A 57,671-nucleotide genomic window follows, 5' to 3' on the forward strand; every position below is an offset into this window, starting at 1 on the left:
CTCTTCATCGAGTTAAATCGTTTTGTCGATTTCTCAATGCCTGTGAGTGTCCACACAGATTGCTTGATAGATTGTTAAAGAGCAGTACCGCGATGATTCTCATCGGGTCAGGGCTGCGTATTCTACAGAACCCTTTTTCAGCGTCAAGCCCTTTTTTATCTGGTTTCGAGCGAGTGATGATTTTATCTTCACACCGTTGAAACCAAGGCTTGTTGCCGCGTTACCAACTTTGAATTTGAACAGATATTTGTTCTCGTTCGCCGTGTCAGTGGGTGCGCATTATAGGGGGCCAAAACTTTTGCGCAAGGGCTTTTTTCAGCATTTTGCGATCTTTTTTGAGGCTCCAGGGTTAGCCACACGTTAAACACTTTTTACCCCCAGAGTTATCCACAATTATGGATTTATGAAGTAAAAAACGACGTTTTAAAAGCAACAAAAAAGGCAATCCGAAGATTGCCTTTAATGACTTACAGTGTGTTAGCTCAGTTTGCCATGACACTGTTTGTATTTTTTACCTGAGCCGCAAGGACAAGGATCGTTACGTCCAACTTTCTCACCATCACGCACAACTGGAGTATGAGCCGCGACTTCAGCATCTTGTTCGGCTTGATTCAAAGCTTCAGACGTGGCGTGCTGATATTGATGTTGGATCCGCGCTTCTTCTTCACGGCGACGGGCTTCCATTTCATCGACATCCGATTGGGCCTGTACCTGAACCTTGGACAGAATACTGATCACATCGTGCTTGAGTGACTCCAACATCTGCTGGAACAGCTCAAAGGACTCACGCTTATATTCCTGTTTGGGGTTCTTCTGCGCATAACCACGCAGGTGAATACCCTGACGCAGGTGGTCCATGGCAGCCAGGTGCTCTTTCCACAAACCATCCAAGGTTTGCAGCATCACGGCCTTTTCAAACTGACGCAGCACCTCAGGGCCCACCATCTGCTCTTTGGCCTCATAGGCCTTGAGCCAGGATTCGATGATCCGCTCACGCAGGGTCTCTTCGTGCAGGTCTTCTTCTTTGTCCAGCCACTCCTGCAGCGGCAAGTCCAGTACAAATTCCTGCTTGAGTCGCTGCTCGAGGCCGGGAACGTCCCAGAGCTCTTCAACTGACTGTGGTGGAATGTATTGATCGATAACGCCTGTGATCACGTCTTCCTGAATATTCTTGATGGTATCTTCAATGCTTTCAGCATCCATCAGTTCGTTACGCTGAGCGTAAACCACCTGACGCTGGTCGTTGGCGACATCATCAAACTCCAGCAGCTGCTTACGAATATCGAAGTTACGGGCTTCCACTTTGCGCTGGGCATTCTCAATCGCACGAGATACCCAAGGATGCTCAATGGCTTCGCCTTCTTCCATGCCCAACTTCTTCATCATGTTGGCAACACGATCTGAAGCGAAGATCCGCATCAGACTATCTTCCATCGACAGATAGAAACGTGATGAACCCGCATCGCCCTGACGTCCGGAACGACCACGCAGCTGGTTGTCGATACGGCGAGACTCGTGACGCTCGGTGCCCAAAATGTGCAAACCACCGGCGGCGACCACAGCATCGTGACGCTCTTGCCAGTCAGCACGGATCTTGGCAATCTGCTCCTCGGTTGGGTTTTCCAGTTCCTCAATTTCTGCTTTCCAGCTACCGCCCAAGACGATATCGGTACCACGACCGGCCATGTTAGTGGCCACGGTTACTGCACCACTACGTCCAGCCTGAGCAACAATTTCTGCTTCTTTTTCATGGAACTTGGCGTTCAGTACCTTGTGAGGGATCTTTTCCCGATCCAACAGGTTGGACAGCAGTTCAGACTGTTCGATGGAAACTGTACCGACCAATACCGGCTGGCCGCGTTCACGACAACCTTTGATGTCCTGGATAATGGCGTTGTATTTTTCTTTGGCGGTGAGATACACCAAGTCTGCCATATCGTTACGGATCATCGGCCGATTGGTGGGGATCACTACGGTATCCAGACCATAGATATGCTGGAATTCAAAAGCTTCGGTATCAGCAGTACCTGTCATACCGGCCAGTTTTTCATACTGACGGAAGTAGTTTTGGAAGGTGATAGAAGCCAGGGTCTGGTTTTCATTCTGGATCTTCACGCCTTCTTTGGCTTCCACCGCCTGGTGCAAGCCTTCAGACCAACGACGCCCTTGCATGGTACGGCCGGTGTGCTCATCGACGATGATCACTTCGCCGTCCTGCACAACATAGTCGACATCCCTCTCAAACAGGGTGTGAGCACGCAGCGCAGCGTTAACATGATGCAGCAGTGAAATATTGGCGGCCGAGTAGAGTGAATCCCCTTCGGCCAACAGTCCAGCCTGGGTCAGCAGGAGTTCAATTTTTTCCTGACCGCGTTCAGTCATATGAACTTGTTTGGCCTTTTCATCAACACAGAAGTCACCCTCACCGACATAATCGTCCGAGTCTTCTTTATCCTGGCGGATCAGGTTGGGGATAAGTGTGTTGACCTTGATGTAGAGCTCAGAGCTATCTTCGGCAGCACCGGAGATGATCAGCGGCGTACGGGCTTCATCAATAAGAATGGAGTCGACTTCGTCTATCAGAGCATAATGCAATGGCCGCTGTACCCGCTCCTGCGGTGAAAATGCCATGTTGTCGCGCAGATAGTCGAAACCAAATTCGTTATTGGTACCGTAAGTGATATCTGAGTTATAGGCGGCTTTCTTTTCCAGCTGACCAAGACCGGCGACGTTAACTCCGACTGTCATTCCCAGGAATTCAAACAGTGGGCGGTTGGTGTCGGCGTCACGGCGAGCCAGATAGTCGTTCACTGTAATAACGTGAACCCCCTTGCCGGTCAGCGCATTGAGATAGGCCGGCAGCGTGGCGGTGAGGGTCTTACCTTCACCGGTGCGCATCTCGGCAATGCGGTTGCTGTCCAGCACCATACCGCCTATCAACTGCACGTCGAAGTGGCGCATCTCGAACACCCGCTTGGAAGCTTCACGCACAGTGGCAAAGGCTTCAGCCATGATGTCGTTAAGGGTTTCCCCTTTTTCGAGTCGGTCACGGAACTCCTGGGTTTTGGCCTTGAGCTGCTCATCGCTGAGTTGCTCATATTCACCTTCGAGCGCGTTGATCTTGTTGACTATCTTGCCCAGGGCTTTAAGGGTGCGGTCGTTACGACTACCAAATACTTTTGTCAGTAATTTACCTAACATCTGAATCACTTATTCTGTTGTAGGCCAAGCCTCTTACGAGTCTGGCGGCCAGTTCCAATTAACCTGCTTTGCGGTAGACGTACTTCTTGGGATCTATCTGCTGTCCACCCCGCAACACTTCGTAATGCACATGAGGTCCTGTCGAACGCCCAGTGCTTCCCATGGTGGCAATTTTCTCGCCCTTGGCGACCACGTCACCTACAGTTACTGACAAAGCTTTATTGTGACCATAGCGGGTGCGCAATCCGTTACCGTGATCTATCTCCACCAACTCACCATAGCCAAACATATTCCCGGCCCATGTCACCACACCACCACCGGTGGCGATCACATCGGCTCCTTCTGTACCCGCAAAGTCTATGCCTTTATGCACAGATCTGCGGCCATTGAAAGGATCATTACGTAAACCGTAGGGCGAGGATAACCAACCTTTGTTGATTGGCCGCCCTGATATATAACGCTCTTCATCTATATGGAGATTGGAAGCCACTGTTTCAAGCAGGGACAACTGAGCATTATTACTATCAATTCCTGATGCCAGCCGATCCATATCGGAGATCAGCTGCTCCAGCTCTATGCTGGTGCCCAGCTCGCTCAGGCCGCCAATACCTACCTCGGCGCCGAAATCGAACTGTTCTTCAAGTTGGTAATTCTGGGCAAGAGTTTGCCCTAGAGCCTCAAGCCGAGTCAGTTTGGCCTGCATTCTGGCGACATGTGCCACCAAGGTTGCCAACTGAGTTTCGGTTGCCTGCTTGAGTTCTTTGACTTGTTTCTGTTGCTGCTCACGAGCTTGGCGCTCGTTGTCGACGTTGGCCTGTTGCGACTCAAATCGCTCGGCGTTGTAATGATAGAGCCCTGTGCCCGCAGCGAGGAGCAATATAGGCAATAACAACCAGCGTTTGCCAGGTTGCCAGCGCGTCACGCCATTCCGACCTTGAATAAAAACTGTTACACTCATAGCCTAATTCAGCCATCTTATTATCATAATGAAGAAGCTCCCTCAGCACCTCAGCCAATTACTGCATCAGTCGGGACGTCTGCCCGATCTGGCCGAGAAAGCGGAGCTTTTGTTGTATCTGAACCAGCATGTCAAACAGCTGCTGTCAGGCCCTGTCAGCGAACAGCTGCAAGTCGCCAATCTGCGCCAAAGTGTGCTGGTTATTGAAACCCCTTCCGCCGCATGGGCCGCCAGGATTAACTTCCAAAAAACCAAACTTCTCGCCCAACTTCAGGCAGAAACGCTCCCAATGCTTACCGCTATTGAGGTTAAAGTCAACCCGGCACTGGCAACATCAGGGGCAAAACCCCAAGTGGTTCACAGACAACTGAGTGAAACCGCGGCTTCACATATTAATGCTCTGGCCGAACACACCGAAGGTGAGCTGGGCCAGAAACTAAAACGGCTGGCTGCATTAGCCAGCCGTAAAAGGCAGTCCTAGTTTTACGATTAAGCCATCACCACATTGGATGGCATCATAAAGCTGACAGGCACATCCGCTTCTTTTTCGAAGCTGACCAACTCCCAGGCATTCTGCTGTGCAAGCAATGCCCGCACCAGCTGGTTGTTCAGGGCATGCCCCGTCTTGTAGGCACAGAACTCTCCGACTATGGCGTGACCCGCCACATACAGGTCACCAAACGCATCAAGAATCTTGTGCTTAACAAATTCATCCTCATAACGCAGGCCATCGGGGTTGAGGACACGATATTCATCAAGCACAACCGCGTTTTCCATACTGCCACCCAATGCCAGATTGTTGGCACGCAGATACTCGATATCACGCATAAAACCAAAGGTTCTGGCGCGGCTGATATCTTTCACAAAGGCGGAAGAGGAAAAATCCATCACCATATGCTGTTGACTACGGGCAATTTCAGGGTGATTGAAGTCAATAGCAAAATCGACTCTGAAACCTTTGAAAGGTCGCAGTTCAGCCCACTTATCACCGTCTTCAACACGCACTGTGTGCTTGATCTTCAGATATTTCTTGGCCGCTGACTGATCTTTGATCCCCGCGCTTTGCAGCAGGAATACAAAGGGGCTGGCACTGCCGTCCATGATAGGGATCTCGGGAGCATCCACTTCAATAACGGCATTGTCGATACCCAGGCCCGCGAGCGCAGCAAACAGATGCTCTATCGTTGAGATGCGAACACCTTCATCATTAACCAGAGCCGTACACATAGTCGTTTCACGCACCTGCTCCGCCTTGGCAGCAATCTCCACTGCCGGCTGCATATCGGTACGCACGAGTACGATCCCTGTATTGACTGGTGCGGGCTTGATAGTCAAAGTCACCTTATTGCCGGAATGCAAACCGACACCTGTGGTCTTTACTATTTTTTCAACAGTTCTTTGAAAAATCATTTAGTTACCCGTATTCATCTCAACAAAAAGCTCTGCCTAGGACGATAAAATCGACACTCCTCGGGCGCAGCTGGTCGGATATCCTAGCATAAATCGGCAATTTCACAAAAATTTACCTGCCTTCGCTTCCTGGAAACAAAGGGGCTCACCCAATTTACACCCGCGATACCCGCCAGTATCAGTCGGCTTGCTTACGCAAAAACGCCGGAATATCCAAATAATCAAGCTCGTTCTTATGCGGATTGGCCGCAGGTTGGGACGCCGGAACTGCATTGCTCTTATGAGAAACAGGCATAGCAGCTTCTTCCTGAGGCATGTAGGCTTCGACCTTGGGCTCTGGCACAGGTTCCTGACGCGGAGCAGGTTTGGATACCAACTGGATGTCAGGTTTTCTTTCCGATCCTATGCCGGTAGCAACCACAGTAACCCGCAGTTCATCGCTCATTTCCGGATCGATAACAGCACCGACGACCACAGTCGCATTGTCTGAAGCATAAGCCTTGACGTGGTTACCCACAGTCTCAAATTCTTCGATACTCATATCCATGCCGGCAGTGATGTTAACCAGCACGCCACGGGCGCCTGCCAAGTCGATATCTTCCAGCAGCGGACTGGCAACAGCCGCTTCGGCTGCTTCTTCAGCGCGGTCTTCACCACGAGCGACACCTGTGCCCATCATGGCGTTACCCATTTCGGACATAACGGTTTTCACGTCGGCGAAGTCGACGTTAATCAGACCGGGACGGGTGATCAGTTCGGCGATACCTTGCACAGCACCCAAGAGCACGTTGTTGGCGGCAGCAAAGGCATCCAGTAATGACGTGCCACGGCCCAATACTTTAAGCAGTTTCTCGTTGGGGATAGTGATCAGCGAGTCAACATGTTTGGCCAGCTCAGTGATCCCCTGATCGGCGAACGCCATACGCTTCTTGCCTTCGAATGGGAAAGGTTTGGTGACCACGGCCACAGTCAAGATCCCTTCTTCGCGGGCAATCTGCGCCACCACAGGTGCGGCACCTGTCCCCGTACCGCCACCCATACCGGCAGCGATAAAAATCATATCCGAGCCCTTGATAGCCTCACGGATATTTTCACGATCTTCTTCGGCTGCAGCACGACCGACTTCCGGGTTGGCACCAGCCCCCAGACCCTTGGTGACATCACGTCCCAGTTGAATAGTGGTGCCCGCGGCAGACTTACGCAGTGCCTGGGCATCTGTATTGGTGGCAACAAACTCAACACCTTCGATGTTGTGTTTCACCATATGTTCGACGGCATTACCACCACCGCCACCGACGCCGATGACCTTTATCACCGCCTCGTCAGAATGAGTATCCATGATCTCAAACATGGTTGAATTCTCCGTATTACCTGCGTTTACGTAAGTTAAAACTCACCTTTAAACCAGCTCTGAACCCGATTCCAGAGACTGGTCACCCCTTGACGCTCGGGTCGTTCAAACTGACGTTCGATAACCCTGCGCGCGCCGTAATGTAACAGCCCAACACCTGTGGAGTAGATGGGCTGATCCACATATTCATACAAACCTTTCACCGGCAGCGGTGATGCCACCCTGACCGGCATGCCGAAAGTGGCTTCGGCAACATCCACAGCCCCTTCAATAGAGGCGGTACCACCGGTCAACACTATGCCGGCGGCAATTTGATCTTCCAGGCCACTGTCCTTGAGTTCCTTGAATACCAACTCGAACAGTTCCTGATATCTGGGTTCAACCACCTCGGCCAGAGTATGACGCGACATGGTTCTTGATGGTCGGCCACCCACGGACGGCACTTCTATACTGTCCTCACGGCTCACCATGGAGCTGCGGGCACTGGCATGCTGCACTTTAATCTGCTCGGCATGCGACAGTGGCGTACGAAAAATTTTGGCGATATCGCTGGTTACCTGGTTGCCGGCCACCGGCACCACGGCGCAGTGACGCAGAGCGCCATTGGTATACACGGCGATATCTGTGGTGCCGCCACCGACATCCACCAGACAAACACCCAGATCTTTTTCATCATTGGTCAGTACCGCATCGGCCGAAGCGATACCGGAAAACACCAAGTCGTCCACCTTGAGGCCACAGCGCTCAACACTCTTGGTGATGTTCTTGGCCATATCATTGGCGCAGGTGACTATATGCACCTTGGCTTCCATCCGCATGCCGGACATGCCGATAGGGCTGCGGATACCTTCCTGAACATCTATGGCATATTCCTGCGGCAGTACGTGCAAAATGCGGCGTTCAGTGGGGATCTTCACCGAACGGGCCGTGTGAATGACGTTGTCCACGTCTTCCTGGGTCACCTCTTCATCATTGATGGAGACCATGCCGTTTTCGTTCTGACAGGCGATATGCTTGCCGGAAATGCTCAAATACACCGAAGACACCTGACAGTCTGCCATCAGCTCGGCCTGATCCAAGGCCCGCTGCACACTGCGCACGATAGAATCGAGGTCGTTAACCCCGCCTTTATCCATGCCGCGTGATGGATGATTACCCAGACCGACGACACTGATTTCGCCATCGGGCAAGACTTCACCTATGATCACAGCGACCTTGGATGTCCCTATGTCCAATCCGACGATCAGATTTCTATCTTGGTTCTTGGTCATTAATTAACGGCTCTCTTCTTGTGCGTCTTCCCAGCCTACAGCCAGACCCGTGTCATAGCGTAGATCCACTCTGGCGACACTCTTTTCCTGTTTAACCAACTCCGGATACACATTGATAAAACGCTGTATCCGCGCCATCTTGTCTTCTCGTCCCAACTCCAGCATGATGCCGTTGCCCAAAGTCGCCTCCCAGGCATGTCTCGGGCTGAGACTCAATCTATCCAACTTAAAGCTGTTTATCCGCAGCAGTTCATCCATCTGCCGAAAGGAGGTCAATACCTCCTGTGCCATAGGTTCAGGTCCCGCCAACCAAGGCAGATTTTCCAGCCCGGGTTGCGGTGGCGCCAGGAACACCTCGCCGTGTTCATTGAGCCATTCATCCTGATTCCAGTGCGCCACGGCGACCTGCTCCTGCAGATAAACCTTCAGCTTGGCCGGCCATTCACGTCGAACCGAGGCCCGGTATACCCAAGGCAGAGCCTCCAGCGCCTGTTGCACCTCGGCCACATCTGCGCTGAAAAAACTGCGCTGCATCAAGTCCTGCAAGGCGCCACGGATTTCTGCATCCGTGGTGTACTGGCGCTCGCCTTTTATCGCCACAGCCTCTATGGGCAAGGCCTCGGCATCATTCAGCACCAGTCCCAGTTTCCAAGCCGCCATGCCGAATGCCGCCAGTACCAACAGCAGAAAGCCAATCCCGCTGCAGAGATACCAATTGACTCCGGCAAGCCTTTCACGGCCCTTGTGCAACCTGTCCTTCAGCGCCATGGTCCTGCCTGTTAGCTTGGCGGAAAACCGGCCATTATATAGGGCTGGTTTTCTTGGTCAAAAGATACTGTTTTCAAGCCATTAAGCGGCGAAAATCTATTCAGAAATCGTATCTTTCTTATCATCACTAAACCCCAGTTTGCTGCTCGCCAACTGGCGCGCCAGGGCCCCTATGTTGCCGGCACCTTGAGTCATCAGCAGATCGCCGTCCTTAAGCACATCCGGTAGTATCTCCTGCAACTGCTCCGGCGTAGCGACATAGATAGGGTCGACCTGACCACGCAATCTGATGCTGCGGCACAGCGCGCGGCTGTCGGCTCCCGCGATAGGTGCTTCACCGGCGGGATAAACCTCCAGCAGCAGCAGACCATCGACCTGAGACAAGACCTCGACAAAGTCCTCGTACAGATCCCGGGTGCGACTGTATCTGTGTGGCTGATAAGCCATCACCAGGCGCTTATTGGGCCAACCGGCACGAGCCGCCTTGATAGTGGCAGCGACTTCACTGGGATGATGGCCGTAATCATCAACCAGCATCACCTCGCCCTTGGGAGTATCGTAGGCCCCCAAGTGCTGGAAGCGGCGGCCAATTCCCTGGAACTCCGCCAGCGCCTGCACTATGGCGGCATCATCTATATCATCTTCACTGGCCACGGCAATCGCCGCCAAAGCATTCAGTACATTGTGCCGTCCCGGCAGATTCAGCAGCAGTTCCAAGTCATCCCGTCCCTTGCGACGCACGGTGAAACGGCATTGATGCCCTTCCTGGCTAAAGTTGAGTGCCTGCACATCGGCCTCATCGCTGAAGCCATAAGTCACCATGTGGCGACCAATACGCGGCATGATCTCTTTCACCACAGGATCATCAATACAGAGCACGGCCACACCGTAGAACGGCAGGTTATGCAGGAAGTCGACAAAGGTAGTTTTCAACTTCTCAAAATCGCCGCCATAAGTATCCATATGGTCGGCTTCAATATTGGTTACCACACTCACCATAGGCTGCAGATGCAGGAAGCTGGCATCACTCTCATCGGCCTCGGCGATAAGGTAACGGCTATGCCCCAAGCGAGCATTGGTGCCGGCACTGTTAAGCAAGCCACCTATTACAAAGGTCGGATCCCGCTCGGCCTGGCCATAAACACTGGCGATAAGGCTGGTTGTAGTGGTCTTGCCATGGGTGCCGGCGATCGCCACCCCATGACGGTAACGCATTAGCTCGGCCAGCATCTCGGCACGGCGCACTATCGGAGTGCGATTGGCTCTGGCGGCCGCGACTTCCGGGTTATCCGCTTTAATCGCGGTGGAAACCACCACCACATCAACGTTAACCACAGCCTCGGCACTATGGCCGATAATGATGCGAGCACCCAGAGCCGCCAAACGTTCGGTCACGGCATTTTCGGCAATATCCGAACCGCTGACCTGATAACCTTCGTTGACCAGAACCTCGGCAATGCCCCCCATGCCGGCACCACCTATGCCAACAAAGTGAATGCGACGCACCCGGCGCATTTCCGGGATCATGGCGCGAAGCTGGGCGTATTTCTCTGATCTGTTGTTCATCTATTTCCTTTCTCTGCCAGTTCGATACAGACCTGGGCGACTTTATCGGTCGCATCCAGCACGGCGGCCGCTCTGGCTCTTTGCCCCATCAGGGCCAATTCATTTCTATCACTGCCAAGCAGGGCAAGCTTGTTCGCCAGCCTGGGCACATCGACAATCGGTTGCGGCAACAGGAAGGCCGCGCCCGCATCCACCAACACCTGGGCGTTGCGGGTCTGGTGATCATCCACCGCATGGGGATAAGGCACCAACAGGCTGGGTAGACCAACGGCCGCCAGCTCGGAAACGGTTAAAGCTCCGGCACGACAGATGACCACGTCAGCCCAGCGATAGGCGGCTTCCATATCATCGATAAACTCAGCCACTTTGACTCTGCCATCCTGTCCCAGCTGCTGATATTCAGCTTCCACCGGCGCCTGATTGCCCTTGCCCACCTGATGCCAAACCGTCACCGACTGTGACTTGCTGACCTCGGCAACCACGGCCGGCATAAGGTCGTTGAAGACCTTGGCACCCAAGCTGCCACCGACAACCAAAATTTTCAGCGCATCCTGATGTTGGGCTCTATGCTGCCCACCCAGACTAATAAGTTCCTGGCGAATAGGGTTGCCCACCACTTCGGCCTTACCCGGCTCAAAGGTGTTGGCAAAGGCGCACAGCACCTTGGTGGCGATACGGGAAAGCAGCTTATTGGTCATCCCGGGAATGGCATTTTGCTCATGCAACACCAACGGAATACCACTTAGCTTGGCGGCAACGCCGCCCGGGCCGCTGGCAAAGCCGCCCATGCCCAACACCACATCTGGCCGAAATTCGCGGATAACCCTGCGCGCCTGGATAATTGAGCGCAGCACCTTGAAAGGCGCTGCCAGCTTGCGCACTATGCCGTTGCCACGCACACCTTTAATATCAATAAAATCTATGTCAAAGCCGTGCTGAGGCACCAAACGCGCCTCCATCCGGTCGGCGGTACCCAGCCAACGCACCTGCCAGCCCTGCTGTGCCAAGCGTCTGGCCACTGCCAACGCCGGAAAAACGTGACCACCGGTACCACCGGCCATCACCAAAATACGTTTGTTATTCACATTATTACCTTTCATGACTTCAGCCTCCCCTGTACCGCCTGGATCAGGCTGAGACGCCGCTCATGATCTATCCGGATCAGCATCATGACCGCAGCCGTCATCACCCAGAGGCTACTGCCGCCATAGCTGATAAAGGGCAGTGTCAGCCCCTTGGTCGGCAAAATGCCGATACTGGCGCCCACGTTCACCACGGTCTGGAAACAGATCCAGATCCCTATGGCGTAGGCCAGATAACCTTCAAATGCCCGATCCATGGCCAAGCATTGGCTGCCGAGACGAATCGCCCGCAGCGCAACGAAAAGTAGCACCGCCAGCACGGCAACTATGCCGATAAACCCAAGTTCTTCCCCTATAACGGCGAAGATAAAGTCAGTGTGCGCCTCCGGCAGGTATTCCAGTTTCTGGATACTGTTACCAAGCCCCTGACCAAACCAGTCACCACGGCCATAAGCCATCAGCGACTGAGTCAACTGGTAACCACTGCCGAACGGATCCTGCCAGGGGTCGAGGAAGGAGGTCACCCGCCGCATCCGGTAGGGCTCCAGCAACACCAAAGCCACAAAGGCCATGACCCCGGTCAGGATCAGCGCAAAAAAGTCCAGCAAACGGGCGCCGGCCAAAAATAGCAGCCCGACCGTGCCAACAAACAGCACCACTACAGTCCCCAGATCCGGTTGCATCAGGATCAAGAAGGCATAGACGGCAAAAACCGCAATCGGCTTGTAAAAACCCTTGGCGTTTTCACGCACTTCCTGATGCCGCCTAACCAGATAACCGGCCATGTAGACCGCAAAAACAAACTTGGCTATCTCGGCCACCTGAATTCTCACCGGCCCCAGCGACAGCCAGCGTGTCGCGCCGTTTACCGTGGTGCCTACTGCCAGCACAGCTACCAACATGACTCCAACCAGCAACAGCATCAGCGGACTCAGTTGCTGCCAGCGCTGCATCTCTACCTGCAACACCACTGCGGCGATCACCACGCAACCCGCCAAATAGAACAGATGCCGGGTCACAAAGTGAAATGGATTACCTGTCAGACTCTGAGCTTCCGGCATGGAAGCCGACATCACCATCACAAAGCCAAAGGCGATCAACGACAAAACGGCAAGCAGCAAACGCCGGTCATACAGTTGCATGCCCTGCGATTGCTTTTCACCGAACCAGTCGGACCAGCGCCACTTGAGGCTGGTTCCAAACAGGTTGAGTTGTCGCTCATCACTGCTCATCCAGTGCCTCCACCAGATGGCGGAAATCATCGCCCCTGGCCATAAAGTTGCTGTACATATCCAGGCTGGCACAGGCCGGCGACAACATGACTATGTCTCCGGAACTCGCCAGCTCGGCGGCCTTACTCACGGCTTCCGCCATGGAGCCAACCTTGATGGCGCCCTCTTTCAGGGCCGCTATCTTGTCACCGTCTCGCCCCAGGGTGATTAGGTGAGTCACAGAGCCCAGCGCATTGGCAAGCGGCCGGAAATCAGCCCCTTTACCATCCCCACCGGCAATCAGGATCACATCGCCGAGATAGTCGCTGAGTCCTTCGAGCGCAGCCACGGTAGCGCCCACATTGGTGGCCTTGGAATCGTTGATCCAGGTGGCACCATTTTTGACCGCCACCAGTTCACATCTATGCGGCAGGCCTTTAAACTCGCGGGCCACTCTGGCCATGGCTTCCTTATCCACTCCGGCCGCATCGGCTAACGCCATGGCGGCCAGCAAGTTGGCGTGGTTATGGCTGCCAAGTAGCGCCACATCCAACAGATTCATGATTTCACTGCTGCCGTGGAAAATCTTGCCGTCGGTGATCCCCCACTCATCCCCCTCGGGGTTGCCCAGGCCAAAGCTATTGTTGTTCATGGGTGACATGGGCTGAGTCTGCGGATCATCCCGGTTGAAAATCGCCAGTCGACTCAGTTCATAGAGCCGCAGTTTGGCCTGACGATAGGCTTCCAGATCGCTGTATCTGTCCATGTGGTCTTCAGAAATGTTCAGGCAAGTGGACGCCAAACATTTAAGACTATGGGTCGTTTCCAACTGGAAACTGGATAACTCCAGCACATAGTGACTGACGTTTTCGCCCAAAAGCTCCAGCGCCGGTACCCCTATGTTGCCGCCGATGGCAACCTGCTTGCCGCCGGCTTTGAGCATTTCACCGACCAGGGTCGTTACAGTTGACTTACCATTGGAGCCGGTAATCGCCAGCACACATGGGCCCTTGTCAGCGATGGCGCGAGCAAACAGCTCCACATCGCCAATCACTTCTATGCCCATATCCAGAGCTGCTCTTACTTCTGGGGTATCCATGGGGATCCCGGGACTGATGATGATCTGCTCGGCCTGCACCAGGCCACGGCAATCAAAACCACCGAAGCAAAACTCCAGATCCGGAAATTCATTTTTCAGCGCCTCGGCACCGGGAGGATTACGGCGGCTGTCCATCACCATAGGGGCATGCCCCTGAGCCACCAGATAGCGCACCACAGACAAACCTGTGGCCCCCAATCCCAACACTATGTGCGAACAGCGACTCATCATGACTGCTTACCTCAACTTCAGGGTGGCTAATCCCAGCAGAACCAGGAACAAAGAGATAATCCAGAAACGCACTATCACTCTGGGCTCGGGCCAACCTTTCAATTCATAATGGTGGTGTATGGGTGCCATACGGAAAATCCGCTGGCCCCGCAGCTTATAGGATCCAACCTGAAGGATGACTGACAAAGTCTCCATTACAAACACACCACCCATGATCACCAGCAAAATCTCCTGGCGTACCAGTACGGCCATGGTGCCGAGCGCAGCCCCCAGTGACAGCGAGCCTACATCACCCATAAACACTTGAGCCGGATAGGTGTTGAACCACAGGAAACCAAGACCGGCACCCACTATTGCGGTACAGACGATCACCAGTTCACCGGCTCCCGGCAGATGTGGAATATGCAAATAGCCGGCAAATTGCGCGTGGCCGGAGAGGTAGGCAATAAGCGCAAACGCCGCCGCGACCATGACGGTAGGCATAATCGCCAAACCATCGAGGCCGTCGGTCAGGTTAACCGCATTGCTCGAACCCACTATGGTGAAATAGGCCAGCACCACAAAAAACAGCCCCAGCTGCGGCATCACATCCTTGAAGAAAGGCACTACCAATTGAGTTTCACCGGGCAAGGCCGCGGTAGCGTAGAGATAAAAGGCCACCGCAATCGCCGCCAGCGATTGTAAAATGTACTTCCACCTGGCTACCAGCCCCTTGGGATCCTTACGCACCACCTTGCGATAATCATCAAGGAAGCCGATAAGGCCAAAGCTGCCCAGAACGAATAACATCACCCAGACATAGCGGTTACCGAGATCGCCCCACAGCAGGACACTGATAAAGATCCCCGCCAGCACCAGTAATCCACCCATAGTTGGGGTGCCACGCTTACTGAAATGTGACTCAGGGCCATCGTTACGCACCACCTGGCCTATCTGCAACAACTGCAAACGCTCGATCAACTTGGGCCCCCACCAGAGTGCGAAGCTGAGGGCGGTCAACAACCCCAGAATGGCTCTGAAGGTCAAATAGGAAAACACGTTAAACCCGGTATAAAACTGGGTTAGATACTCCGCCAGATACACCAGCATCTACACTAACTCCCCACGCCCGAAGGCTGATTTAAGGGCCTCGACCACACGTTCCATACGCATGCTGCGTGACCCCTTGACCAATACAGTGACACTCCCTGGTAACTGATTGATATATTCGATTAAATTTTCCACCAAACGCCCTTGGGTATCCAGATGTTCCGTACCAAACCCCTGGCTGGTGTTCTGGGTTAATTGACCGCAGCAAAACAGGGCATCTATCCCGGCCTCTCGGGCATACTCACCCAGCTCGCGATGCAAAAGGGGGGCATTGTCGCCTAATTCCCCTAAATCGCCCAGTACCAGAATGCGATTTCCGTGAATTTCGTGAAGCCAGTTGATCGCCGCCTTGACCGAAGCCGGATTGGCGTTGTAGCTATCATCGATCAGCTGCACCCGCCCAAGCTCTGTGGGCAACATGCGTCCCTTGACCGGCTGCATCTGTTGCAAGCCGGAGATAATGCTTGCCATATCCAGGCCCAGCGCCAGGCAAACCGAAGTTGCTGCCAGGGCGTTAGCCACCTGATGTCGTCCGGCCAGCGGCAACACCAGCGGATACTCCTGCTGCTGCCAGCAAAGAATGCAGCGATAACGCCCCGAGGCATCGGCCTGTAGATCTTTGGCTGTCAGTTCGGCTGCTGCGTCAATGCCATAGCTTAACTGACGGTAGCCTAACGCAGCCTGACGCATTACCTCGGCGTATCTGTCATCGGCATTGATAATGGCACAGCCGTCCGCGGCCAAGTGATTGAAAATCTCGGATTTGGCCGCCGCCACACCGGCCTCTGAGCCAAACCCTTCGAGATGGGCGCTGGCGACATTGTTCACCAGGGCAACATCCGGGCGCACTATGGCCGAGGTGTAATCAATTTCACCCTTGTGATTGGCGCCAAGCTCAAATACCGCATATTCGTGTTCAGGCTCCAGCCGCAAGGCAGTCAGCGGCACGCCTATGTCGTTGTTGAAGTTACCTGCGGTGTAGAGCACCTTGGCATATTGCGACAATATAGTCGCCAACATCTCCTTGACGCTGGTCTTGCCGTTGGAGCCGGTCAAGGCAACGCACTTGAGTGAAACCAAACTGCGCACCATGGTCGCCAGTTGTCCCAGGGCCTGATGAGGGTCGGCCACCAGTAGCTGAGGCACATCGAGTGCCAATTCACGGCTGACCAGAAGCGCCGCGGCGCCATTTTTGACCGCCGTTGGCGCAAACTCATGGGCGTCGAAACGCTCACCCTTGAGGGCGATAAACAAACCTTGGGTGCCTATATCGCGGCTATCTGTGCTGACACTCTCAATCAGCTGCTCTGCGGCAGTTGCCGGAATCAATTTGGCATTCAGCGCCGTTGCTATTTGTTGCAGGGTCAAAGGGATCATGCCTTGCCTCCGCTAAGTTCCAGTGCCAAGGCCCGCTCATCATAGTGGTGACGGCTTCCTGCAACTTCCTGATAGGTTTCATGGCCTTTACCGGCTAATAAGATCACATCTCCCGCCTCGGCCTGGGCGCAAACCTGTTTAATGGCGGTCACCCTATCGACACAGGAGAGTGCCGACTCGGGGCGAGTCAGCCCGGCCATAACTTCATCAATGATGGTTTGCGGATCTTCGCTGCGAGTATTGTCGCTGGTGACCATCAAGCGGTCGGCAAAAGCCTCGGCGGCGCGGGCCATCAGCGGCCGCTTGCCCTTGTCACGATCGCCGCCGCAACCAAAGACACACCAGAGGCGGTTGTCGGTATGCAGCCGCAGCGCCTTGAGCGCTTGCTCCAGCGCATCCGGGGTGTGGGCATAATCCACCACCAGCGAAAAACCTATTCTCGACGGGAAACACTCCATCCGTCCGGGCACGGGTTTCAGAGCCGGTGACAGCGACAGCAGCTTTTGCAGCGGATAACCCATGGCATACAGCGCCGTCAACGCCGCCAACAGATTGGAGAGATTGAATTCGCCCAGCAGCGGGGTTTCCAGCACACCTTTACCTTCCGGCCAGTGGATCTCGGCGCGTACGCCCTTGGCGTGATATTGAGGGTTAACAGCAATAACTGCCGCTCTGGGATCTTGCTTAATGCTATAGCCGAGCAACTTGGCCTTGGGTAATTCCTCAAACCAAGCCTGTCCTGTGGCGTCATCCAGGTTAATCACAGCGTGTTTGAGACTGGCAAACCGCATTAGCCTCAATTTGGCGGCGGCATAAGCCTCCATAGTCTGGTGATAATCCAAATGATCCCGGCTCAGGTTGGTAAACACCGCCACTTCAAAGGGCGCGGCTTCTACCCGTCCCTGCACCAAACCGTGGCTGGATACTTCCATGGCACAGACGCTGACATCCATCTGCTCAAAAGCCTTGAGCTGGGCCATTACGGCTAAGGCATCACTAGTAGTATTGGTCGCTTCCTGGAGTTCCCCCAGCAAACCGTTCCCCAAAGTGCCCATGACACCGGCCTTTTCGCCGAGCAAAGACACCCACTGGGCGATTAGCTGGCTGACGGAAGTCTTGCCATTGGTGCCGGTAATCCCCACCAAACGTGGCTTGGCCGCGTGAATGCCATAGAACTGGGCCGCCAGCGCCGATAGCTGCCGACTCAGTTGAAAAAAATAAATGGTTAAACCTTGCTCCCGCTCTACCTTGCCGTGGGCATCCGGATCGTCCGTATGCAACAAGGCAGCCGCGGCTCCCTTGTTGAAGGCGGCGGCAACATACTCCCGACCATCGGCCTGATGTCCGGGAACGGCCACAAAAAGGCCACCTTCAACTACTTTCCGACTGTCGAGACAGGGCTCGGCCACCGCCTCCGCGCCGGAGTAATGAAACCAGGGAGCCAGCAGATCCCGCAATAACATCATTCTGCTCTCCTAGGTACCTGAGCCAGTTGTACGCGAGCATCATCACTCACAGGCTCCACATTCAACATCTGCAACGCGCCGGACATCACCTTGCCAAACACAGGTGCCGCCACCACGCCGCCGTAATATCTATCCCCTTTGGGCTCGTTGATCACCACCACCATGGCGAGCCTGGGGTTGTTGGCCGGCGCAACACCGGCAAACAGGGCGACATAATCATCGCCATAGCCACCGGCTATCGCCTTACGACTGGTGCCCGACTTACCGGCAACCGGATAGCCCTCAATATGAGCCCGGGTACCTGTGCCGCCCTTCTCGGTCACGCCCACCAACATGTTGATCACATCGCGGGCCACGTCCGGGGCTATCACCCGGGTGCCTTCCGGCGGTTGCTTCAGTTTAAGAATCGATACCGGGTAAAGTATGCCGCCGCTGCCCAGAGTGGCGTACATTCGCGCCAACTGCAGCGGGGTGGCTGTCAGACCATAACCAAAAGATAGAGTCGCCCGTTCAAAGTCAGACCATCTGTGTCTGTCCTGCACCAAACCGGCACTCTCGCCGGTCAGGTTGATCCCTGAATAGTTGCCGAGCCCCATGGACTGATAGGTGCCCAGCAGTTGCTGCACCGGCATTTCCAGCGCCAACTTACTGATCCCCACGTTACTGGACTTGATCAAAATCTTCGCCAATGACATATCGCCATAGTTGCGGACATCCCGCACCTGCCGGCCACCAATACGCATCCAACCGGGTGATGTCGGGATCAGCTCATCATTCTTGACGATCCCGGCCTCCAACGCTGCCACCACCACAAAGGGTTTCACCGTCGAACCGGGCTCAAAGGTGTCTGTCAGGGCGCGGTTACGCATCCTGTGGCTCTGCAGGTTTTCCCGCGAGTTGGGGTTATAGGAGGGAGTGTTGACCATCGCCAGCACTTCGCCCGTGTGTACATCCAGTACCACCACGGAACCGGATGTTGCCTGGTTCATTTCGGTGGCACGCTTGAGCTCACGGTAAGCCAACTGCTGAATACGCTGATCTATGCTGAGCACCAGATCGTTGGGACTCTCGCCCTCCTGGATGATATCCAGCCGCTCAACCACCCGGCCGTCACGGGACTTGCGCACTTTCTGTTTGGAGGGAGTGCCTGTCAGCCAACTATTGTAGGTGTTTTCAATGCCTTCGATGCCGACATCATCGATATTGGTGATCCCGACCAGCTGAGCACTGATCTCGCCAGCCGGATAGTAACGGCGTGACTCGGACTTAAGGTAGATACCGGGTAGCTTCAGCTGCTCGATATAGTGCGCGACCGCCGGGGTAACCTGGCGCTTGAGATAGGTAAAACGTTTCCTGGGGTTGGACTGCACTCTGGCCAGCAACTCATCCAGCGGCTCGTGCAATACATCGGCCAGCGCCCGCCAGCGGCGCATGTCATTGAAGCCATCCTTGTCGTGAACCACCTTGGGGTCGGCGTAGACGGCACGCACCGGCACACTGACGGCCAACATCTCGCCGTTGCGGTCGGTAATAAGCCCTCTTTGCACCTGGTTGGAAGTGGTTCGCAAAGTGCGCATATCACTCTCATGACGCAGTTTTTCCGGCTCTATTACCTGAATGTAGGCAGCGCGTCCCACCAGTGAGACAAACAACAGACAAACAAAAGCCACCACCACCTGCAGTCGCCAGTGGATCAGTTGGGGCTTTTGAATCCTTTTAGCCTGTTTTCTCATGGAAGTCTCACTACCACCTCTTCATTGGGTAAGGGCCTTATCATGTCCAATTCCTTGGTCGCTATCCGGGTTATCCGGCTATGCTCAGCCTGCGACTGCTCTTCCAGCAACAGGTTGCGCCATTCGATATCCAAGCGATCCCTTTCCTGTAACAGCTTGTCCAACTCACTGGTCTGGGTACGACTGATATGGCTGGTATATACCACGGCAACCGCATTCCCCAACACCAGCATGCCCAGCAAAAGAATCCATTTGTGCTGCCAAAGATCCCGCAGCACTATGCGCGCCAGATTGAGTTGCGACTTACTCACCGCCACCTCAGTAGGGCAAACGCTCGGCAATTCTGAGTACAGAACTGCGGGCCCGGGCATTAACGGCAATCTCTTCATCCGACGGTTTCATCGCCTTGCCTATGGGCAACAACTGCCGTGAGCGGTTGAGCTCGGCCTCGGTCACCGGCAAGCCGTAAGGCACTTCCTCGCCTTTGCTGTGACGGCGGATAAAGCGCTTCACCATGCGATCTTCAAGAGAATGGAAGCTGATGATCGACAGTCGGCCCTTGGGCGCCAGTACCGTCAATGCACCTTCCAGCGCCTGATCTATCTGATCCAGCTCGCTGTTGATATAGATACGAATCGCCTGAAACACCCGGGTTGCCGGATGCTTGTTACGTTCTTTGTGTTTGGTGATCCTTTCGATCAAGCCGGCCAAATCTTTGGTGCGTAAAAACGGTTTTTCATCACGGTCAGCGGCGATGCAACGGGCAATATGGCGGGCATTTTTCTCTTCACCATAGGTCTTGAACACCCAGGCCATATCTTCAATCTCTGCTCTGGCGAGCCACTGTGCCGCCGTTTGCCCCTGACTGTTATCCATCCGCATATCGAGTGGGCCATCACGCAGAAAACTAAAGCCACGTTCGGCATCGTCCAGTTGCGGCGATGACACACCGAGATCCAGCAAGACGCCGTCTATCTTGCCCACTAGCCCAAGTTGCTCAACATAGTCGGCCAACTGGCCGAAACCGCCATGAACTATGGAGAAACGCGGGTCATCGGCGAACTGTTTCGCGGCTTCAATGGCCGCCGGGTCTCTGTCGATGGCGATCAGTCGTCCTTGAGGCCCCAGGCGGGCAAGGATCTGACGTGAGTGTCCACCCCGACCGAAAGTACCGTCGATATAGATGCCATCTGGGCGGATATTGAGCCCGTCTACCGTTTCTTGAAGCAGGACAGACAGGTGGGCAAAGTTTTGGCTCATCACTCTCTTCTTTAATCTGGTCTCACTCATCAGAGTGAGAAATCGGCCAGCCGCTCACTGGCGGTCAATCCCTGGCTCTTAATCATCTCCAGGCTGTCGGCCAACTGCTGCTGCCAGACCTGTTCATCCCAGAGTTCGAATTTGTTCAACTGCCCGACCAACATGGTCTTCTTTTCCAAGGAGGCATATTGTCTGAGCGGCGGAGTCAACAAAACCCGGCCATTGGTATCCAACTCACATTCCTGGGCATAACCCAGCATCAGGCGTTTCATCGCCCGCTCCTGCGGTTGGAAATCAGACAAACCGAGCAGTTTGTCGGCAACTTTGTTCCATTCGTTTACCGGATAGATCAACAGACAGGGAGATTGGATATCCACAGTAATCACCAGCTTGCCCTGATGATCGGCATGCAGAGGCTCGCGGTATCGCGTTGGCATAGCGATCCGCCCCTTGGCATCCAGATTCAAAGCACTTGCGCCGGAAAACACTTGGTTTCATCCTTGTTCAGTTAATAGATCCACAAATATCCACAAATTCCCACAGATGCTAAGTTTAGGGACAGTCAACAAGGATTGTCAAGCAATGCAAACTCGAATAAAGCCAGTCACCAAGCGGGTTAGCAGCGTGTCACAACATTTTTTACATTAGCGAATTCCAAGTGGCAAAAAGTGGTGCAAACGCACCTGTCAGGGGAAAATTTCGACACAGGCCAGGAAGATTTTCACAGTGAAAAGAGATGATTGTGGAGAAGTTTCCCAAAATTGAGCATGTGAGTAATACGATCCAGCGCAAACTTTGTCATGGCTCCAAGAACCCAGAACAAAACACTAAAGGCACAGAAAAGCAGATTTACCCCTTATAACCTAAAGCCGTCAGGTCATTCGGCGAACCGCTATTGTGAATGCAAAGAAGCAATTTATTCTTACCCCAAAAGCCCAAGGAACCAGAAACAACAATAACAGTCTAAATTTTAAACACTCCTGGCCGATAAAAGGATATAAGGCTTACAGACAATGCGGTGTTCAACTAAAAAAACACCGTTAAATCAGGGGGGACATCATGGGATTAGACAGCATTTACGCCATGTTGGCACGCCCGGTCAAAGCGGTATTTCAGCCCAAACGCGAAGTGGAGCAGGTCAAGACCAGCTCAGCTATAGCGCCCGACAGCCACGAAGCCCCGCAATCGCAACTGCCTCCCGAGATAGACAAACGTGAAAGAATCGGCGATCGCCGCAAAGAACAAAAAGGCTTTGCCCGCGAGCGGCGCAAACATAACCGTCGTAGGGAAGATGAGGCAAAAAATGAATCCAGGCCTCAAGAAGAAGGCAAGGGTCAGATCATAGATATCGATGTCTGACCCTGCCCACTGGGGCCATTGAATCAAGGCTTCACAGCTGCGCCGCCACCCGTTGACGTATCTCGGCCAGATTGGTTTCGCGAAGCAGTTTGCCATCCTCATAAACGGTTTGCAGCAGCCCCTGGGCTTCTTCAGTCACCGAAACATCGTCTCTCAGCACCAGCTCCCCGTCTTGCATAACCACTTGCAGTAGCCCTTTGGCGGAACGCTTTTGGTTATCTGTCTTGGGCGCCTTGAAAATAGCCAGCGGCTCGCCGTCTTTTATCACATGAGTCGCCTTGACTGCCGAGCCATGGGTATCCCGGGTGACATACTGATAGCTGTATGAGCCAATCCCCAGCACGACTTTGGAAGCAAAACCTTTATCCATTAAACGCTGCAGTATTTGTCGTTGGCGCTCAAGCGTGATGGCATCGCCATAGATGGCACCCACATGGCTATCCAATAGCTTGTAACCCTTGTCGGTCAAGGTGCCACCAAAAATGTCCCACAGGCACTCGATAAGCCCCTTCACCTCGCAGGCCATCAGGATTTGACGCTGCAGACCGATAAACTCACCATACCAACTTATCGCCTCATAACCGCTATCGGCCGCCTTTTGCAAGGCTTCATCCAGGCCGCATTCGCGGATAAGTGATTCAGGCGCCAGCTTATAACCGCTGAGAATGGTCACAGGATCACCGGAATCGGGACGGATAACCAGGGTGCCGTCACGCTCGAGGATCTCCTGCTTGAGTTCAGGTAAGTATTGAGTCACCAGAGTCCAGAAATCCCAGGTATCGGACACCACACTGAGGATCCCCTTGGGAGACTGGGTCTGCATCAGATAACGGAAGAAGGCGATCTCCCCTTCGAGGATCCAGGAACAGGTCACCGAGTGCTCGGTGGCATCCACTGAGGCGCCAACCAACTCCTTATCGACATCGGCACCATAGTACTTCTCGGCAAACAGCACCGCCGGAATGGTGTCGGTTCCAACAAAGCCGCTGGCCAAATGGCCAAAACCACTCATGGCGGCGGCCTGCTTACCGAACATGCCGCGAAAACTGAAGTCATGCCCCTGAAACGCTATCATCTCGGCGGGCAGGCCTGTCTTATCGGCGAACTCTTTAAAGGTACGCAGGTAAGCAACGGCCGTGGTGGCACTGGTTTGTATCGGCCAGTTTTCACAACTGAGCACAGTTTCTATCATGTTGGTCAGCCAGGGGAAATCCGGATGGGTGTTGACTATGGTCAACGGCGGCACCAGATAAGGCACCAGAGTGCCCTCTTCCAGCGCCTTGATCCTCAGCGGTAAATACCCAAGGTCGTGGAGTTTTTCCAGATAAGAGACATCAACGCTATACCCCAGCATGGCACTGAGTATGCGCTTATGGGCGGCCACCGCCTGCGCCTTGGGCTGACGAAAGAAGCTGTCCCACTCCTCCATTAAATAGCTCTTGATAAAATACTGCAGTCCAATAAAAGCGACCTTATCATTATCCATTATGTTGGCATTGCGACCGCTGCGGGAAGTGAAGTTGGCATACACCTCTGTCACCTGAGGATGATAGGCGCGACCATGAAACTCTTTGTAGACATCCTTCTGCATTGAGGGGGCGATGATACTCATAATAAACTCCTTTTATTCGAACAGTTTCAAGGTGTGCAGCTCGACAATTTGCGACTCAAACGGATGCAATGGGCGCAGCGAATCTGTGGTAAACACGGCATCAATCAAACCTTCCAGCGGCTCTATTCCGCGAGAAAATAGGCCATGGGTCACATAGAGTCCCACTCGGGCGGCGCCTTTTTGTTTCAAAAGCCGCGCCAGCTCGATAAAGGTTCTGCCACCATCGCAAATATCATCCAGGATCAGCAAACTGCGGCCAGCGACATCGGCGTCCAACTCGGATGCCAATATAGCGCCCGTCGCTGGATCCCGACGTTTACTGGCCTGAAACACTTCGGCCTCAATCCCGGCGGCACTCAGCGCATCGGCAACCTTGGCAATCTTGTGGCTGGCGCCCTTGTCCGGTGCCAGCAGCGCCGCCTGGTGGCTTTGCAGCCACTGCTTCAGTTGCGCAAACTGACAAACCAGCTGCGCCTGATGTACCTGCTCGGCCTCCAGCAGTTGCTCACTGACCGCCGAGTGCAGATCCCAACAGCGGATCTGGCTGAAGCCGGCATTTCGCAGCACCCCCGCCATCACGGCGGCGGAAAAAGCTTCACCTGCGACGCAAACCCTGTCTTGGCGGGCATAGGGGAAATAGGGAAGTTGCAGTGAAACCTGAATGCCGGGGGCGGCGCGGTCCAAAGCATCTTTGATCAGCAGCAGCTGCATGATGGCATCACTGCTCTGCAACCTGGCGTAGATAATCGCGCTCTGTAGCTGTTGTCGATCAAAACCTGCCAAACGCACATGCTGCTCACCACCGGCAAACTGCCATTGCTCAACAGTCAAAGCCTGTCGGGTCGCATCTTTGTTTACTAGCTCAATACTGATATCCATATCGCTCACCACTAAGTGTCTTAATGACACTTAACCTAAAGCAACAACTTAGAGCGGTCAAGCTTATTTTGAGTCTATAGGACACTTATTTAAAAAAAGAATTAAACCAATAGCTAAGATAGTGATAAACCAAAAAATCTCGAATGGAGTTCAAGCTTCCAGGTTGCGTACAAAGCGATAATCGGCGGCTTCAGGCAATACCCGGTAGAGCTGGGGTGGGCGACCGACTTCGGCCCGGCCCTCGCCACAGGGGGCGAGCACGCCGGCCTGCTCGATTCGCCGCCGGAAGGATTTCTTCTGCAGTGGCTTGCCCAGGATGGCCTCATGCACTCGCTGCAATTCGGCCAGGGTAAACAATTCCGGCAGGGCAAAAGCCGCCACCAGGCTGTAGAGCGCCTTTTGGCGTAAGCGCTCCTGTGCCAAGGCTATGATCTCGGCGTGATCAAAGGCCAAGTGTTCGGGCAGCGACTGCAAGCTGAACCAGCGGCTCTCTTCAGACCCTTCCATGACGGGGTCAAGATGAGGCATCAGCGCATAATAGCTGATGGTGACCGACCAGCCTCTGGGATCCCGGCGGCCATTGCCTATACTCTGTAACTGCTCCAGGTAGGGCGGCACTATCCCGGTCTTTTGCTTAAGTTTGCGCTTGGCCGAAGCATCGATATCCTGATCCTGCTGCAGATCGATAAAGCCTCCCGGCAATGCCCACATCCCCTTGCAGGGAAACCCGGAACGCTTGACCAAGAGCACACACAATTGCCCTTCTTGCACACAGAGCAGCACGCTATCGACACTGGTTAGCGGCAGCGGATAATCATGGATATTGTATTGCGCCAGATATTCGTCTTCGGTCGTCACTGTCATGGCGGGCTCACTTTGGTGTCTTTGGGGCACTATTTTGAGTCACTATTCAATGGGAGACAATAACAGCCGACAAGAAACCGCCCGGCACATCACAGTTCCTCGGTTTCATGCCAGTGGCGACACCTGTCCACCGCCTTTTGCCAACCGCGGTAATACAGCTCCCGCCGTCCTTCATCCATGGCCGGCTCGAAGCAACGTTCAACATCGCTCCGGTGAGAAAGATCTTCCACCGAGCCCCAGAAACCACAGGCAAGACCGGCCAAAAATGCCGCGCCCATGGCGGTAGTTTCGGTCAAGGCCGGCCGCAGTACTTGAGTATCTGTGATATCGGCCTGAAACTGCATCAGGAAGTCGTTACTCACGGCGCCGCCATCCACCCTCAGTTGCTTGAGTGCAACCGCGCTGTCTTTACTCATGGCATCCAGCAGATCCCGGCTCTGATAGGCGATGGATTCCAGCGCCGCACGTATGATGTGGTTGCGGTTTACCCCGCGGGTCAATCCTTGCAAGGAGCCGCGGGCGTTGGCATCCCAGTAAGGGGCTCCCAGCCCAACAAATGCCGGCACCAGATAAACCCCATTGGTATCTTCTACCTTGGAGGCAAAGTACTCTGTGTCCTGGGCATCACGAATAAGCCCCAACTCGTCCCTCAGCCACTGTATGGTCGCGCCGCCCATAAATACCGAGCCTTCCAGCGCGTATTGCACCTCACCCTTGGGGCCTACAGCCACTGTGGTCAGCAACCCATGCTCTGAGCGCACCGCCTTGTCACCTGTGTTCATCAGCAAAAAGCAGCCGGTGCCATAGGTATTCTTGGCCATGCCGGGTTCGACGCACAGCTGGCCGAACAGCGCCGCCTGCTGATCCCCGGCCATACCGGCGATAAGAATTTCACTGCCCTCACCGGCAATCCGGGTTGTGCCATAAACAGCCATAGACGGCTTGACCTCGGGCAACAACGAAGCAGGGATGTCCAGCGCCTGTAACAGGGTCTGATCCCAGCATTGTTTGTGGATGTTGTAGAGCATGGTGCGCGACGCATTGGTGGGGTCGGTCACATGCACCTTGCCCTCGGTCAGCTTCCATACCAGCCAGCTGTCGATAGTGCCAAAGAGCAACTCGCCTCTTTCGGCCCGCTCGCGGGCACCCTCGACATTATCCAGCAGCCACTTAATCTTGGTGGCTGAAAAATAGGGATCCAGTAACAAACCTGTATTGTCGCGGACATAGTCCTGCAACCCCTCGGCCTTGAGCTGCTCACAGATCTCCTTGCTACGCCGGCACTGCCAAACAATGGCGTTGGCAATCGGCTTACCCGTGAGCTTATCCCAGATGACAGTGGTTTCCCGCTGATTGGTGATGCCGATGGCTGCCACTTCGTCACTGTGGATCCCGGCGCGGGCAATGACTTCTATCAGTGTCGAACTCTGGGATGCCCAGATTTCCATGGGATCATGCTCGACCCAGCCGGGTTGTGGGTAGTGCTGACTGAACTCCCGCTGGGAGACGGCCACGATATTGGCCTGCTGATCGAAAATAATCGCCCGTGAGCTGGTCGTGCCCTGATCCAGGGCAATAATATATTTTTTTTGCACGTGAAAGCTTTCTTGGGTGGCTGAATTAATTTTGCTGCCAGGGCTGATCGCCCCGGGGTAAGCCGATTTCCGCTTCGGGAATATCACACTCCTGCGCCGGGTAATACCAGACGGCGGCAATCTTATCGCCCCTCAAGCTATAAACGCCCATATTACATTGGCTGTGTTGTTCGCCATCCTGTTGCCAGCTGACCTTTTCCAAGGTGCTGACATAGTTACCCGAACTCAGCGAGCCAAGAATACTGGCCTTGGCCCCCGGCAAAGTTTGAAAATAGTCGGTCATCGCCGCGCCCAACTCCGAATGCCCGGAAGCCTGCAGATCGACCTTGGTGATGCTGACATTAAACCAAGTCACCTCTTCGGTGGTTTGCGCCAGCATCAGCTCAATCTTTTGCTCATTGAACCCCTGAATAAACAAACTGACAGGATCGGACTCGGCCAAACTCGGCATTGAAATCAGTGAGATAGCGCTGGCAAACAAGAATGGATATTTCATGGGCTTATTATTCTTTTGTTGGCAATAGCATGAATATAAGCCCTGAGACCGGCCACGCCAAGTATAAAACAGCCTTAGATCTAACCTTGGTGACCATCAAGCCGATCTGGCCTGCCTGACAGATATGAAAAAGCCCCGCTCGGCGGGGCTCTTGTCTCATTCCTTGGCTGGAATGGTATTACATCTTGTAGGTCACTTGCAGACCCGCCAACCAGACGTGGCCGCTGGCATCGCCCTGGAAGGCAACCTGAGCCAGGCCCATCAAATCTTGAGTCTCTGTGATAGGAGCATCACCGTGGGCACGGATATAGGTCAGACCCAGATCCACTGTCAGGTTCTTGCTGGGCGCATAACCGGCACCGACACTGAACCAGAGACGGTCGGTATCTGGAATAGTGATGGTACGGTATTCATCGTCAACCGCTGTCTTATCCAGAGCAACACCGGCACGCAGCAACCATGCGTTGTTCAGCTGGTAGCTGGTACCCAGAGCAAAGCGCCAGTTGTCTTTGAAGTTTTCTTCCTTAACCAGATCGGATTCCAGGCCACCGACAGGCTTCTGCTCGCCGGGGAAATACGCCACCAGCTTGTTGAACACGCTCCAGTCGGTCCAGTTGATGCTGGCATGCATCGCCCAGTTGTCGGTCAACTGATGGTAAGAAGCCAGCTCGGCAAATGCCGGCAACTCCAATGGCAGGTAACCATCCACCTCGGCATTACCGCCTGTATAGACCAGGCCGCGCGCCTGACCGTCCAGATCCAGCTCAACGTGGCTGTGATAGGCGATGCCCAAGCGATGATCAGGGTTGATCTGCCAGCTGGCCCCCAGCTGCCATCCATAACCGAAATCATCGCCTTCCAGATGCTTAAGCTCAGTGCCGGCGGCAGGCAAACGCGAGGTCACCTCTGCAGGCAAGCCAGGGATGGCACGAACACCTTCAATCCAGCCTGGAACCGAAGCACCGATTTCACCGTCACCATATACGCCGCGCAAACCGGCACCCACAGTGAAACGCTCATCAATACGGTAAGCGATATTGGTATTCAGCTCTACTGTGGTAATGGCTGTCTTGTTACCGAAAATGGAGGCCGCATGGGCGGCCGGCAGTTCGGTAGACAAACCATAGTTGGAGTTCAGAGCCAGGCCCCAGGTCCAGCTGTCGTTGAGCTGGTTGGAGTAATAGAAGTTAGGTACTGCGGCGTTGTCTGCCACATCGAGCGCATCGGCATTCATGGTGATAGATTGCGGCAGCAAAGGAGATGCCAGCGAAACCTGGCCTGTGGCGTCAACGTCCGGCATCACATAGATGGCCCCGGCAGAGATCTGCCGACCTTCAAGATAGCTGAGCATGGCAGGGTTACGCCCCTGAACCGCTGGGTTATCGGCCATGGCCGCTTCACCGGCGAAGGCTCGTCCAAGTCCGGTCGCGGAAGATTCCGCCAGTTGGAAACCCGCCGCTTGTACCTGAGTCGTTGCACCCACAAAGCTGGCCGCAATGGCGACAGCAATAAGTTGTTTCTTCATTGTTATTCTCTGCCTGTTCATTTAGCAATTTCTAAATAGAGTAATCACTCCATTTTGTTGCGGCGCAGTTTACTGACACAGAATATCTTTGCAAGCAGAAGGCAAAAAACAGAGTAAAACACCAAAAAAATCACCACATAAAGACAAGAAAGTGACAAAGATCACTTCAAGAGTGCTTAAAACAGAGAATAAATGGCATTAATGTTTGCTAAAAAGGATTGAAAAATCACTATAAAATCAACATAAACTATTGAAAAATAATACAACTAAAACAAAAACCCATAAAAACACTTGTTCACTTAATTTAAACCAGACAAACAGCATAAATCACTAAGCATTCAAAGCTCTAGTCTGCCGCCCTATAGATAAAACAATCAAACAATTGTTTTTAAATGACAAATTATAGTTTAAGACGGTCAACATACTTGTTTGGAACACAAGAGAGCAGCCCAGTTACCAAGCCACTGGTCTGCTCTTGTACAAGTGTACGCTGAATATACAGATTGGATCAGGCCCGCCAGCCCGGCAGCCCGGCTTCATAATCGGCAATGGCCTGCTCATGGGACAGAGTCAGGCCGATAGCATCCAATCCATTGAGCAGCTTATGACGGGCAGATTCAGCCAGTTGAAATACAAAGCGTTTCCCGGAGGGTGAAACAACCTGACACTGCTGCAGGTCAACCTTGATTTCACTGCCTTCGGTCGCCGTTACCTCCTCAAATAACTGCTGCACCTCAGCGGCCTCAAGGATCACCGGCAATAACCCATTATTGATGGCATTGCCGTAAAAGATATCGGCAAAGCTGGGCGCAATAATCACCCGCAAACCATAATCGGCCAGGGCCCAAGGCGCGTGTTCACGGCTGGAACCACAACCGAAGTTTTCCCGCGCCAGTAAAATGGAGGCTCGCTGATATCTGGGCTGATTCATCACAAAGGCAGGATCCGGCTGCTCACCGGCATCGTCCAGATAGCGCCAGTCGTGAAAAAGATGGACACCGAAGCCATCCTTGGTGACCTTGGATAGAAACTGTTTGGGGATGATCTGATCCGTATCCACATTGGCGCTATCCAATGGCACCGCAATTCCCTGATGAATAGTAAAAGCCTGCATTTTATTTCTCCTGGCCAGCGTGGCGGATATCGACAAAGTGACCGGCAATGGCGGCAGCGGCTGCCATGGCAGGGCTCACCAGATGGGTACGACTGCCGCGCCCCTGCCGCCCCTCAAAGTTGCGGTTACTGGTTGAGGCGCAGCGATCGCCGCTTTCCAGGCGATCATCATTCATCGCCAGGCACATGGAGCAGCCCGGCAAGCGCCATTCAAACCCGGCCTCGACAAACAGTTTATCCAGCCCTTCGGCTTCGGCCTGAGCCTTTACTTGTCCCGAGCCAGGCACCACTATGGCGGTCACGCCGTCAGCCACCCGCCGACCGCGGATCTGCGCCGCGGCGCTGCGCAGATCTTCGATACGTGAATTGGTGCATGAACCGATAAAGACCTTGTTGATGGCCACATCCGTCATCAGGGTACCCGGCGTCAACCCTATATAATTCAGCGCCTTTTCCATACTGCCGCGCACTGTGGCATCGGCCTCCTCGGCGGGGTTAGGCACAGGTTTATCTATGGCCACCACCTGGCCCGGATTAGTGCCCCAGGTCAGTTGCGGCGCGATTTCACTGCCTTCCAACTCCACATAGGCATCGAATACGGCATCTTCATCAGACTTGAGCGTCTTCCAGGCTGCCAGGGCGGCATCCCAATCGGTGCCCTTGGGCGCAAACTGACGCCCCTCAAGATAGGCGAACGTGGTTTCATCCGGCGCGACCATGCCGGCCTTGGCACCCATCTCAATCGCCATGTTGCACAGCGTCATGCGCCCCTCCATCGACAGGGCGCGAATCGCGTCACCGCAAAACTCCACCACATAGCCGGTGCCGCCATCCATGCCTATCTTGCCGATAATCGCCAACACCACATCCTTGGCAGTAATGCCCTCGCCCAGTTGTCCCTTGACCTCAACTCTCATGGTCTTGGCCTTGAGCTGCCGCAGCGTTTGGGTGGCCAGCACATGCTCCACCTCAGAGGTGCCGATACCAAAGGCCAGCGCGCCAAAGGCACCGTGGGTAGCGGTATGGGAATCGCCACAGACAATAACCGTACCCGGCAGGGTAATGCCCAGCTCTGGCCCCATCACATGCACTATGCCCTGATTGGGGTGGTGAATGTCATACAGACGCACACCGAATTCACGACAGTTTTGTGCCAGGGTTTCAACCTGAGTGCGCGCCATGGGGCTCAAGGCGTCCAGACTGGCGCTCTTGGTCGAGGTGTTGTGATCCATGGTGGCAAAAGTCTTATCCGGTGCCCGAAGTGTGCGCCCGGCCATCTTCAGGCCACTGAAGGCCTGGGGCGAGGTCACCTCGTGCACCAGATGACGGTCGACGTAAATAATCGGCGCTTCTCCCGTCGGCGTCGCCACCAGGTGGGCATCCCACACCTTTTCATACAATGTCTTGCCCATTACACCCCCTCCCGAATCGCATTGGCGATATAGTCACCCATCTCTGCCGTGGTCTTGGCATTATGCCGCTGCTCCGGCGCCAGCAACTCACAGGTAAAGAAGCCATCTGCCAGCGCCTTGCCAACGGCGCGCTCTATCGCTGCCGCCGCTTCTTCCTGCTGCAGACTGTGGCGCAACATCAAGGCCGCCGACAGGATCTGCGCTACCGGGTTGGCAATCCCCTTGCCGGCAATATCCGGGGCACTGCCACCGGCCGGTTCATAGAGACCAAAACCACTGCTGTTGATGGAAGCCGATGACAACAGCCCCATGGAGCCGGTCAACATGGCGATTTCATCGGAAAGTATGTCGCCGAACAGGTTGGAGCACAGCATCACATCAAAGTCCCAGGGGCGACGCAGCAGTTGCATGGTGGCGTTATCGATATAGATATGTTCCAGTTCCACATCCGGATACTCGCTCGCGACCTGCTCGACCACTTCACGCCAAAGTACCGAGCAGGCCAGCACGTTGGCCTTGTCGACCGACGTCACCTTGCCGCGGCGGCCACGGGCGGCCTCGAAGGCGATATGGGCGATTCGGCGGATCTCGGCGCGGCTGTATCTCATGGTGTCAAACGCCTCTTCACTCTCGCCCTCCCCCTGACGTCCCTTGGGTTTGCCAAAGTAGATACCGCCGGTCAGTTCACGTACGCACAGCACATCAAACCCTTTGGCCGAGATATCGGCGCGCAGCGGCGACAGATGTTCCAGCCCCTGATGTAACTTGGCCGGTCTGAGGTTACTGAATAAGCCGAAATGGCCCCGCAGCGGCAACAACGCGCCGCGCTCGGGTTGTTCATTGGGAGGCAGTTTTTCCCATTTGGGGCCGCCGACCGAGCCAAACAAAATTGCATCTGCCGCTTCACATCCGGCCAGGGTCGATGCCGGCAATGGGCAGCCATGGTTATCTATCGCTATGCCGCCGACATCATATTCGGCGTACTCCATTGCCAGGTCGAAGCGTTGCTCTACCGCCGTCAGCACCTTTCGGGCCTGGGCCATGACTTCCGGGCCTATGCCGTCGCCGGCCAATACCGCTATCTGATAACTCATACGCCACCCAACTCCTTTCTCTGTTGTATTTTCTGTTTATGATCCGCCACCTGGTCGGCACGCTGAATAAGGTTCATCACATGCACCAGGGCCGCGGCCGAAGCCTCGACCACATCGGTAGCCAAGCCGACACCGTGGAAATTGCGCCCCTGGTACTGAGCCGTAATATCCACCTGCCCCAGCGCATTCTGGCCTTCGCCTTTGGCGCTCAACTTATAGCTGCAGATATCCACGCTCTGACCGCTGGCGCGGGCTATCGCCTTATAGGCAGCATCCACAGGGCCATTGCCGGTGGCGGCTTCGGTCACTACCTCACCGGCGGCTTCAATACGTACAGTGGCGGTGGCCATGCCCTCGGTAGAGTCGGATTGCACCACCAGCTGCTGCAACTGGAAGTGGTCGTCGGCCGCCGCCCGGCCCTCCATATACACCAAGGCTTCCAGGTCATAGTCGAACACCTGGCCCTTCTTGTCGGCCAGTTTCAGGAAGGCGTCGTACAGCTGATCCAATGAATAATCCTGCTCTGAATAACCCATCTGCTCCATTCGATGCTTGATCACATGGCGGCCGGAGCGTGAGGTCATATTCAGGTGATTGCGATTCAGGCCTATGCTCTCAGGTGTCATGATTTCATAGGTGTTTTGCGCCTTTAACATGCCGTCTTGATGGATACCGGATGAATGGGTAAAGGCATTGGCGCCCACTATCGCCTTGTTGGCCTGAATAGGCATATTGCATAACTGGCTCACCATGGAGGAGGTGCGGTGAATTTCCTGAGCCTTGATGCCTGTCTCCAGCCCCAGAATATCCTTGCGGGTCGCCAGGATCATGGCGATCTCTTCCAGTGAACAGTTACCGGCCCGCTCACCTATGCCGTTGACGGTACACTCAATCTGCCGGGCCCCCTGCTGCACCGCCATGATGGAGTTGGCGACCGACAACCCCAAATCGTCGTGGCAGTGCACAGAGATCACCGCCTGATCGATATTGGGCACCCGGTTGAACAGGGTTTGAATAATGCCGCCGAACTCGCTGGGAAGGGTATAGCCCACTGTGTCCGGAATATTGATGGTGCGGGCACCGGCATCAATGGCCGCCTCGACCATGCGACACAGATTATCTATCGGGGTCCGGCCGGCGTCTTCGCAGGAAAACTCCACATCATCGGTAAAACGCCTGGCATACTTCACCGCCCCTACCGCCATCTCCAGCACTTGGTCGAAGGAGCGCTTCAGTTTGCTCTGCACATGGATATTTGAGGTTGAAATAAAGGTATGAATGCGGAACTGATCCGCGACTGACAAGGCCTGGGCCGCGGCGTCGATATCTTTCTCCAGTGCCCGCGACAGGGCACAAACCCGGCTGTTTTTGATGGTCCGGGCTATGGTCTGTACCGACTCAAAGTCGCCGGGAGAGGAAACCGGGAACCCTACCTCCATGATGTCGACCCCCAGGCGCTCGAGAGCCATAGCTATCTGCAGTTTTTCTTTCACTGTCAGGCTGGCAGCCAGCGCCTGCTCGCCGTCCCGTAAGGTGGTATCGAAAATAAACACTCTGTCAGACATCTGGATTCTCCATTCAGGGGTTTCGATTGATTTTTCCCGTGCCAGAAACAAAAAACCCCGCGGTTTCTGGCGCGGGGTTTTGAGTTCTGGCTTGCTAATCGACGTGCAAGTCTAGCTCCTCCGCGCAGTGGCTGCGAGAGTAAGGAGGAGGAGAGACAGTTGCATTTGTGGGTTCATTTAGCCGTTCTATACCAGATAAAAATTCGTTTGAAGTGGGTTTATATTCTTCCCACCGGGTTCAAGAAGTTCAATAATTAACTGCCAGCTTACCCGCTGTCAAGCCTATATTTCTCAGCATCAGTTGAAAATTTCGGCTTAACGTGCTGATTTGCACCATTCCAGCCTTGGCGCTCCAAAGCTAAATAGATGAATAAAATCTTGCCGATAGCATCATTTTTTGTGCCAAAAATGATAAAAAATAGTTATTATCCCAACACGGTTTCGCCCGGCAAAACTCACCTTCACTCAGCGGAGAAAAAATGGATTTTCGCCTCTTGGCACTGAGCTTGCTCCTGTGGTCATTTTCTGGCGCGCTTTGGGCCGCGGAGCGGTTGGACACTCTGGCCAACACCCTCTATCAGTATCCTACGCTGGCGCTGACCCAAATCAATGAACTTGAGCGTCAGGCCTCCGAGTTGAGTCAGGCCCAAATGCTGAGATTACAGCTATTTAAATGTGAAGCACTCCTGCAATTAGGAGACAACGGCGCCGCCATCAATCTGGCAGAACTGGGGGAAGCCAGAGCCAGGCAGCTAAGGCTGGAACAGGCCAAAAGCTATTTTCAAATCTGCCGCGCCGATGCCTATGCCAATTTCGACGATCTGAAGCAATCACTGCTGTTACTCGACGGCGCCATTGAACAGGCCAAACACCACAACCAACCCCAGGCTCTGGTCAACGCCTTGAGACTCAAGGGCCAGCTGGAGAACGACCTTGGCAATTATGGCACCGCCATTGAAGATCTGCGCCTGGCGCTGGACATCTACCCGGATATCAGCAGTCAGAATCCGTCCTGGTTATCGCCGCCTCTGGCCTATGTTTACGGCGACATGGCCAGCCTGATGTATTCCACCGGCGACCTGCGCCAAGCGGCTTACTACCTCAAGTTGGCACTGGACACAGATGAAGCCAAAGGCAAAGTGCGCCATGTGCTGTTATTGATGGCCGCCGGAGTCGCGCTGGCGCAGGAGAATACAGCCCAAGCCGACAGCCTGCTGAAACAGTCCAAAATTCTGTTGCCCGAGATAGGCTCACCGCTGGAACTTGCCAACAGTTACAGCCAGATAGCCGTGATAGAACTCGCTAGGGGCAGAACCGAGATCGCCGATGAGTTAGTGGGCATTGCCCTGCAAACCTATGAAAAACAAGGCAAAGTAAACAACTATATGCGTGCTACCCGGCTATTGGCCAGGGTACGTCTCGCCCAGCGCAACGACGATGAAGGCATAAGGCTACTGATGCAAGCAGCGCAGCAGGCCGAGCAACTGCAACTGGCCGATGAAGTGGCCTACACCCAACAGCTTATCAGTGACTATTACGCCGAAAAAGCAGAGTTTAAGCCGGCATACGAGGCGATGAAACTGGCGGCCCAGGCTGCGGCCGAGGCCCAAAAACAGCTCAACAACACCCGCTTTATGCAATACAAGGCCAGGCTCAGCCAGCAGGAGCAGCTGCAGGTAGAAACCCAGCAGAACATTCGTCTTGCCAGTGCCGATCAGCGCTCCAAACTGAGCCAAGCCTACGGCGCCATTTCAGTGCTGGCGCTCGCCATCATAGGTACACTATTCTGGTTGGTCAGTTGCCGTAACCGCTGGCAACAACCGAGCACTGTGGCGCTGGAAAGACTACCGGTGGCCCAGCAGTTAGATGTTATGCTCAGCAGTGCCAAAAAGGGCAACTACCCCTTGAGCCTGCTGCTGCTGAGTACCAGCCATATACGTCAGGTGGATCTTTCCGCCCTGCAGCGGGCGCTGGAACAGAAACTCAGAGAGCACGACAGACTGCTGCGCTACAGCATGGATGAGATAGTGATCCTGCTGCCCTACACCTCGGTTCAGGGCGCCTTGCAGGTCAGCGAGCAACTCAAGCCGATAGTGCAGAGCTGGCAAGCAGATCACTGTGTACCTATTGGAGTAGCCTCGCTGCAGCAGCCCGATACCCTGGATAGCCTGGTGAAGCGTGCCGGAGTCAACCAACTCAGCCAGCAGAAAGCCGCCGAGCAACATCAGTCACCGGCGAGATAAGCCTCTATCTCGTCAAGAAACTGATCGCCAAAGCGGGCCAACTTGCGCTCACCAACACCATTGACCGCCAACATCTCGCCCTGACTGGTAGGCAAAATCGCCGCCATTTCCGCCAGGGTTGCATCGTTGAATACCAGATAGGGTGGGACGTCCTGCTCTTCGGCTATGCTGCGCCTTAACTGCTTGAGACGGGCAAACAGCTTGCGATTGTAATTGAGTGGCGCCTTGCTGCTGACACTGCGCCTGCGGGTAACATGCAGGTCAATTCTGGGTTCGGCCAACATCAGTGCAACTTCGCCCCTGAGCACAGGCCTGGCGGCCGGATTCAGGCGAATACTCGAGCCGCGGGTAATATCCTGGCTCGCCAGCCCAAGATGGATAAGCTGCCTGGTCACACTGAGCCAGTGTTCATGGCTCTTGTCTTTGCCGACGCCCCAAGTGGATAACTTGTCGTGCCCCCTGTCGACCACGGCGGCGGACTTGGAGCCTCTGAGCACCTCAATCAACTGGTTCATGCCAAACCTCTGCCCCAAGCGATATATGCAGGACAACACCTTCTGTGCATCCTCGGTACCGTTGTAGCGTTTCGGCGGGTCCAGGCAGATATCACAGTTACCGCAGGGCTCCAGCGCCGGTTCATCAAAGTAGTGCAGCAACACCTGGCGGCGGCAGGTCTGGGCTTCGGCAAAGGCCGCCATGGTATTGAGTTTATGCAGTTCCACCTGTTGCTGCGGCCCGGGTTCCCCCTGCTCAATCAGGTGGCGCACCCGGCCGATATCGGCGGGCTCGAACAGCATAAAGGCTTCGGCCTCGAGGCCATCTCGCCCGGCGCGGCCGGTTTCCTGATAGTAGGCCTCTATGCTCTTGGGCAGATCGTAATGCACCACAAAACGCACGTTGGACTTGTTGATCCCCATGCCGAAGGCGACCGTGGCCACCACTATATCCAACTGTTCCTTGAGAAATCTGTCCTGGACACTGGCGCGCTCGTCACCGCTCATACCTGCATGATAGCCTTCGGCGGCATAGCCCTGTAACCGCAGCCTTTCGGCCACTTCATCGACCCGGCGGCGGCTGGAGCAATAAACAATCCCGGCGGCGCCGTTCTGCGCGGCAATAAACTGACGCAATTGATTGGCGGCGTTGAGCTTTTCCGCCACTGTGTAGCGAATATTCGGCCTATCAAAGCTGGAAAGAAGCACATAGGGGGCGATATTGAGCCGCTGGCAGATATCTTCCCGGGTCGCCTTGTCGGCGGTGGCGGTCAGCGCCATCACAGGCACGCCGGGAAACAGCTGTTTCAGGCGGCCAAGCTGGGCATATTCGGGGCGAAAATCATGGCCCCACTGGCTGATACAGTGCGCCTCATCCACGGCAAACATCGACAGCGGCAGGGATTGCAGCCGTTCAATAAACTCATGCTGCAGCAAGCGCTCCGGCGAGACATATAACAGGCGGATCTCCCCCTGATGCAACTGGCGCAGCACCTTGAGGCTCTGCTCCCTGGGCAGGGATGAGTTGAGATAAGCGGCATTGACTCCGGTCTGCAGCAGGCTGTCGACCTGATCTTTCATCAGGGAGATCAGCGGCGAAACCACCAGAGTCAGCCCTGGCATCAACAATGCGGGCAGTTGGTAACACAGACTCTTGCCGCCGCCGGTGGGCATGATCACCATGCAGTCTTCCCCGGCCATCACACGTTCAATCACCTGGCGCTGCCCTTCACGGAAAGTCCGGTAGCCGAACACCTGCTGCAAGGCTTGCTGCATAGGGTCTTGGGGATGATTTAGGCTCTCGGGAGCGATACTCAGCGGCTGATCCATGACTGTCTGTGTCCAAAGAAGAGGACGCTATTCTAAATGAAGCCAACACCAGAGTGCCAGCCAAGAGGGGATTTTTCCGCCCGGACTAGGCAAACGGTCATATTAGCGTTAGATTGATTGCTCTAAAAAACAACAACCGCAGGAAGCCCTATGAGCCAGGACATTCAAGCCGAAGTACTCGCCAAGGTAGCAGAAGTATTTGATAAACACGTGCCTTTTCACAATCTTCTCGGCCTTGGGATCCGCCGATACGACGCCTCTGGTGTCGAAGTGGAGATCAAAATGAAGCCGGAGCTAATCGGCAACATACATCAAAAAATACTCCATGGCGGGGTTACCGCAACCGTGCTGGATGTGGTTGGCGGCCTGACGGCATTCTCCGGCTTGGTTATTAGTCGCGACAACTGGACAGTGGAGCAGCTGCAACAGCGACTGCAAACCCTGAGCACCATAGATCTCAGGGTCGACTATCTGCGCCCCGGCTGGGGAGAAGTCTTCAGTGGCACAGGAACAGTGATCCGTGCCGGCAACAGGGTCTCTGTCTGTCGAATGGAGCTGCATAATGAAAAAGGCAGCCATATCGCTTTTGGTACAGGGACTTACATGGTCGGCTGAGTGGCTGTTTAAAACTCAAACACTGAATCTGTTGTCGATAACTTGAGCCGAGGGGCTTTGCCCCCTACAATCGCCCTTCTCTCCTTTTCGTCATTGTGTAGTACCTATGCCTGAAACCGAATACCGCAAGGGGGTCATTCTCGCCCTTTGCGCTTATATTTTTTGGGGCTTTGCGCCGCTGTACTTCAAGTTGCTGCATCATGTCTCGGCCCCCGAGATCCTGTTGCACCGCATCATCTGGTCCTTCGTCTTTATGGGGGTCCTGATGCAATTTATCGGTGGTTTCGGACAGCTCAGGCTGTTACTCAAGCGCCCGAAACAGTTGGCGGTACTGCTGCTGACTTCGATTCTTATCGCCGGCAACTGGCTGCTGTTTATCTGGGCGGTCAACAATGATCATATGCTGGATGCCAGCCTGGGCTACTTTATCAACCCGCTGTTCAATGTGATGCTCGGCATGCTGTTTCTGGGGGAGCGACTCGGAAAACTGCAATGGGTTGCGGTATCGCTTGCCGCTGCCGGGGTGGTGATCCAGCTGGTTTCCTTCGGCTCAATTCCGCTGGTATCCCTGGGGCTCGCAGCCTCCTTCGGTTTCTACGCCCTGCTGCGCAAGAAGGTCAATGTCGACGCCAAGACAGGACTTTTGGTCGAAACTGCAGTGTTAATGCCGGCAGCGCTGGGCTTTTTACTGCTGGGCACCGGTGAAGCCAGCGCCAATATGCTCAGCAACAGTTGGGATCTCAACCTGCTGCTGATGGCTGCCGGTATCATCACCACCATCCCCTTGCTGTGCTTTGCCGGTGCGGCAGTGCGGATCCCGCTGATCATGCTGGGCTTCTTCCAGTACATTGGCCCCAGCATCATGTTTATCATGGCGGTGACCCTGTTCGATGAACCCTTCGATATCGAAAAGAGCATTACCTTCGGCTTTATCTGGGCCGCCCTGGTGGTGTTTACTTTGGATATGCTGCAAAAACGCTCTCGCAGGTAACAAGTACAATCGGCCCGGATGGAGTTTCCGGGCCGGTTAAGCAATATTCAACGTTTATCCCGGCAGGTTCTGCCCCAGTCCCTTAAGCAAACTCTCCGCTTCAGGCATACTCAGCAGCAGGCTGTAACCAAGGTCGGTCGGCAACAACAAAACGCTGTCTTTTTCCGTCAGAGCCACAAACGCTTTGCTGCCATCATTGAGCCGATACCACCCCAGGGTGTAACCGGGCAGACCTATGCCCTGGGTACGCATGCCAAGCTTGGGGCCACTGGCATCGCCGAGCTTAATCACTTTCGACTCTGAGATACGCAGATGCTCAGGAGCCAGGCTCTAACCGTAGAAAGGCACCTCGATCACCAGGCTTTGAGCCGTCAATTCCACCTTGGATGCCTGCGCCTGCCAAAATACCCACACAGAACCCGCCAATGTTACCAACAGCAAACCCGAGGCGGCGCTCTTGGCCGTTGTCGGCATCTTTCGCCTGCGGATAAACAGCAATATAGCCGCCAACATCAGTATCAAGGCGATAAAGCTGCCAATGGCGACGCCGGTCAATGGCGCCAACTCGTAACTTCCACTGTTCATCTCTTGCTCCTTAATGGATAGGCATAAGTGGCCTTAGCTTAGGTTTGAAAGACATAATATGTCAAAAATAAAATCTCGCAGTAATAAAAAGCGCTGCCCGACTAAAACTGAAATCAAAGCCCGAACAGGGCCTTAATGTGGTCTGCAAGACTTTAATTCAAAGAAGGAGTGGATAATTTTAAAATGCAGGGGCTTGATATATAAACAGAATCCATAACCCAGCAACTTTGGAGTATGTTTACACTACCGGAAACTACGGCACTCATTCGAGTCGCAAGCTAAAACCTAGAACTAAACAATCTGGTAAATAATCACGTGGCTGACAAGTACCTGCAAGACGCATCAAACGGGCACGGATACGGCGCCGGACAATGTATATCCTTAGCCGCATCCCCACCTTTCCATTCTTAGAGGATTAAATTAACTCCTGGGTGGAATGGTATCATTCTCTTCAGTCAGCCCGATTGAGGCCATCCAGGATTCAAAGTCCACCATGTTCCCCGGCAGGACTATCTTACTGCCAGGCTTGCTCAGACCACTGAGCTGCGCCAGATACTGCTCACCCAGTTGCATCCGCAGTGCGTTTTTGCCACCGGGCGCAGCGATCACTTCGGCCAACTTCTCTATCGAACCTGCAGTAGCGCGGGCAATCGCCAGTATCTCCTCGGCCTTACCTTCGGCCTCGTTGATTCGGCGCTGCATCTCACCCTCTGAGTGGTTGATCATCTCCTGTTTCAAACCCTCGGAGCGATTGATCTTACTCTGCTTATCGCCTTCACTCTTGGCCAGCAATGCCCGGCGTTCACGCTCGGCATTGACCTGCATCTCCATGGCGTTTTTCACGGTTTCCGGCGGCGTAATATTCTTGATCTCATATCTATGCACCCGAATCCCCCAGGTGGCACCGGCCTGATCCAGTACCTCTACCACCTTGGCACTAATCAAGTCGCGCTCTTCAAAGGTGCGGTCCAGCTCCAGAGTACCTATCACAGAGCGAGTGGTTGTTTGCGCCAGCTGAATCGCAGCATAACGATAATCGGTTACCCCGTAGCTGGCTTTAACCGGGTCCACCACAGAAATATAGATAACCCCATCGACTTCGACATTCACTTCATCGCTGGAGAAACATTCCTGAGGCGGTACATCTATGGTTTCTTCTTTAAGGTCATGGATATAGGCAACCTTATCAATAAATGGCAGCAGCGCATGGAAACCGGCATCCAGGGTCATATGATATTTACCCAAACGCTCCACAATATAGGCGGATTTGGTTGGCACCAAGCGAATCGACTGAAACAGCTTGATGATAAAGACCAGAAAAATAAGACCCCAGATCCCCAGTACGACCATGTCGGTATCTATCTGTCCCAGATTCATTTGCGCGCTCCTTTGCTACCGGCAGCTGTATTGCTGACTTGCTGAATACCCTCGAAAAAACCTTCCATCTTCGCCAGTTCAGTGGGAACCACAGAAATATCGGCCTTCTGCAAGATCTCACCGACCTGTTCGATAAACTGTTCCTTGAGCTGCATGTTCATCGCCTCGTTCCCGCCGTTGACCGCCAGCGCCTTGGCAATCATGGCCATACTCTCGGCTTGGGCGTTGGCAACAATCGCAATCTCCTGCGCCGTACCTTGAGCCTCGTTGATGCGTTTCTGTTTCTGGCCCTCTGAGATGTTAATCGCTTCCTGCCGCTCACCCTGAGACAGATTGATCATCGCTTCTTTCTCGGCGCTGGCCAGGGTGATTTCAGCGCGCTTGCGGCGCTCGGCTTCCATCTGCTTCTCCAGGGTGTGGATCACATGCCTGGATGGGCTAATGTTTTTGATTTCATATCTGAGCATCTTGATCCCCCAGGGATCGGACGCCTTGTCAATTTCGCGGACAATTGCCTCGTTGAGCGCGTCACGCTCTGAGAAAGTTTGGCTCAGGCTCAACTTACCTATCTCGGAACGCATGGTGGTTTGCGCCAAATTTACCGCCGCCATGCGGTAATCTTCAATCCCATAGCTTGCCAGCTTACCGTCCATCACTTTGAGGTAAACCAGGCCGTCGACTTCCAGCTGGATATTGTCCTTGGAGATACAGCTCTGCGGCGGTACATCAAGCACCTGCTCACGGGTATCGTGGCGATAAGCCACTCGATCGAAAAAAGGGATTAAAAAGTGAAAGCCAGGCTGCAACACTGTACGGAATTTTCCCAAACGCTCAATGACATGCACCTCACGCATGGGCACAATCAACATCAGCTTATAGAGAATAAACAGAACAAAGAGTATAAAAATGGTAAATGCAAACATAGAGTCCTTCCTGCTTGATTGATTATTCAGAGTCGTCTAATGGTTCCACGACCAGCGCAATATTGTCGCGACAGATGATCTTCACCCGAGTGCCGGCCGGGATCTCCGAGCCGTCTCCCAGTGCAGGCCAATCCGCCCCCTGAAATTCGACGCGACCGGTTTTTTCACCCGGCCCAATAGTTTCCTTGACCCGAGCCGGCAAATTAAACAGATCCAGCTCTTCGTCAGTATTGCCAACGTGAGAGTCCCCTCCCACCAAGCGTTGAGTCAGTTGCCTGAAGCTCAATAACAAAACGATTGAGGAGATAAACCACAGGGTTAGGCTTTGGGCCAAGCCATCAACCAAACCCACCCAGATAGCCCCGGCAACCACCAGACAAGCCGCGCCGAGAAATACTACTATCCCGCCAGGCAGTATCAGTTCGGCCAGCATCAGCACTATACCGACTAAGGCCCAATAAAGCATGGGATCCGAAGATGCCATATATCCCTCCCCCCCAAAAATCAAGTATCCATTCTCAGCACTATATCAGCAGTTACGCACCTTGGCGACATAATATGTCATGACGGGCAATTGAAACGACCTTGAATGAGCCGCACAAATGACTTTCAGCTCACAAAATTCAACTTTTCTTTACATCCCCGTTAACCCGCCTCGAATCAACAGCTCCCAAAATACAAGTTAAGTCATTGAATAAATTCAAAAATATTATTAAGTAACAAGTATTTCTGCCAGTTAAAAAAGCTTTGAGTCCAACGCAATTTTTCCCTATATTGCCATGGCTTTTTGACCGGCAATCGAATCACAGAATTCAGCCTTGACGAAATATTTCGTCAACAGATAGCTGCCGGCACAACAGCAAACCGCTTCTGACTCTACCAAAGGGATACTCTAAGATGAAAAAAATCTGCCTGTGTGCAGCTCTGTTACTCTCGCCTCAAGCATTCAGCGAACCTCTGGTGCAATGGTGGGATATCAATGTAACCGCACTCTATGGCCAGGACTATGACCTGGCACCATCCGACAAACAAACCACTTTTACCCTGGAAACCGCCGGTGGCTGGAAATACGGTGACTGGTTTGTGTTTCAGGACTTTATCAATTTCAACGGCCACAATGGCGGCAAAGACAATACTACCTATGGTGAGATCTCTACCCGCTTCAGTGCCGGTAAAATTCTCGGCGAACCTGTGGGTTTCGGTCCGGTAACCGACCTGTCGCTGGCGCTGACGTTTGAAGAGGGTGAAGGCCCGGTTGAGACGCTACTCTACGGTGTCGGCATGGATCTCAAACTGCCCTACTTCACCTATTTCCAACTCAACACCTATCGCCGTGACGCCCAAAACAGCGCCAATCTCAGCGATGGCTGGCAATTGACTCCGGTGTTCCGTATGGACATTCCCGTGGGCAACAGCAAGATTGTTTTCGACGGCTTTATTGACTGGGTATTCGCCGCCGATGAAGACGGCTACAAAGAAAATATCCACATCAACCCCCAGATAAAATATGACCTGGGCGCCACACTCTTTGGTGAAGCCAAAAAGGATAAACTCTTGGTGGGTATTGAATATGATTACTGGCAGAACAAGTATGGTGTAGACGGTGTCGACCAGAACACCTATTCGGTAATAGCTCAGTACCATTTCTGAGCCGGATCATGCTTCATTAAAAAGGCGCTCGTTGAGCGCCTTTTCCATTTTTACCTATTAGGCCTAGGCCAGCAGTTTTCTGGCGGCGTTGACCACAATGGAAACCGCACTGACTTCAGTTTGTTTCATGGTTGCCTCATTGGGGATCTCTTGCTGGGTACGGTTGACAATCACACCGGCCACACAAGCAGCACGCCAGCCTTGAGAGGCACACATGGTGAACAGAGTCGCCGACTCCATTTCGTAGTTGAGTACGCCCATCTCCTGCCACTCCTTCATTGAACCGGCAAAACGGCGGGTTACCCGGCCACTAACGGTATCATAGCGTTCCTGCCCCGGGTAGAAGGTGTCGGATGAGGCTGTAACCCCAATATGTGGTTCAATTCCGGCGTCACGACAGGCGGCAACCATGGCGGTGGTACACTCAAAGTTAGCCACAGCAGGGAACTCCATTGGTGCAAAGTGCAAGCTGGCACCATCGAGACGCACAGAAGCTTGAGTCACTATCACATCGCCCACATTCACATGAGGCTGAATTGCACCTGTAGTACCGACACGCAGGAAAGTATTAACCCCCAATTGCGCCAGCTCTTCCACTGCGATGGAAGTCGAAGGACCACCAATACCGGTAGAGCAAATCACCACCGGCTTACCATCAAGATAAGCCAGATAGCTGGTGTATTCACGATGGCTTGCCAAAAAAGTCGGCTTATCCATCAATTCAGCGATACGTTTAACTCGTTCAGGATCGCCGGGCACAATAGCCAGTGTGGCGCCATCCAACATCTGCTTGGTCAAACCCAAGTGAAATACATCAGCCATAGTGAAAACCCCTTTCAATTTTGATTGTAAAATTCGTCTCAACGAGACTCTATCCCAGTATGGAAGCGGATAAGATTAACTTGATCACAGATTTTACGGCAATAATTAAATATTAAGCCGTAAAAGAGTTACCAAGTTGGCTACAATTGTCTGACTATTTTTACCGCAACTTGTTCGAAAGCATAGCAGTAAAAGGCCTCTCTCACCTCCACCAAACGGTTAATCTTTCCGTTGATCAAGGTCACAAATTCGTCATTTCAAACAGAGTAGGGTTAACACTAATCCCCCAACCAACAGGAGTGCGCCAATGTTTCCGGAATACCGCGATCTGATCACCAGCCTCAAGAACAGCGATAGCCATTTTCAGAAGCTTTTTGATGAACACAATCTGCTGGATAAAGAGATAAAGAATAAGGAAAGCCAACTATCCAGTGAATTTACCCAAGAAGTCAAAGAGATGAAAAAGCGTAAACTGGAGTTGAAAGAACAAGTTTTCGCCATCCTCAAGGCGAACAATTAACCCCAAACAGATAGGGTGCCAATTGGCACCCTGTGTAAATCAATTTAGGCTAAAACCCTAGCCAGGATTACAAGTAGTAGTCTTGCAAAGGCGGAAAACCATTGAAGCACACAGCCGAATAAGTGGTGGTATAAGCGCCAGTGGTCAACCAATAAAGCCTATCGCCGATAGCCAACTCCTCTGGCAACCCATAACTGTACTGTTCATACATTATATCGGCGCTATCGCAGGTAGGCCCGGCAATGACGCAAGGTTGCAGCTCCCCTTGAGCCTCAGTGTAAATCGGAAACTTAATCGCTTCGTCCATAGTCTCAATCAGCCCGGAAAACTTACCGACATCGGTAAATACCCAGCGCTCCAGTGCCGTGTTGGACTTACGGCTGATGAGCACCACCTCAGAGACCAACACTCCGGCATTGGCAATCAAGGAGCGCCCGGGTTCCAGCACTATCTTGGGCAACTGCTCACCAAAATCTTCTTTGAGGAAATGAATGATCTGCTCGGCGTAAGTGGTAAGACTATTGGTCTTGTCGATATAGTTGGCCGGAAAGCCGCCGCCCATATTGATCATCTCCAGCACTATGCCGTGTTCCTCTTTGAGCCGGTCAAATATCACCTTCACCTTACCGATAGCCGCGTCCCAAGCCCCAATATCCCGTTGCTGAGAGCCCACATGGAACGACAAGCCGTATGGCTTTAACCCCAACTCCTTGGCCAGCACCAAAAGCTCATAGGCCATCTCGTTCTGACAGCCAAACTTACGCGACAAAGGCCAATCGGCGGTTTCAGTCCCTTCGGTGAGGATCCGCACATAAACCTTGGCCCCAGGGGCCTCTTCGGCAATCATCCGCAGATCGGCCTCTGAGTCTGAGGCAAACATAGTCACGCCACGCTGGTAGAAAGCTCTGACATCCTTGCGTTTTTTAATGGTATTGCCATAGCTTATCCGCTCGGGGGAAACACCCAACTCCATCACCATATCCAGCTCATAGATGGAGGCTATATCAAAATTGGCCCCCTTATCACGCAGCAAGCTGAGGATCTCAGGTGCCGGGTTGGCCTTCACTGCATAATAAACGCTAGCAAAGGGAAAGCTCTGCACCATATCATCATACTGTTTCGCGATGATCTTGGTATCTATCACCACAAAAGGTGTCACCTTATCACTGGCAAAAGCTTTGATACGCTCAAAGGTTTCATTGTCATAATAATCAGCAACATCAATAGATTGAAATTGGCTCATTGGCCCTGTGTCTCCTCGACATTCAAGCGCGGCGAACAGCCTCGCCGATGCGGATTAAAATCCAGCGCAGTAAACGCTATTTCAGCCTCCCAGGCAATGAATTTTTATACATTAAAAATAATTTTTTATTCCAAAAATTCAAACCCTAACGACTACAAATTAAAACCATTAAGAATCATGCAATTACTACTTTCACCCTCAAATACAAACCATGATTGCTGCTCGCTTGAAGGTGCTTCAAAGCAAACGGCTACAGGTAAAGCATAGCGGCAAACAAAAGTGCACCGGATATTCGATTTAATGGAAGTATATAGCGAGTATTTTGCGATTATTTTCAATCGAGCATCCGGGTAAGCTGAATGCAGATATGTCAGGAGCTGCATCCGATAGCTGATTTGGAGACTCTATGTCCGCAACACAGATAATGCCGGCGCTGTTTCTGGGCCATGGCAGCCCGATGAACGCTTTGCAAAACAACACCACCACACAGCAGTGGCAAAAGCTGGGACAAACACTCCCCAGGCCCAGAGCGATATTATTACTTTCGGCCCATTGGTTGACACGGGGCACAGTTATTTCCACCGCACGTCGGCCGCAAACCATACATGATTTCGGCGGTTTTCCCGCCGAGCTCTTTGCCATGCAGTACCCGGCCGTCGGCGCGCCGGAGTTGGCAGAGCAGGTTGCTGCCAGTTTGAGCATTCCTGTCACTCGTATCAATTCGCAAGGGTTGGATCATGGCAGTTGGTCGGCCTTGGTTCACCTCTACCCCGAGGCCGATATTCCGGTATTTCAGCTGAGTCTGGATCAAAACCTCAGAGCGCAGCAGCAATTTCAGCTTGGACGCGAGTTAAGGCATTGGCGCGAGCAAGGCGTACTGATCATAGGTTCAGGCAATGTGGTCCACAATCTGCGCGTCCTGGCACCAGGCAGCCCACCACGGCCTTGGGCGACCCGGTTTAATCAAGCGGTTGCCGACAGTTTATTGGCAGAAGAATACTCAGCGCTGCTGGACTATAAAACCCTGGTCGATGCCAACACCGCCGAGCTGTGTCATCCAACAGATGAGCATCTGCAGCCGCTGTTTTATTTATTGGGAAGCGCCTTCCCGGGAGAGCGCAGGCTGCTGTTCAACAACAGCCTGGAGATGGGGGCTATCAGTATGTTGAGTCTGCAGCTCGGCTGAAGCTCTAGCTGCCAAGGGCTCAGTCTTGCAGCCCGGCTTCTTTGAGTGCCTGCTTCAGGGCTTCGGCATCATCAAAGTATTGCAGCTTGGTAATGGCCAACTTGTCCAGAGAGATCAGGCTGGCGGCATCCTTGGCGGCGGGCAGTAATTTGCTGATCTCACCCTCTTTGTCCAGAGCAATACTGAAAGTCAGATCCCGCATCTGTGGAATGGCAACAAATTTGGCAATCAAGGATGGCATACCGCTGATATCGGCCAGGTAAAAGATACCCGCCTGTTGCAACGCCTGATTATCACGGCCTTCGAGTGCAGTTTTGATGATCTCCCCGCCTTTCATGCTGCGACCAAACAAAAGATACTTGGCCGAAGTATCCAACACCATGGTTGCTTCATGCTGATCCTGCAGCGAAATGGGAGTCAATCTATCGCCCACTGTATATTCGGAAGCCTGGATCATAGGGCTGACCAATATGGTCAGACACAGAGAAAATAAAAACGCAAAAGACTTCATATAGTTCCCTTTTAATTTGCCATAACAAAGAGGCAGAATACCCTGTTATTGAATACAAGTGAGTGACATGACTCAGGAATATTGTGTCCATATCTTGCGACATTTCAGGAAAGGAGCCAAGCAATGAAAAATACCGGGTTGGAGCTGGAGTTGGCGCAGCTGCAAAATGTTTATGATCTGATAACCGAGTTTTTGGTGAAATACAGCTTCCAACTCCTGGGTGCACTGATCATCTTTCTACTGGGGTTGTGGCTGGCCGCCAAAGTGGCCAACACCGTCAGCCGCCAGTTGGCAAAACACAATGTCGATGTCACCCTGGCCACCTTTGTCACCCATCTGGTGCGGATACTGATCATCATAATGATCGCCATCGTTGCCTTAGGTAAGTTGGGGATAAGCGTCACCCCCATGGTGGCAGCCATAGGTGCCGCGTCACTGGGTGCCGGGTTGGCAATTCAGGGCATGTTATCCAACTACGCCGCTGGGGTGACCATTATCGTCACTCGTCCCTTTATCGTGGGCAACACCATCACGGTTAAGGGGACCACTGGCCTGGTCAAAGATATTCATCTGGGGCTGACCATACTCACCAACGAGGAAGGCGAGCAGATTAGCATTCCCAATAAACACATTGTCGGCGAGATACTACATAACTCCTTTGCCAACAAGTTGGTGGAAACCCACTTCAATATCGACTATCAAGCCGATCCCCAGCAGGCGATAGCCATAGCTCAGGCGGTGCTCGGCAGCCATCCCAGTGTCGATGCCAACTCCCCATCACAGGTGGGTATCAATGGTTTTAACAGCACAGGCATAGATATCGGCGTGCGCTATTGGGTTCCCACTGCCAGCTATTTCCAGGATAAGTACCAAATAAATCTGCAAATCTGGCAAGGCCTGCAACAAGCAGGAATTCAGATCCCCTGCCCGGCACGGGACATAAGGATCACTGAGCGACAAGAGAACTGATCACAAGCCTCTTTGCCACTCGGCTCGCAGGGCGAAGCGTCCTGCGAGCGCCTCCTCAACCGTCGCCATCAATTTGGCCTTATCCCGCCCAAGTATGCCTTTCAGCACCAAATAATTGGAAGCATGATCCGAACGGAAAATGGTCTGCTTCAACTCCAACTCCTGCAGCAAATAACGCATCTCCAGCAACAGTTGTCTTTGGTCCGGCATTTGAAAATCGCCATCAAACGCACTATCCATTCTTTCCTTGCCAAGTGGCAGGGTCACCACCAGGGTACTGAGATAATCCGGCTGCACCTCATTCATCAACCGCGCTGAATTAAGTGCGTGTTGCCTCGATAAAGCCACCCCCCCCAGACCATTGAGTATCATCACAGATGACTTAATCCCGGCAGCACGGATTTTCTCCAGCGCCGCCAGCGAGGAGGCGTAACTCTCCCCCTTGCCAATACGGGTCAGCACCTCGTCATCACCACTCTCACAGCCCACGTACAGTAAGGACAGCTTAAGTTGCCGCAGCCGCTGTAGCTGCTCCACACTCTTGTTACCAAGGTTGCGTGGCAAACAATAGCTGCTGATGCGACTGACATTGGGTAAGTAGTGATGAATCAGCTCACAAATCTGTTCCAACCTGGCAAACGGCAAAGTCATGGCATCACCATCGGCCAAAAACACCCGGCTCACCTCGGCGCCGGAAGCTGCAACCCGGCGCAGGTCTTGCTCCACCTTTTCCAAATTAAACGCCCTGAACCGCTTTTGCTCCTGGGTATACATGTCGCAAAAGGCGCAGCGGTTCCAGCTGCAACCATTGGTTACCTGCAATATGAGAGATTTCCATTCCGATGGCGGCCGGAACACAGGTTCAATATAGGACAACATACGGCTCCTCCTCGATGACCCAATCGCTATTACCCCTTTATGTTCCGGTAACGACCAGGCTTAAACTTTAGGGCTAACACTGAAGCGCTAAATTAGTCTGTTTTTTGAACAAAATCATATTTTAAGTCATGCAAGCCTGTTATATTAGCCAAATACGTAACAACTGCAGCGCCTTATGGTCAGCAAGTGCCAATCTGGGAAAGAGTCACTATGATCGCCACACAAGTACCTGACAGACGAAAGCCGGACGCAGAGCAGGTCAGCAATAGCATCCATTGGCATGCCATGACTGCCGAGCAACAACTCGCCTTCTATCGCTTACAGGGATATGGTTATCGCTTGCTGTTTGTACGTAATCTGCTCAGTGGACCCTTGGCTATCATAGCTCAGCATGCACAGCTGGCGACTATCTCCTCGGCAGGAGAGCTGGATCTGCAACCGGATATTCGCCTCAGGGCCTGAAAATGCCCCGGACGGGGCATTGGTTTTAAAGCCTGCTTCAATTCATCCCGGAAATATCAGACGATGACTTCCTGATAAGTCTCTACATGATGGGACTCTACCAGCTCAGGCATTTGCTGATGGAAATAGTGCTGGATGGCTTCTTTAGCGCAGTGCTGATCGAAAGATTCGATGTCGACAAACTTCTCAACGAAAGTGATCCTGCGCGGCTCATCACGACTCTGATTCAACTCGTAACGAATGCAACCATCTTCCTTGCGAGTATCCGTGATTAGTGCCGCCAGCACCTCAATCAAAGCCTGTTCTTTGCCTGGTTTGGCCAGAAAGCTGGCCACACATACGATTTGACGCTGGTTTATACGATATAACGACATTCAAGTGTCCTTCTTTTGAGCATGCAACAACATATCCAGGTGGGGAATGCCATCTTCCAGATAAACATCTGAAACCGCTTCAAACCCCAAACTCTGGTAAAACGCCCGCAGATAATCCTGCGCGCCAATCTTGATATCTTCAGCCGGCCACAGCTTTTGACAATTAACAATCGCCTCCTGCATCAACTGCCTGGCGCGGCCATCACCACGAGCCTTGGGCGCGACTGCTACCCGGCCGATACTAACCTGGGAATAACTGACACCTGCTGGCAGCAATCTGGCATAAGCCAACAGTTCTCCGGAACTACCGCGGCCAAGCAGGTGCATGGTCCCCGCCACGCGGTCTTTTTCATCCAACTCAGGGTAAGGGCAATTTTGTTCAACTACAAAAATATCCACCCTCAGTTTCATCAATTCATAGAGGGAGTCCAAGGTTAACTCTGTAAAGGGTAATAATTGCCACTGCACAGGTAGTACTCTGTTATTTCTCGGAAACTCAGCCTACACCAGTCTGAAATTCGGCGCAAAATATCTCAGCAATGAGTACGATAGGAGGGATGAAGATGTATAACCAAGAGACGCACGCTCCAATCATTGGCCTGCCCCATGATGTGGTCGATAAGACAGTGATCGCTCGTCCCGAGTCCTCAAAATAACCGGCCTTGCTTGTTATTCAAAGCCAAGCGCCACAAAGAAAAATAGCCCAAGTTACCGAGTTAAGCGCCAAGCCATCTCCCGGCGTAGCCTAGAGAAGGTGGGATAGGTTTGGCGCCGGAGGCCGGTGACAGACTATCGATAACACCAGTAAAGGTTTGGTCGGGAAACGCATCTAAATAGGTCTGTATCGGCGAACCGGGTTATCAATGTGGAAGTCGGGCTCTGTCGAGTCCCCTTACCTCACACAACCCCATCCGGCACCAAGGGTCGAGCACAAGCAATATCAGTTTTTATATCAGCACTGTTTTTGGCTTCAATAAATATTGACTGCCGATGTCAGTAATCACATTCCAAGAGAGCCGAAGATAACGCTGACGGCCTCACTCATTGACATCATTAGACTCCTGAAGTTTGCAGTGGTATTTTACAACTGTCTCAGTAGATTTATTAGATACCCGATACTCAACCCACTGTTTCACAGGCGTAACAATAAAATGGATCTCAATCGGATACAGGTTTTTGCACAAGTTGTTGATAAGGGAAGCTTTACCGCCGCAGCTAAGGCAATGGGCATCACCAAAGCGACCGTTAGTCGTAAGATAGCCGAGTTGGAACACAGCACTGGAGTACAGCTTTTACTACGCACCACACGTAGCCTGAAACTGACTGAGGCAGGGTCTATTTACTTCAACAAAGTCAATAAAATACTCACGGATTTACGCAGCGCCGAAGATCAACTCAGCGCCAGTCAGCAAACTATCCGCGGCAACCTGCGTATTGTTTGCCCAATAGAATTTGGCCAGCAAGCTCTCGGCCCTGTAATTGCCAAATTTCTGGAAGACTATCCACAAATGCAGATTGAAGCCGAACTGACCAACCGCAAAGTAGATATGGTCGAAGAAGGGATCGATGTGATGTTTCATGTCCAGGGGTTGGATGACCCGAGACTGGAAAACTTCCGCCTGATAAATGCCCACAAGGTGTTGATGGCCAGCCCGGAATATCTACAGAAATTTGGTACACCGGCTTCACCCGATGAGCTATTGAAGCACAAAGGAATACGCCTGGCATCACCATACATAGATGGCAACTGGCGAATATTTGATGGCAAGCAGTGGCAAGAGATCATTCCCGACTGTCGCTTGCAGGTCAACAATATCACCCTGGCCAGAGAAGCCGCCATAGATGGCCTTGGGATCGCCAGCCTACCTATGATGATTGCCTATGATGCATTGCAGCGAGGTGACTTGCTGCCGATACTGCAAGATTTTCCCATGGAGCATGTCACTGTCAATCTCATCTATCCCAAACGCGCCTATCTACCGAGAAAATGCCGCACCTTTATCGAATACTTCTATGAAGCCTTGTTCCAACGTTGGGGTAATCTGGTATTGGACATACCCCCCTATGTCATTCCCCCGGAGAATTTGGCACAGATGACCCCGACCAATATCTGCTGTGACCATTGAGGGTTTGCTTTTACGATCTCCTTGGGCTATGGTGGGTGTTGGTCATATTTTCCCTTATTTTTAAGTGCTTGCACTTGCATTGATGTTGCGGAGGCTCATTATGTACAGTCACACTTTTTCTCTCAAGAGCACCTCACTGACATTTCCAGTGTAAGCCGGGTGCGGCCGCGCATCCGGCAGTAACAAAGTTTTCTATTCATTTTCCGTTTCAGCCTGTGAGGTTGTGGTGGTGTATAAATCTTTGTCTGCACTGGCAGATCTATTTTCATTCAAAACATCGCAGCTCTATCTGCAAAACTCGTTCAATGTCTCATTGAGACCACTGACCCTGGCATCGGTGATCGCCAGACTGGCGCAACCCTGTCCCGGCGGCGGTGTGGTGCACCCGGGAACCAAGGCGCGCCTGCAAAACCTGAAAACCGGCGAATTTCTGGAGGTAGAGTTGGTTTATCCACAACAACATGATCCCGACTCCGGCCGCTATTCGGTATTGTCCGATCTGGGCGAAGCCCTGCTCGGATGTACGCTGGATGAACTGATTGAAGTGGATGTACCAGGTGGCCCCGTGCTGTTTCAGATCTTATCCCTGAACCAGCCAAGGCCCTGCCTGCCAGCCTGATTGCATGCTTATAGACGCTTAACAAGAGGAGACAGTGCCTTGAAGTGTTTAATTCAGCCGTGAACTGCCCCGACAGGATGATCCGGGGTTTGGCTTAATCCTTTGACCACCGCCTCTTTCCCGGTCGGTCAAAGGGGAAACAGCCCTCTCTCCTAGCAAAGCGGCGGCGTGGAGAGGGGTCATTGAAGAGGAGATACGCTCATGAGTAAAGAAAAAGCGAAGAAAAAACCAACTAAATCCCTGAAAGAAAAACGACGGGAAAAGCGCGAAAAACGCGCAGATCAAGAGTAAGCCCAAGCTACTCCTTCGGGAAGGTGCAAATAAGTCCCATGTGTGCTCTGCGTCGGCTTACAGGCCTGAATGCAAGGCGTGGTTCGCAGCAAATGGCCCTAGTCCTTTGCAAGAAACACAACACAGCAGGCAGGCCTGTAAGCCACGCCCTTCGGGGCTTTCACTGCAAAGGGCTCTCTGCGTTATCCGACTTCGACAGGCCCCGGCATGCCTTCAGTCAGATGCCTTGAACGCCAATTGCTGTGTAAGCCAGAGTGCCACGAGGACTTGTTCGCACCTTCCTTAGTTTCGAGCCACCTTTTGGGCGCCTTAAGGCGCCCCTTTTTTTCAAGGAAGAACAAGGGCACTTCCTTGGGCCAGTTGTTGCCTGTAAGCCTGTGGTGTACAACCGGCATACTTGCGAAACAAACTAATAAAGGGCGAGGTCTGATGATACCCCAGCGTCAATGCCACCTCTTTTACTGATATCGCTTGCCGCAGCAATTGTAAACTGTGGATAAAGCGATAACGTTGCCGCCACTCGGTATAGTTCATCCCAAGCCTTGCCTGGCACAAGCGCGCCAACGTACGTTCTGTTGTCCCCAAGGTATCTGCCCAGGCAGCAAAACTGCGCCCGCCCTCAGGTACGGCTTCCAGCTCGGCAGCTATGGCTTGCAACATGGGATGGTCGGTTACCGGTAAAAAAGGCTGCACTTCCCTGGCCCGACTCAATTGATCCAACAGCACCTTAAGCAGCCTTTGATCCTCAGGCGTATGGGCCAACTCAACACCTCTTGAGTTCAAGTCCATCAAAATAGCTTCCGCTATCGGACTCAACTCCAGTAGGCAGATGTGCTTGGGCAGCCTGGTAGCCAGTTCCTGCGGCACATTCATTGAACTGTACTGCACGCAGCGGCGCATGTAGCTCTCATGTTTTATACCGGCCGGGATCCAGATACCGCACTGCGACAACGACATAAAGCGCCGCCCTTGAGCCACCAGCTCCATCAAACCACCGCGACTCAATTGCAGTTGCCCCCAGGTATGGCTGTGCATGGGTGTCAGCGTATCGGGTGAAAACTGCTGGTAATAGAAAAACACCTGTGAGCCATCACCAGGATGCTGCCCCGGTGGATGATAAATATTAGCCATATACCTATGTCCGAAGGCGGATTGAACTTGTCTGATAGCAGATATGTATATCACATAAGACGTGAAATAATCTGCCCCTATTATCTATCTGTTAAGCCTTGTTCTTAGGGCTGAGGAGTCCTTTTTTGTATCTTTTTCCCTTATTGGCGGTAGCCATCTGGGCCGGCAATAGTCTGGTTAATAAACTCTCCGCCGATGTTATAGCGCCGGAAGCCATCTCCTTCTATCGTTGGGCCTTTGCACTTTTGTTATTGACCCCAGTGTTGCTTCCCGGGGTTTGGCGCCGCCGCGCCATGATTCGCCCTCATCTTGGCAAACTCGCCGTGTTGGCAAGCCTAGGAATGGTGCTGAACCAAAGCCTGGCGTATTTTGCCGCCGCGACCACCAGCGCCACCAATATGGCATTGATTACCTCTCTGGTGCCGGTTCTCAGCCTATTGCTGGCGGTGCCTTTACTCGGAGTAAGGCTCTCCAAATTGGCACTGCTTGGCGCCTTTATCTCCTTCAGCGGCTTACTGTTTATGCTCAGCCAAGGCGACTTGGCCCGGCTGTCCACCTCAGTGGTTCCCGGCGATCTCCTGTTACTGCTGGCCGCCGTGGTCTATGCCCTCTACGGCGTGCTGTTGAAACGCTGGTCACTGCAACTGCCGACCTGGGATTTGTTGTACATGCAAATACTGTTCGCCGTATTCATGCTGTCCCCCCTGCTGCTCTTTGCCAGCAGTATCAGCATTACTCAGGCTTCACTGCCCTTGATAGCCTATGCCGCTATCTGTGCCTCGATTCTGGCGCCTTGGGCCTGGATCAAAGCAATAGCCCTACTGGGCACAGAGAGAACTGCCATCTTTATGAATCTGATGCCAATTTTCACTGCCGTGCTGGCATCCACGCTACTGGATGAGCAATTGGGAATACCTCACTATGTCGGCGGTGCTTTAGTGCTGACCGGGGTCAGCCTGGTGCAGTATCGAGCCAGACGCCCAAGAGCCATACTCAAGGCGGAAGCACTTTAAAAAAGTTGTGGCAGCGACAGATTCGTCCAGGCTTCACTCGCTCTCTCGCACAAGCTTTCGCAAACCCTGGCCACTTTGTAGTGAAATACTCTTAGAAAATTCTTGCAAAGGGCCAGGGCCATTGGCTGCGAACCGCGCCTTGCATTCAGGCCAGCAAGCCGACGCAGAGCTCAGATAAAACTTGTTCCCGTCCCTTAGTCAAATACCGTCTCAAAACCAGAGCGTTATTCACAAATATTCTATTGAAGCCGACAGCAGTATTTCAGCAACAGGCGTAAAATATCCAGGTCGGCCCAGGCCGACCAACTGGTTGAATCACACCGGTGTCTGACTGACCGGTATGCCAGCTGTAAGTGGATCTTAAATTGCAGGAAGCGGGGAGATAAACCCCAGCCAGGCTTTCGCTATCAATGGAATCAACACCATGAAAGAGCACAAAAACAGCAAAGAGCAAAAGAAGAAACCCATGCACTCTGCCAAGGAGAAACGGGCCGCCAAAATAGCCAAGAAACAGGCCAAACTCAATCCTGTGGAGAATATCAAACAAAGCAAATGACCCCCTCCCTTCACAGCCCCTGTTTGGCAATAGATAAAACGAAAGGCGCTCAATCGAGCGCCTTTCCCTATATCTGTTGAGTGTCAGCCGGAGCAGCAATCCCGCCGCAGCCAACGCCTGGGGATCTTGTCGTAAATCACCTTGCCCATCAGCAGCGCCAGAATAATCCCCGACC

55 protein-coding genes (1 of these 55 running past the window's edge) are annotated in these 57,671 nt (G+C 53.2%); 14 read left to right on the top strand and 41 right to left on the bottom strand.

All coding sequences use genetic code 11. The annotated features are described in order from the left end of the window. Positions 1-477 precede the first annotated feature (477 nt). Together secA and ACMHXH_RS00030 are read right to left on the bottom strand one after the other, a co-directional pair. On the bottom strand, positions 478-3,201 hold the full coding sequence (gene secA, locus ACMHXH_RS00025; protein WP_335912516.1) for a preprotein translocase subunit SecA: 2,724 nt from the start codon (positions 3,199-3,201) through the stop codon (positions 478-480). A 58-nt stretch (positions 3,202-3,259) separates the two neighbouring features. Then, positions 3,260-4,159: a M23 family metallopeptidase gene (locus ACMHXH_RS00030; protein ID WP_039035195.1), complete on the bottom strand. Its 900-nt coding sequence runs from the start codon at positions 4,157-4,159 to the stop codon at positions 3,260-3,262. A 28-nt stretch (positions 4,160-4,187) separates the two neighbouring features. On the opposite strand from ACMHXH_RS00030, the gene ACMHXH_RS00035 reads away from it, so the two are divergent. Beyond that, positions 4,188-4,640 carry a DUF721 domain-containing protein gene (locus ACMHXH_RS00035; protein WP_251767449.1) on the top strand — a complete coding sequence of 151 codons (453 nt, stop codon included), beginning with the start codon at positions 4,188-4,190 and terminating at the stop codon, positions 4,638-4,640. A gap of 8 nt (positions 4,641-4,648) precedes the next feature. Here the strand turns inward: ACMHXH_RS00035 and lpxC are convergent, their stop codons facing one another. From lpxC to mraZ, 15 genes are all read right to left on the bottom strand, one after another. Next, complete coding sequence (lpxC, locus tag ACMHXH_RS00040; protein ID WP_039035197.1) at positions 4,649-5,569, bottom strand: UDP-3-O-acyl-N-acetylglucosamine deacetylase; 921 nt, start codon at positions 5,567-5,569, stop codon at positions 4,649-4,651. 178 nt (positions 5,570-5,747) lie between these two features. Then, a complete protein-coding gene (gene ftsZ, locus ACMHXH_RS00045) occupies positions 5,748-6,920 on the bottom strand; it encodes a cell division protein FtsZ (RefSeq protein ID WP_039035198.1) in 1,173 nt (390 codons plus the stop codon). Positions 6,921-6,955: 35 nt separating this feature from the next. Further along, on the bottom strand, positions 6,956-8,191 hold the full coding sequence (gene ftsA, locus ACMHXH_RS00050) for a cell division protein FtsA (RefSeq protein WP_039035199.1): 1,236 nt from the start codon (positions 8,189-8,191) through the stop codon (positions 6,956-6,958). A gap of 3 nt (positions 8,192-8,194) precedes the next feature. Then, complete coding sequence (locus tag ACMHXH_RS00055) at positions 8,195-8,959, bottom strand: cell division protein FtsQ/DivIB (protein ID WP_144362109.1); 765 nt, start codon at positions 8,957-8,959, stop codon at positions 8,195-8,197. Positions 8,960-9,055: 96 nt separating this feature from the next. Further along, the gene (murC, locus tag ACMHXH_RS00060) at positions 9,056-10,525 is read right to left on the bottom strand and encodes a UDP-N-acetylmuramate--L-alanine ligase (protein ID WP_335912517.1); all 1,470 of its coding nucleotides are present in this window, start codon (positions 10,523-10,525) and stop codon (positions 9,056-9,058) included. Continuing rightward, positions 10,522-11,625, bottom strand: coding sequence for an undecaprenyldiphospho-muramoylpentapeptide beta-N-acetylglucosaminyltransferase (murG, locus tag ACMHXH_RS00065; RefSeq protein WP_039035201.1), 1,104 nt, complete (start codon positions 11,623-11,625; stop codon positions 10,522-10,524). Before murG ends, murC begins: the two co-directional genes overlap by 4 nt. After that, entirely contained in the window at positions 11,622-12,839 is a 1,218-nt protein-coding gene (gene ftsW / locus ACMHXH_RS00070; protein WP_039035202.1) for a cell division protein FtsW, read from the bottom strand. Before ftsW ends, murG begins: the two co-directional genes overlap by 4 nt. Beyond that, on the bottom strand, positions 12,829-14,148 hold the full coding sequence (murD, locus tag ACMHXH_RS00075; RefSeq protein WP_144362111.1) for a UDP-N-acetylmuramoyl-L-alanine--D-glutamate ligase: 1,320 nt from the start codon (positions 14,146-14,148) through the stop codon (positions 12,829-12,831). The genes ftsW and murD overlap by 11 nt, the downstream gene beginning before the upstream one ends. Before the next feature lie 6 nt (positions 14,149-14,154). After that, entirely contained in the window at positions 14,155-15,237 is a 1,083-nt protein-coding gene (gene mraY / locus ACMHXH_RS00080) for a phospho-N-acetylmuramoyl-pentapeptide-transferase (protein ID WP_039035204.1), read from the bottom strand. Further along, positions 15,238-16,614: a UDP-N-acetylmuramoyl-tripeptide--D-alanyl-D-alanine ligase gene (locus ACMHXH_RS00085; RefSeq protein ID WP_335912519.1), complete on the bottom strand. Its 1,377-nt coding sequence runs from the start codon at positions 16,612-16,614 to the stop codon at positions 15,238-15,240. It abuts the gene before it with no gap. Continuing rightward, entirely contained in the window at positions 16,611-18,080 is a 1,470-nt protein-coding gene (murE, locus tag ACMHXH_RS00090) for a UDP-N-acetylmuramoyl-L-alanyl-D-glutamate--2,6-diaminopimelate ligase (protein WP_335912521.1), read from the bottom strand. The genes ACMHXH_RS00085 and murE overlap by 4 nt, the downstream gene beginning before the upstream one ends. Further along, complete coding sequence (locus tag ACMHXH_RS00095) at positions 18,077-19,813, bottom strand: penicillin-binding transpeptidase domain-containing protein (RefSeq protein WP_039035207.1); 1,737 nt, start codon at positions 19,811-19,813, stop codon at positions 18,077-18,079. Before ACMHXH_RS00095 ends, murE begins: the two co-directional genes overlap by 4 nt. Further along, a complete protein-coding gene (ftsL, locus tag ACMHXH_RS00100; RefSeq protein ID WP_039035250.1) occupies positions 19,810-20,124 on the bottom strand; it encodes a cell division protein FtsL in 315 nt (104 codons plus the stop codon). Before ftsL ends, ACMHXH_RS00095 begins: the two co-directional genes overlap by 4 nt. A gap of 7 nt (positions 20,125-20,131) precedes the next feature. Next, positions 20,132-21,073, bottom strand: a complete 942-nt coding sequence (rsmH, locus tag ACMHXH_RS00105; protein WP_413737472.1) for a 16S rRNA (cytosine(1402)-N(4))-methyltransferase RsmH — start codon at positions 21,071-21,073, stop codon at positions 20,132-20,134. A 29-nt stretch (positions 21,074-21,102) separates the two neighbouring features. Further along, positions 21,103-21,561: a division/cell wall cluster transcriptional repressor MraZ gene (gene mraZ / locus ACMHXH_RS00110; protein WP_039035209.1), complete on the bottom strand. Its 459-nt coding sequence runs from the start codon at positions 21,559-21,561 to the stop codon at positions 21,103-21,105. Positions 21,562-22,132: 571 nt separating this feature from the next. Between mraZ and ACMHXH_RS00115 the strand changes: the two genes are divergently transcribed. Then, complete coding sequence (locus ACMHXH_RS00115) at positions 22,133-22,432, top strand: hypothetical protein (protein WP_052248197.1); 300 nt, start codon at positions 22,133-22,135, stop codon at positions 22,430-22,432. Between the two features lie 31 nt (positions 22,433-22,463). On the opposite strand, the gene ACMHXH_RS00120 is transcribed toward ACMHXH_RS00115, so the two are convergent. The 10 genes from ACMHXH_RS00120 to leuA form a co-directional block, all read right to left on the bottom strand. Next, positions 22,464-24,044 carry a nicotinate phosphoribosyltransferase gene (locus ACMHXH_RS00120; protein WP_101095157.1) on the bottom strand — a complete coding sequence of 527 codons (1,581 nt, stop codon included), beginning with the start codon at positions 24,042-24,044 and terminating at the stop codon, positions 22,464-22,466. Between the two features lie 12 nt (positions 24,045-24,056). Further along, positions 24,057-24,923: a ribose-phosphate diphosphokinase gene (prs, locus tag ACMHXH_RS00125; protein ID WP_335912522.1), complete on the bottom strand. Its 867-nt coding sequence runs from the start codon at positions 24,921-24,923 to the stop codon at positions 24,057-24,059. A 150-nt stretch (positions 24,924-25,073) separates the two neighbouring features. Continuing rightward, entirely contained in the window at positions 25,074-25,787 is a 714-nt protein-coding gene (locus ACMHXH_RS00130; RefSeq protein WP_319619034.1) for an NUDIX hydrolase, read from the bottom strand. Positions 25,788-25,876: 89 nt separating this feature from the next. Continuing rightward, positions 25,877-27,382 (bottom strand): glycerol kinase GlpK, encoded by a 1,506-nt coding sequence (glpK, locus tag ACMHXH_RS00135; protein WP_335912523.1) that lies wholly within the window; start codon positions 27,380-27,382, stop codon positions 25,877-25,879. 25 nt (positions 27,383-27,407) lie between these two features. After that, positions 27,408-27,878 (bottom strand): nuclear transport factor 2 family protein, encoded by a 471-nt coding sequence (locus ACMHXH_RS00140; RefSeq protein WP_071476023.1) that lies wholly within the window; start codon positions 27,876-27,878, stop codon positions 27,408-27,410. Between the two features lie 178 nt (positions 27,879-28,056). After that, positions 28,057-29,403, bottom strand: coding sequence for an outer membrane protein transport protein (locus ACMHXH_RS00145; RefSeq protein WP_335912525.1), 1,347 nt, complete (start codon positions 29,401-29,403; stop codon positions 28,057-28,059). A 508-nt stretch (positions 29,404-29,911) separates the two neighbouring features. After that, positions 29,912-30,517 (bottom strand): 3-isopropylmalate dehydratase small subunit, encoded by a 606-nt coding sequence (gene leuD / locus ACMHXH_RS00150; RefSeq protein WP_144362119.1) that lies wholly within the window; start codon positions 30,515-30,517, stop codon positions 29,912-29,914. 1 nt (position 30,518) lies between these two features. Then, positions 30,519-31,928, bottom strand: a complete 1,410-nt coding sequence (gene leuC / locus ACMHXH_RS00155) for a 3-isopropylmalate dehydratase large subunit (RefSeq protein WP_335912527.1) — start codon at positions 31,926-31,928, stop codon at positions 30,519-30,521. Continuing rightward, positions 31,928-33,022 carry a 3-isopropylmalate dehydrogenase gene (leuB, locus tag ACMHXH_RS00160; RefSeq protein ID WP_039035217.1) on the bottom strand — a complete coding sequence of 365 codons (1,095 nt, stop codon included), beginning with the start codon at positions 33,020-33,022 and terminating at the stop codon, positions 31,928-31,930. The genes leuC and leuB overlap by 1 nt, the downstream gene beginning before the upstream one ends. Next, positions 33,019-34,587, bottom strand: a complete 1,569-nt coding sequence (gene leuA / locus ACMHXH_RS00165) for a 2-isopropylmalate synthase (protein ID WP_071476019.1) — start codon at positions 34,585-34,587, stop codon at positions 33,019-33,021. The genes leuB and leuA overlap by 4 nt, the downstream gene beginning before the upstream one ends. 479 nt (positions 34,588-35,066) lie before the next feature. Here leuA and ACMHXH_RS00170 point away from each other — a divergent pair, with 479 nt between their 5' ends. Beyond that, positions 35,067-36,830, top strand: a complete 1,764-nt coding sequence (locus ACMHXH_RS00170; protein ID WP_335912529.1) for a diguanylate cyclase domain-containing protein — start codon at positions 35,067-35,069, stop codon at positions 36,828-36,830. Here the strand turns inward: ACMHXH_RS00170 and recQ are convergent. Then, complete coding sequence (gene recQ, locus ACMHXH_RS00175) at positions 36,812-38,599, bottom strand: DNA helicase RecQ (RefSeq protein WP_413737482.1); 1,788 nt, start codon at positions 38,597-38,599, stop codon at positions 36,812-36,814. The two genes, ACMHXH_RS00170 and recQ, sit on opposite strands and share 19 nt — an antisense overlap. Before the next feature lie 204 nt (positions 38,600-38,803). Here recQ and ACMHXH_RS00180 point away from each other — a divergent pair, with 204 nt between their 5' ends. After that, on the top strand, positions 38,804-39,268 hold the full coding sequence (locus ACMHXH_RS00180) for a thioesterase family protein (protein ID WP_044733531.1): 465 nt from the start codon (positions 38,804-38,806) through the stop codon (positions 39,266-39,268). 106 nt (positions 39,269-39,374) lie between these two features. Next, positions 39,375-40,259: an EamA family transporter RarD gene (gene rarD, locus ACMHXH_RS00185; protein ID WP_039035222.1), complete on the top strand. Its 885-nt coding sequence runs from the start codon at positions 39,375-39,377 to the stop codon at positions 40,257-40,259. Between the two features lie 54 nt (positions 40,260-40,313). Here rarD and ACMHXH_RS00190 read toward each other — a convergent pair whose 3' ends face one another. The 5 genes from ACMHXH_RS00190 to ACMHXH_RS00210 all read right to left on the bottom strand — a co-directional run bounded on the left by ACMHXH_RS00190 (position 40,314) and on the right by ACMHXH_RS00210 (position 43,628). After that, positions 40,314-40,586 (bottom strand): PH domain-containing protein, encoded by a 273-nt coding sequence (locus ACMHXH_RS00190; protein WP_335912546.1) that lies wholly within the window; start codon positions 40,584-40,586, stop codon positions 40,314-40,316. Between the two features lie 3 nt (positions 40,587-40,589). Continuing rightward, on the bottom strand, positions 40,590-40,844 hold the full coding sequence (locus tag ACMHXH_RS00195; protein ID WP_335912533.1) for a hypothetical protein: 255 nt from the start codon (positions 40,842-40,844) through the stop codon (positions 40,590-40,592). A 420-nt stretch (positions 40,845-41,264) separates the two neighbouring features. Then, entirely contained in the window at positions 41,265-42,221 is a 957-nt protein-coding gene (locus tag ACMHXH_RS00200; protein ID WP_039035224.1) for an SPFH domain-containing protein, read from the bottom strand. Further along, positions 42,218-43,144: an SPFH domain-containing protein gene (locus tag ACMHXH_RS00205; RefSeq protein ID WP_039035225.1), complete on the bottom strand. Its 927-nt coding sequence runs from the start codon at positions 43,142-43,144 to the stop codon at positions 42,218-42,220. The genes ACMHXH_RS00200 and ACMHXH_RS00205 overlap by 4 nt, the downstream gene beginning before the upstream one ends. 22 nt (positions 43,145-43,166) lie before the next feature. Further along, positions 43,167-43,628 (bottom strand): NfeD family protein, encoded by a 462-nt coding sequence (locus tag ACMHXH_RS00210; protein ID WP_039035226.1) that lies wholly within the window; start codon positions 43,626-43,628, stop codon positions 43,167-43,169. A 413-nt stretch (positions 43,629-44,041) separates the two neighbouring features. Here ACMHXH_RS00210 and ACMHXH_RS00215 point away from each other — a divergent pair, with 413 nt between their 5' ends. Then, positions 44,042-44,794, top strand: a complete 753-nt coding sequence (locus ACMHXH_RS00215) for an outer membrane protein OmpK (RefSeq protein WP_335912535.1) — start codon at positions 44,042-44,044, stop codon at positions 44,792-44,794. Positions 44,795-44,857: 63 nt separating this feature from the next. Here ACMHXH_RS00215 and udp read toward each other — a convergent pair whose 3' ends face one another. Then, complete coding sequence (udp, locus tag ACMHXH_RS00220; RefSeq protein ID WP_025011557.1) at positions 44,858-45,616, bottom strand: uridine phosphorylase; 759 nt, start codon at positions 45,614-45,616, stop codon at positions 44,858-44,860. A 307-nt stretch (positions 45,617-45,923) separates the two neighbouring features. Between udp and ACMHXH_RS00225 the strand changes: the two genes are divergently transcribed. After that, complete coding sequence (locus ACMHXH_RS00225) at positions 45,924-46,136, top strand: YdcH family protein (protein ID WP_039035228.1); 213 nt, start codon at positions 45,924-45,926, stop codon at positions 46,134-46,136. A gap of 67 nt (positions 46,137-46,203) precedes the next feature. Here the strand turns inward: ACMHXH_RS00225 and ACMHXH_RS00230 are convergent, their stop codons facing one another. Then, the gene (locus ACMHXH_RS00230; protein WP_039035229.1) at positions 46,204-47,379 is read right to left on the bottom strand and encodes a type III PLP-dependent enzyme; all 1,176 of its coding nucleotides are present in this window, start codon (positions 47,377-47,379) and stop codon (positions 46,204-46,206) included. A gap of 406 nt (positions 47,380-47,785) precedes the next feature. On the opposite strand from ACMHXH_RS00230, the gene ygiD reads away from it, so the two are divergent. Further along, positions 47,786-48,565, top strand: coding sequence for a 4,5-DOPA dioxygenase extradiol (gene ygiD, locus ACMHXH_RS00235; RefSeq protein WP_071476014.1), 780 nt, complete (start codon positions 47,786-47,788; stop codon positions 48,563-48,565). Positions 48,566-48,584: 19 nt separating this feature from the next. Here the strand turns inward: ygiD and ACMHXH_RS00240 are convergent, their stop codons facing one another. After that, positions 48,585-49,076, bottom strand: coding sequence for a hypothetical protein (locus ACMHXH_RS00240; protein WP_071476013.1), 492 nt, complete (start codon positions 49,074-49,076; stop codon positions 48,585-48,587). Positions 49,077-49,199: 123 nt separating this feature from the next. On the opposite strand from ACMHXH_RS00240, the gene ACMHXH_RS00245 reads away from it, so the two are divergent. Continuing rightward, positions 49,200-50,045 carry a mechanosensitive ion channel family protein gene (locus ACMHXH_RS00245; protein ID WP_039035233.1) on the top strand — a complete coding sequence of 282 codons (846 nt, stop codon included), beginning with the start codon at positions 49,200-49,202 and terminating at the stop codon, positions 50,043-50,045. Here the strand turns inward: ACMHXH_RS00245 and ACMHXH_RS00250 are convergent, their stop codons facing one another. Next, positions 50,046-50,924, bottom strand: coding sequence for a radical SAM protein (locus ACMHXH_RS00250; protein WP_039035234.1), 879 nt, complete (start codon positions 50,922-50,924; stop codon positions 50,046-50,048). A 210-nt stretch (positions 50,925-51,134) separates the two neighbouring features. Here ACMHXH_RS00250 and ACMHXH_RS00255 point away from each other — a divergent pair, with 210 nt between their 5' ends. Next, complete coding sequence (locus ACMHXH_RS00255) at positions 51,135-51,386, top strand: hypothetical protein (protein ID WP_025888228.1); 252 nt, start codon at positions 51,135-51,137, stop codon at positions 51,384-51,386. A 56-nt stretch (positions 51,387-51,442) separates the two neighbouring features. Here the strand turns inward: ACMHXH_RS00255 and ACMHXH_RS00260 are convergent, their stop codons facing one another. Together ACMHXH_RS00260 and ACMHXH_RS00265 are read right to left on the bottom strand one after the other, a co-directional pair. Next, positions 51,443-51,760 carry a putative quinol monooxygenase gene (locus ACMHXH_RS00260; protein WP_071476011.1) on the bottom strand — a complete coding sequence of 106 codons (318 nt, stop codon included), beginning with the start codon at positions 51,758-51,760 and terminating at the stop codon, positions 51,443-51,445. Then, positions 51,761-52,228: a GNAT family N-acetyltransferase gene (locus tag ACMHXH_RS00265; protein ID WP_039035237.1), complete on the bottom strand. Its 468-nt coding sequence runs from the start codon at positions 52,226-52,228 to the stop codon at positions 51,761-51,763. 683 nt (positions 52,229-52,911) lie between these two features. On the opposite strand from ACMHXH_RS00265, the gene ACMHXH_RS00270 reads away from it, so the two are divergent. Together ACMHXH_RS00270 and ACMHXH_RS00275 are read left to right on the top strand one after the other, a co-directional pair. Next, positions 52,912-53,886 carry a LysR family transcriptional regulator gene (locus tag ACMHXH_RS00270; protein WP_039035238.1) on the top strand — a complete coding sequence of 325 codons (975 nt, stop codon included), beginning with the start codon at positions 52,912-52,914 and terminating at the stop codon, positions 53,884-53,886. A gap of 229 nt (positions 53,887-54,115) precedes the next feature. Next, the gene (locus ACMHXH_RS00275; RefSeq protein WP_224867961.1) at positions 54,116-54,505 is read left to right on the top strand and encodes a GreA/GreB family elongation factor; all 390 of its coding nucleotides are present in this window, start codon (positions 54,116-54,118) and stop codon (positions 54,503-54,505) included. A 618-nt stretch (positions 54,506-55,123) separates the two neighbouring features. On the opposite strand, the gene ACMHXH_RS00280 is transcribed toward ACMHXH_RS00275, so the two are convergent. Then, positions 55,124-55,927, bottom strand: a complete 804-nt coding sequence (locus tag ACMHXH_RS00280) for an AraC family transcriptional regulator (protein WP_101095141.1) — start codon at positions 55,925-55,927, stop codon at positions 55,124-55,126. A gap of 125 nt (positions 55,928-56,052) precedes the next feature. Between ACMHXH_RS00280 and ACMHXH_RS00285 the strand changes: the two genes are divergently transcribed. Beyond that, the gene (locus ACMHXH_RS00285; protein ID WP_335912539.1) at positions 56,053-56,940 is read left to right on the top strand and encodes a DMT family transporter; all 888 of its coding nucleotides are present in this window, start codon (positions 56,053-56,055) and stop codon (positions 56,938-56,940) included. Between the two features lie 424 nt (positions 56,941-57,364). Continuing rightward, entirely contained in the window at positions 57,365-57,496 is a 132-nt protein-coding gene (locus ACMHXH_RS00290) for a hypothetical protein (RefSeq protein WP_256213884.1), read from the top strand. Between the two features lie 83 nt (positions 57,497-57,579). On the opposite strand, the gene ACMHXH_RS00295 is transcribed toward ACMHXH_RS00290, so the two are convergent. Next, positions 57,580-57,671 carry the 3' end of an SO_0444 family Cu/Zn efflux transporter gene (locus ACMHXH_RS00295; protein ID WP_335912541.1) on the bottom strand. The gene runs 1,243 nt beyond the window's last position, so 92 of the gene's 1,335 nt are visible here — the last part of the coding sequence; the start codon falls outside the window, past its right edge — the gene reads right to left on this strand; the stop codon is at positions 57,580-57,582.

It is taken from the genome of Shewanella sp. BJSY2023SW001 (genome assembly GCF_047314685.1).
GTDB lineage: Bacteria > Pseudomonadota > Gammaproteobacteria > Enterobacterales > Shewanellaceae > Shewanella > Shewanella indica.

Excerpts from the sequence above, each read along its gene's own strand:
- secA (WP_335912516.1), bottom strand. The coding sequence starts at position 3,201 with ATGTTAGGTAAATTACTGACAAAAGTATTTGGTAGTCGTAACGACCGC.
- ACMHXH_RS00030 (WP_039035195.1), bottom strand. The coding sequence starts at position 4,159 with ATGAGTGTAACAGTTTTTATTCAAGGTCGGAATGGCGTGACGCGCTGG.
- ACMHXH_RS00035 (WP_251767449.1), top strand. The coding sequence starts at position 4,188 with ATGAAGAAGCTCCCTCAGCACCTCAGCCAATTACTGCATCAGTCGGGA.
- lpxC (WP_039035197.1), bottom strand. The coding sequence starts at position 5,569 with ATGATTTTTCAAAGAACTGTTGAAAAAATAGTAAAGACCACAGGTGTC.
- ftsZ (WP_039035198.1), bottom strand. The coding sequence starts at position 6,920 with ATGTTTGAGATCATGGATACTCATTCTGACGAGGCGGTGATAAAGGTC.
- ftsA (WP_039035199.1), bottom strand. The coding sequence starts at position 8,191 with ATGACCAAGAACCAAGATAGAAATCTGATCGTCGGATTGGACATAGGG.
- ACMHXH_RS00055 (WP_144362109.1), bottom strand. The coding sequence starts at position 8,959 with ATGGCGCTGAAGGACAGGTTGCACAAGGGCCGTGAAAGGCTTGCCGGA.
- murC (WP_335912517.1), bottom strand. The coding sequence starts at position 10,525 with ATGAACAACAGATCAGAGAAATACGCCCAGCTTCGCGCCATGATCCCG.
- murG (WP_039035201.1), bottom strand. The coding sequence starts at position 11,625 with ATGAAAGGTAATAATGTGAATAACAAACGTATTTTGGTGATGGCCGGT.
- ftsW (WP_039035202.1), bottom strand. The coding sequence starts at position 12,839 with ATGAGCAGTGATGAGCGACAACTCAACCTGTTTGGAACCAGCCTCAAG.
- murD (WP_144362111.1), bottom strand. The coding sequence starts at position 14,148 with ATGATGAGTCGCTGTTCGCACATAGTGTTGGGATTGGGGGCCACAGGT.
- mraY (WP_039035204.1), bottom strand. The coding sequence starts at position 15,237 with ATGCTGGTGTATCTGGCGGAGTATCTAACCCAGTTTTATACCGGGTTT.
- ACMHXH_RS00085 (WP_335912519.1), bottom strand. The coding sequence starts at position 16,614 with ATGATCCCTTTGACCCTGCAACAAATAGCAACGGCGCTGAATGCCAAA.
- murE (WP_335912521.1), bottom strand. The coding sequence starts at position 18,080 with ATGATGTTATTGCGGGATCTGCTGGCTCCCTGGTTTCATTACTCCGGC.
- ACMHXH_RS00095 (WP_039035207.1), bottom strand. The coding sequence starts at position 19,813 with ATGAGAAAACAGGCTAAAAGGATTCAAAAGCCCCAACTGATCCACTGG.
- rsmH (WP_413737472.1), bottom strand. The coding sequence starts at position 21,073 with ATGAGCCAAAACTTTGCCCACCTGTCTGTCCTGCTTCAAGAAACGGTA.
- ACMHXH_RS00115 (WP_052248197.1), top strand. The coding sequence starts at position 22,133 with ATGGGATTAGACAGCATTTACGCCATGTTGGCACGCCCGGTCAAAGCG.
- ACMHXH_RS00120 (WP_101095157.1), bottom strand. The coding sequence starts at position 24,044 with ATGAGTATCATCGCCCCCTCAATGCAGAAGGATGTCTACAAAGAGTTT.
- prs (WP_335912522.1), bottom strand. The coding sequence starts at position 24,923 with ATGGATATCAGTATTGAGCTAGTAAACAAAGATGCGACCCGACAGGCT.
- ACMHXH_RS00130 (WP_319619034.1), bottom strand. The coding sequence starts at position 25,787 with ATGACAGTGACGACCGAAGACGAATATCTGGCGCAATACAATATCCAT.
- ACMHXH_RS00140 (WP_071476023.1), bottom strand. The coding sequence starts at position 27,878 with ATGAAATATCCATTCTTGTTTGCCAGCGCTATCTCACTGATTTCAATG.
- ACMHXH_RS00145 (WP_335912525.1), bottom strand. The coding sequence starts at position 29,403 with ATGAAGAAACAACTTATTGCTGTCGCCATTGCGGCCAGCTTTGTGGGT.
- leuD (WP_144362119.1), bottom strand. The coding sequence starts at position 30,517 with ATGCAGGCTTTTACTATTCATCAGGGAATTGCGGTGCCATTGGATAGC.
- leuC (WP_335912527.1), bottom strand. The coding sequence starts at position 31,928 with ATGGGCAAGACATTGTATGAAAAGGTGTGGGATGCCCACCTGGTGGCG.
- leuB (WP_039035217.1), bottom strand. The coding sequence starts at position 33,022 with ATGAGTTATCAGATAGCGGTATTGGCCGGCGACGGCATAGGCCCGGAA.
- leuA (WP_071476019.1), bottom strand. The coding sequence starts at position 34,587 with ATGTCTGACAGAGTGTTTATTTTCGATACCACCTTACGGGACGGCGAG.
- ACMHXH_RS00170 (WP_335912529.1), top strand. The coding sequence starts at position 35,067 with ATGGATTTTCGCCTCTTGGCACTGAGCTTGCTCCTGTGGTCATTTTCT.
- recQ (WP_413737482.1), bottom strand. The coding sequence starts at position 38,599 with ATGCAGCAAGCCTTGCAGCAGGTGTTCGGCTACCGGACTTTCCGTGAA.
- ACMHXH_RS00180 (WP_044733531.1), top strand. The coding sequence starts at position 38,804 with ATGAGCCAGGACATTCAAGCCGAAGTACTCGCCAAGGTAGCAGAAGTA.
- rarD (WP_039035222.1), top strand. The coding sequence starts at position 39,375 with ATGCCTGAAACCGAATACCGCAAGGGGGTCATTCTCGCCCTTTGCGCT.
- ACMHXH_RS00195 (WP_335912533.1), bottom strand. The coding sequence starts at position 40,844 with ATGAACAGTGGAAGTTACGAGTTGGCGCCATTGACCGGCGTCGCCATT.
- ACMHXH_RS00200 (WP_039035224.1), bottom strand. The coding sequence starts at position 42,221 with ATGAATCTGGGACAGATAGATACCGACATGGTCGTACTGGGGATCTGG.
- ACMHXH_RS00205 (WP_039035225.1), bottom strand. The coding sequence starts at position 43,144 with ATGTTTGCATTTACCATTTTTATACTCTTTGTTCTGTTTATTCTCTAT.
- ACMHXH_RS00210 (WP_039035226.1), bottom strand. The coding sequence starts at position 43,628 with ATGGCATCTTCGGATCCCATGCTTTATTGGGCCTTAGTCGGTATAGTG.
- ACMHXH_RS00215 (WP_335912535.1), top strand. The coding sequence starts at position 44,042 with ATGAAAAAAATCTGCCTGTGTGCAGCTCTGTTACTCTCGCCTCAAGCA.
- udp (WP_025011557.1), bottom strand. The coding sequence starts at position 45,616 with ATGGCTGATGTATTTCACTTGGGTTTGACCAAGCAGATGTTGGATGGC.
- ACMHXH_RS00225 (WP_039035228.1), top strand. The coding sequence starts at position 45,924 with ATGTTTCCGGAATACCGCGATCTGATCACCAGCCTCAAGAACAGCGAT.
- ACMHXH_RS00230 (WP_039035229.1), bottom strand. The coding sequence starts at position 47,379 with ATGAGCCAATTTCAATCTATTGATGTTGCTGATTATTATGACAATGAA.
- ygiD (WP_071476014.1), top strand. The coding sequence starts at position 47,786 with ATGTCCGCAACACAGATAATGCCGGCGCTGTTTCTGGGCCATGGCAGC.
- ACMHXH_RS00240 (WP_071476013.1), bottom strand. The coding sequence starts at position 49,076 with ATGAAGTCTTTTGCGTTTTTATTTTCTCTGTGTCTGACCATATTGGTC.
- ACMHXH_RS00245 (WP_039035233.1), top strand. The coding sequence starts at position 49,200 with ATGAAAAATACCGGGTTGGAGCTGGAGTTGGCGCAGCTGCAAAATGTT.
- ACMHXH_RS00250 (WP_039035234.1), bottom strand. The coding sequence starts at position 50,924 with ATGTTGTCCTATATTGAACCTGTGTTCCGGCCGCCATCGGAATGGAAA.
- ACMHXH_RS00255 (WP_025888228.1), top strand. The coding sequence starts at position 51,135 with ATGATCGCCACACAAGTACCTGACAGACGAAAGCCGGACGCAGAGCAG.
- ACMHXH_RS00260 (WP_071476011.1), bottom strand. The coding sequence starts at position 51,760 with ATGTCGTTATATCGTATAAACCAGCGTCAAATCGTATGTGTGGCCAGC.
- ACMHXH_RS00270 (WP_039035238.1), top strand. The coding sequence starts at position 52,912 with ATGGATCTCAATCGGATACAGGTTTTTGCACAAGTTGTTGATAAGGGA.
- ACMHXH_RS00280 (WP_101095141.1), bottom strand. The coding sequence starts at position 55,927 with ATGGCTAATATTTATCATCCACCGGGGCAGCATCCTGGTGATGGCTCA.
- ACMHXH_RS00290 (WP_256213884.1), top strand. The coding sequence starts at position 57,365 with ATGAAAGAGCACAAAAACAGCAAAGAGCAAAAGAAGAAACCCATGCAC.